The organism is Streptomyces sp. NPDC059861 (assembly GCF_042731435.1).
Lineage (GTDB): Bacteria > Actinomycetota > Actinomycetes > Streptomycetales > Streptomycetaceae > Streptomyces.
In genome coordinates this window covers 54,032-111,076 of the sequence record NZ_JBHWJQ010000020.1, presented here as the reverse complement: position 1 = coordinate 111,076, position 57,045 = coordinate 54,032, and the positions used below count along the sequence as shown (strand labels likewise).

The 57,045-nt window shown below is 71.9% G+C and carries 51 protein-coding genes and 1 pseudogene (1 of these 52 running past the window's edge); 31 read left to right on the top strand and 21 right to left on the bottom strand.

Going from position 1 to position 57,045, the window contains the following annotated elements:
* The first annotated feature begins 52 nt into the window (after positions 1–52).
* From ald to der, 13 genes are all read left to right on the top strand, one after another.
* Entirely contained in the window at positions 53–1,177 is a 1,125-nt protein-coding gene (gene ald, locus ACFV6X_RS19445) for an alanine dehydrogenase (protein WP_385385066.1), read from the top strand.
* Positions 1,178–1,536: 359 nt separating this feature from the next.
* Complete coding sequence (locus ACFV6X_RS19440) at positions 1,537–2,715, top strand: ParA family protein (protein WP_385385063.1); 1,179 nt, start codon at positions 1,537–1,539, stop codon at positions 2,713–2,715.
* Positions 2,700–3,269 (top strand): hypothetical protein, encoded by a 570-nt coding sequence (locus tag ACFV6X_RS19435; protein ID WP_385385060.1) that lies wholly within the window; start codon positions 2,700–2,702, stop codon positions 3,267–3,269. Before ACFV6X_RS19440 ends, ACFV6X_RS19435 begins: the two co-directional genes overlap by 16 nt.
* A gap of 18 nt (positions 3,270–3,287) precedes the next feature.
* The gene (locus ACFV6X_RS19430) at positions 3,288–4,418 is read left to right on the top strand and encodes a segregation and condensation protein A (protein ID WP_385385057.1); all 1,131 of its coding nucleotides are present in this window, start codon (positions 3,288–3,290) and stop codon (positions 4,416–4,418) included.
* Positions 4,415–5,071: an SMC-Scp complex subunit ScpB gene (scpB, locus tag ACFV6X_RS19425; RefSeq protein WP_365457862.1), complete on the top strand. Its 657-nt coding sequence runs from the start codon at positions 4,415–4,417 to the stop codon at positions 5,069–5,071. The genes ACFV6X_RS19430 and scpB overlap by 4 nt, the downstream gene beginning before the upstream one ends.
* Positions 5,071–6,141, top strand: coding sequence for a pseudouridine synthase (locus ACFV6X_RS19420; protein ID WP_385385054.1), 1,071 nt, complete (start codon positions 5,071–5,073; stop codon positions 6,139–6,141). The genes scpB and ACFV6X_RS19420 overlap by 1 nt, the downstream gene beginning before the upstream one ends.
* A gap of 67 nt (positions 6,142–6,208) precedes the next feature.
* The gene (locus tag ACFV6X_RS19415; protein ID WP_385385053.1) at positions 6,209–6,928 is read left to right on the top strand and encodes an NUDIX domain-containing protein; all 720 of its coding nucleotides are present in this window, start codon (positions 6,209–6,211) and stop codon (positions 6,926–6,928) included.
* Positions 6,925–7,947, top strand: a complete 1,023-nt coding sequence (locus ACFV6X_RS19410) for an ADP-ribosylglycohydrolase family protein (RefSeq protein WP_385385051.1) — start codon at positions 6,925–6,927, stop codon at positions 7,945–7,947. The genes ACFV6X_RS19415 and ACFV6X_RS19410 overlap by 4 nt, the downstream gene beginning before the upstream one ends.
* Positions 7,948–8,066: 119 nt before the next feature.
* Complete coding sequence (gene aroH, locus ACFV6X_RS19405; RefSeq protein WP_365457874.1) at positions 8,067–8,429, top strand: chorismate mutase; 363 nt, start codon at positions 8,067–8,069, stop codon at positions 8,427–8,429.
* Positions 8,426–9,511 carry a prephenate dehydrogenase gene (locus tag ACFV6X_RS19400; RefSeq protein ID WP_385385049.1) on the top strand — a complete coding sequence of 362 codons (1,086 nt, stop codon included), beginning with the start codon at positions 8,426–8,428 and terminating at the stop codon, positions 9,509–9,511. Before aroH ends, ACFV6X_RS19400 begins: the two co-directional genes overlap by 4 nt.
* A gap of 114 nt (positions 9,512–9,625) precedes the next feature.
* The gene (cmk, locus tag ACFV6X_RS19395; RefSeq protein ID WP_385385046.1) at positions 9,626–10,306 is read left to right on the top strand and encodes a (d)CMP kinase; all 681 of its coding nucleotides are present in this window, start codon (positions 9,626–9,628) and stop codon (positions 10,304–10,306) included.
* Positions 10,303–10,974, top strand: a complete 672-nt coding sequence (locus ACFV6X_RS19390; protein ID WP_385385043.1) for a lysophospholipid acyltransferase family protein — start codon at positions 10,303–10,305, stop codon at positions 10,972–10,974. The genes cmk and ACFV6X_RS19390 overlap by 4 nt, the downstream gene beginning before the upstream one ends.
* Positions 10,975–11,096: 122 nt before the next feature.
* Positions 11,097–12,581 (top strand): ribosome biogenesis GTPase Der, encoded by a 1,485-nt coding sequence (gene der, locus ACFV6X_RS19385; protein WP_385385041.1) that lies wholly within the window; start codon positions 11,097–11,099, stop codon positions 12,579–12,581.
* A gap of 210 nt (positions 12,582–12,791) precedes the next feature.
* On the opposite strand, the gene ACFV6X_RS19380 is transcribed toward der, so the two are convergent.
* Positions 12,792–13,169 (bottom strand): hypothetical protein, encoded by a 378-nt coding sequence (locus ACFV6X_RS19380; protein ID WP_385385038.1) that lies wholly within the window; start codon positions 13,167–13,169, stop codon positions 12,792–12,794.
* Between the two features lie 132 nt (positions 13,170–13,301).
* Positions 13,302–14,078, bottom strand: coding sequence for a hypothetical protein (locus ACFV6X_RS19375; protein WP_385385035.1), 777 nt, complete (start codon positions 14,076–14,078; stop codon positions 13,302–13,304).
* 546 nt (positions 14,079–14,624) lie between these two features.
* Between ACFV6X_RS19375 and ACFV6X_RS19370 the strand changes: the two genes are divergently transcribed.
* From ACFV6X_RS19370 to ACFV6X_RS19355, 4 genes are all read left to right on the top strand, one after another.
* Positions 14,625–15,275, top strand: a complete 651-nt coding sequence (locus ACFV6X_RS19370; RefSeq protein ID WP_385385032.1) for a transglycosylase family protein — start codon at positions 14,625–14,627, stop codon at positions 15,273–15,275.
* Positions 15,276–15,417: 142 nt separating this feature from the next.
* Positions 15,418–16,020 (top strand): transglycosylase family protein, encoded by a 603-nt coding sequence (locus ACFV6X_RS19365; protein ID WP_385385030.1) that lies wholly within the window; start codon positions 15,418–15,420, stop codon positions 16,018–16,020.
* 246 nt (positions 16,021–16,266) lie between these two features.
* A complete protein-coding gene (locus ACFV6X_RS19360; protein ID WP_385385027.1) occupies positions 16,267–18,435 on the top strand; it encodes an acyltransferase family protein in 2,169 nt (722 codons plus the stop codon).
* A gap of 10 nt (positions 18,436–18,445) precedes the next feature.
* Positions 18,446–19,495 (top strand): helix-turn-helix transcriptional regulator, encoded by a 1,050-nt coding sequence (locus ACFV6X_RS19355; protein ID WP_385385024.1) that lies wholly within the window; start codon positions 18,446–18,448, stop codon positions 19,493–19,495.
* On the opposite strand, the pseudogene ctaD reads toward ACFV6X_RS19355, so the two are convergent.
* Positions 19,383–21,065: pseudogene (gene ctaD / locus ACFV6X_RS19350) on the bottom strand (cytochrome c oxidase subunit I); the annotation flags it as partial. The gene ACFV6X_RS19355 and the pseudogene ctaD overlap by 113 nt on opposite strands.
* Before the next feature lie 441 nt (positions 21,066–21,506).
* On the opposite strand from ctaD, the gene ACFV6X_RS19345 reads away from it, so the two are divergent.
* Positions 21,507–21,716 carry an I78 family peptidase inhibitor gene (locus ACFV6X_RS19345; RefSeq protein ID WP_365448235.1) on the top strand — a complete coding sequence of 70 codons (210 nt, stop codon included), beginning with the start codon at positions 21,507–21,509 and terminating at the stop codon, positions 21,714–21,716.
* 98 nt (positions 21,717–21,814) lie between these two features.
* Here ACFV6X_RS19345 and ACFV6X_RS19340 read toward each other — a convergent pair whose 3' ends face one another.
* Positions 21,815–22,855 (bottom strand): phosphatase PAP2 family protein, encoded by a 1,041-nt coding sequence (locus tag ACFV6X_RS19340; protein WP_385385021.1) that lies wholly within the window; start codon positions 22,853–22,855, stop codon positions 21,815–21,817.
* A gap of 240 nt (positions 22,856–23,095) precedes the next feature.
* Positions 23,096–24,337 carry a mannosyltransferase family protein gene (locus tag ACFV6X_RS19335; protein ID WP_385385018.1) on the bottom strand — a complete coding sequence of 414 codons (1,242 nt, stop codon included), beginning with the start codon at positions 24,335–24,337 and terminating at the stop codon, positions 23,096–23,098.
* Between the two features lie 262 nt (positions 24,338–24,599).
* Here ACFV6X_RS19335 and ACFV6X_RS19330 point away from each other — a divergent pair, with 262 nt between their 5' ends.
* Positions 24,600–26,246: an MFS transporter gene (locus ACFV6X_RS19330; RefSeq protein ID WP_385385015.1), complete on the top strand. Its 1,647-nt coding sequence runs from the start codon at positions 24,600–24,602 to the stop codon at positions 26,244–26,246.
* Positions 26,247–26,345: 99 nt separating this feature from the next.
* Positions 26,346–27,536, top strand: coding sequence for an acyl-CoA dehydrogenase family protein (locus ACFV6X_RS19325; RefSeq protein WP_385385013.1), 1,191 nt, complete (start codon positions 26,346–26,348; stop codon positions 27,534–27,536).
* A gap of 35 nt (positions 27,537–27,571) precedes the next feature.
* Here the strand turns inward: ACFV6X_RS19325 and ACFV6X_RS19320 are convergent, their stop codons facing one another.
* Entirely contained in the window at positions 27,572–28,009 is a 438-nt protein-coding gene (locus ACFV6X_RS19320) for a cell division protein SepF (RefSeq protein WP_365448244.1), read from the bottom strand.
* 335 nt (positions 28,010–28,344) lie between these two features.
* Here ACFV6X_RS19320 and ACFV6X_RS19315 point away from each other — a divergent pair, with 335 nt between their 5' ends.
* The 3 genes from ACFV6X_RS19315 to ACFV6X_RS19305 all read left to right on the top strand — a co-directional run bounded on the left by ACFV6X_RS19315 (position 28,345) and on the right by ACFV6X_RS19305 (position 32,544).
* Positions 28,345–29,499 (top strand): DUF5685 family protein, encoded by a 1,155-nt coding sequence (locus tag ACFV6X_RS19315; protein ID WP_385385010.1) that lies wholly within the window; start codon positions 28,345–28,347, stop codon positions 29,497–29,499.
* Between the two features lie 617 nt (positions 29,500–30,116).
* Complete coding sequence (locus tag ACFV6X_RS19310) at positions 30,117–31,022, top strand: S1 family peptidase (RefSeq protein ID WP_385385007.1); 906 nt, start codon at positions 30,117–30,119, stop codon at positions 31,020–31,022.
* A gap of 439 nt (positions 31,023–31,461) precedes the next feature.
* A complete protein-coding gene (locus ACFV6X_RS19305) occupies positions 31,462–32,544 on the top strand; it encodes a S1 family peptidase (RefSeq protein WP_385385004.1) in 1,083 nt (360 codons plus the stop codon).
* A 73-nt stretch (positions 32,545–32,617) separates the two neighbouring features.
* Here ACFV6X_RS19305 and ACFV6X_RS19300 read toward each other — a convergent pair whose 3' ends face one another.
* Positions 32,618–32,758: a hypothetical protein gene (locus tag ACFV6X_RS19300; protein WP_385385002.1), complete on the bottom strand. Its 141-nt coding sequence runs from the start codon at positions 32,756–32,758 to the stop codon at positions 32,618–32,620.
* A gap of 198 nt (positions 32,759–32,956) precedes the next feature.
* On the opposite strand from ACFV6X_RS19300, the gene ACFV6X_RS19295 reads away from it, so the two are divergent.
* Both ACFV6X_RS19295 and ACFV6X_RS19290 read left to right on the top strand, forming a co-directional pair.
* Complete coding sequence (locus ACFV6X_RS19295; RefSeq protein ID WP_385384999.1) at positions 32,957–36,556, top strand: DNA polymerase III subunit alpha; 3,600 nt, start codon at positions 32,957–32,959, stop codon at positions 36,554–36,556.
* The gene (locus tag ACFV6X_RS19290; protein WP_385384997.1) at positions 36,553–37,527 is read left to right on the top strand and encodes a hypothetical protein; all 975 of its coding nucleotides are present in this window, start codon (positions 36,553–36,555) and stop codon (positions 37,525–37,527) included. Before ACFV6X_RS19295 ends, ACFV6X_RS19290 begins: the two co-directional genes overlap by 4 nt.
* A 16-nt stretch (positions 37,528–37,543) precedes the next feature.
* Here ACFV6X_RS19290 and ACFV6X_RS19285 read toward each other — a convergent pair whose 3' ends face one another.
* The gene (locus ACFV6X_RS19285) at positions 37,544–37,918 is read right to left on the bottom strand and encodes a cupin domain-containing protein (protein ID WP_385384995.1); all 375 of its coding nucleotides are present in this window, start codon (positions 37,916–37,918) and stop codon (positions 37,544–37,546) included.
* A 102-nt stretch (positions 37,919–38,020) separates the two neighbouring features.
* On the opposite strand from ACFV6X_RS19285, the gene ACFV6X_RS19280 reads away from it, so the two are divergent.
* On the top strand, positions 38,021–38,464 hold the full coding sequence (locus ACFV6X_RS19280; protein WP_385384992.1) for a MarR family winged helix-turn-helix transcriptional regulator: 444 nt from the start codon (positions 38,021–38,023) through the stop codon (positions 38,462–38,464).
* Positions 38,465–38,610: 146 nt separating this feature from the next.
* Positions 38,611–39,474: an esterase/lipase family protein gene (locus ACFV6X_RS19275; RefSeq protein WP_385384990.1), complete on the top strand. Its 864-nt coding sequence runs from the start codon at positions 38,611–38,613 to the stop codon at positions 39,472–39,474.
* 64 nt (positions 39,475–39,538) lie between these two features.
* Here the strand turns inward: ACFV6X_RS19275 and ACFV6X_RS19270 are convergent, their stop codons facing one another.
* Both ACFV6X_RS19270 and ACFV6X_RS19265 read right to left on the bottom strand, forming a co-directional pair.
* Complete coding sequence (locus ACFV6X_RS19270) at positions 39,539–40,597, bottom strand: lytic polysaccharide monooxygenase (RefSeq protein ID WP_385384987.1); 1,059 nt, start codon at positions 40,595–40,597, stop codon at positions 39,539–39,541.
* A 184-nt stretch (positions 40,598–40,781) separates the two neighbouring features.
* Positions 40,782–40,925 carry a hypothetical protein gene (locus ACFV6X_RS19265; RefSeq protein WP_385384984.1) on the bottom strand — a complete coding sequence of 48 codons (144 nt, stop codon included), beginning with the start codon at positions 40,923–40,925 and terminating at the stop codon, positions 40,782–40,784.
* 139 nt (positions 40,926–41,064) lie between these two features.
* Between ACFV6X_RS19265 and ACFV6X_RS19260 the strand changes: the two genes are divergently transcribed.
* Positions 41,065–41,694 (top strand): class I SAM-dependent methyltransferase, encoded by a 630-nt coding sequence (locus ACFV6X_RS19260; protein ID WP_385384981.1) that lies wholly within the window; start codon positions 41,065–41,067, stop codon positions 41,692–41,694.
* 3 nt (positions 41,695–41,697) lie between these two features.
* On the opposite strand, the gene ACFV6X_RS19255 is transcribed toward ACFV6X_RS19260, so the two are convergent.
* Positions 41,698–42,213 (bottom strand): DUF402 domain-containing protein, encoded by a 516-nt coding sequence (locus tag ACFV6X_RS19255; RefSeq protein WP_385384979.1) that lies wholly within the window; start codon positions 42,211–42,213, stop codon positions 41,698–41,700.
* Positions 42,194–43,120 (bottom strand): GNAT family N-acetyltransferase, encoded by a 927-nt coding sequence (locus ACFV6X_RS19250; RefSeq protein ID WP_385384976.1) that lies wholly within the window; start codon positions 43,118–43,120, stop codon positions 42,194–42,196. The genes ACFV6X_RS19255 and ACFV6X_RS19250 overlap by 20 nt, the downstream gene beginning before the upstream one ends.
* Before the next feature lie 86 nt (positions 43,121–43,206).
* Here ACFV6X_RS19250 and ACFV6X_RS19245 point away from each other — a divergent pair, with 86 nt between their 5' ends.
* Positions 43,207–43,596 carry a GntR family transcriptional regulator gene (locus tag ACFV6X_RS19245; RefSeq protein WP_385384974.1) on the top strand — a complete coding sequence of 130 codons (390 nt, stop codon included), beginning with the start codon at positions 43,207–43,209 and terminating at the stop codon, positions 43,594–43,596.
* 34 nt (positions 43,597–43,630) lie between these two features.
* On the opposite strand, the gene ACFV6X_RS19240 is transcribed toward ACFV6X_RS19245, so the two are convergent.
* Together ACFV6X_RS19240 and ACFV6X_RS19235 are read right to left on the bottom strand one after the other, a co-directional pair.
* Positions 43,631–44,404 carry a DUF72 domain-containing protein gene (locus ACFV6X_RS19240; protein WP_385384971.1) on the bottom strand — a complete coding sequence of 258 codons (774 nt, stop codon included), beginning with the start codon at positions 44,402–44,404 and terminating at the stop codon, positions 43,631–43,633.
* A gap of 37 nt (positions 44,405–44,441) precedes the next feature.
* Positions 44,442–45,536: a DUF5925 domain-containing protein gene (locus ACFV6X_RS19235; RefSeq protein ID WP_385384968.1), complete on the bottom strand. Its 1,095-nt coding sequence runs from the start codon at positions 45,534–45,536 to the stop codon at positions 44,442–44,444.
* A gap of 168 nt (positions 45,537–45,704) precedes the next feature.
* Here ACFV6X_RS19235 and ACFV6X_RS19230 point away from each other — a divergent pair, with 168 nt between their 5' ends.
* Entirely contained in the window at positions 45,705–47,117 is a 1,413-nt protein-coding gene (locus tag ACFV6X_RS19230) for a xylan 1,4-beta-xylosidase (RefSeq protein ID WP_385384965.1), read from the top strand.
* Positions 47,118–47,121: 4 nt separating this feature from the next.
* Here ACFV6X_RS19230 and ACFV6X_RS19225 read toward each other — a convergent pair whose 3' ends face one another.
* From ACFV6X_RS19225 to ACFV6X_RS19200, 6 genes are all read right to left on the bottom strand, one after another.
* Positions 47,122–50,790 carry a lipopolysaccharide biosynthesis protein gene (locus ACFV6X_RS19225; RefSeq protein ID WP_385384962.1) on the bottom strand — a complete coding sequence of 1,223 codons (3,669 nt, stop codon included), beginning with the start codon at positions 50,788–50,790 and terminating at the stop codon, positions 47,122–47,124.
* Positions 50,783–51,583 carry a polysaccharide deacetylase family protein gene (locus ACFV6X_RS19220; RefSeq protein ID WP_385384959.1) on the bottom strand — a complete coding sequence of 267 codons (801 nt, stop codon included), beginning with the start codon at positions 51,581–51,583 and terminating at the stop codon, positions 50,783–50,785. Before ACFV6X_RS19220 ends, ACFV6X_RS19225 begins: the two co-directional genes overlap by 8 nt.
* The gene (locus ACFV6X_RS19215) at positions 51,576–52,574 is read right to left on the bottom strand and encodes a glycosyltransferase (RefSeq protein ID WP_385384956.1); all 999 of its coding nucleotides are present in this window, start codon (positions 52,572–52,574) and stop codon (positions 51,576–51,578) included. Before ACFV6X_RS19215 ends, ACFV6X_RS19220 begins: the two co-directional genes overlap by 8 nt.
* The gene (locus ACFV6X_RS19210; RefSeq protein WP_385384953.1) at positions 52,571–53,392 is read right to left on the bottom strand and encodes a glycosyltransferase family 2 protein; all 822 of its coding nucleotides are present in this window, start codon (positions 53,390–53,392) and stop codon (positions 52,571–52,573) included. Before ACFV6X_RS19210 ends, ACFV6X_RS19215 begins: the two co-directional genes overlap by 4 nt.
* A gap of 326 nt (positions 53,393–53,718) precedes the next feature.
* Positions 53,719–54,816: a GNAT family N-acetyltransferase gene (locus ACFV6X_RS19205; protein ID WP_385384951.1), complete on the bottom strand. Its 1,098-nt coding sequence runs from the start codon at positions 54,814–54,816 to the stop codon at positions 53,719–53,721.
* A gap of 1 nt (position 54,817) precedes the next feature.
* On the bottom strand, positions 54,818–55,252 hold the full coding sequence (locus tag ACFV6X_RS19200; protein ID WP_365448287.1) for a hypothetical protein: 435 nt from the start codon (positions 55,250–55,252) through the stop codon (positions 54,818–54,820).
* Between the two features lie 255 nt (positions 55,253–55,507).
* Between ACFV6X_RS19200 and ACFV6X_RS19195 the strand changes: the two genes are divergently transcribed.
* Entirely contained in the window at positions 55,508–56,311 is an 804-nt protein-coding gene (locus tag ACFV6X_RS19195; RefSeq protein ID WP_365448289.1) for an SGNH/GDSL hydrolase family protein, read from the top strand.
* A gap of 3 nt (positions 56,312–56,314) precedes the next feature.
* Here the strand turns inward: ACFV6X_RS19195 and ACFV6X_RS19190 are convergent, their stop codons facing one another.
* Positions 56,315–57,045 carry the end of a serine/threonine-protein kinase gene (locus tag ACFV6X_RS19190; protein WP_385384948.1) on the bottom strand. 889 nt of this gene lie beyond the right edge of the window, so only the last 731 of its 1,620 coding nucleotides appear in the window; its start codon lies beyond the right edge, outside the window — the gene reads right to left on this strand; its stop codon occupies positions 56,315–56,317.

Below are 57,045 nucleotides of genomic sequence, written 5' to 3'. Positions count from 1 at the left end.
GCCCTGAACATCCGGGTATGTCGAGCAAAACACCCCCTCTGAGCCAAGGACCGTGATCGACGTGAAGGTCGGCATCCCCCGCGAGGTCAAGAACAACGAGTTCCGGGTGGCCATCACCCCCGCCGGCGTGCACGAGCTGGTGCGCCACGGCCACCAGGTCATCATCGAGCGCAGCGCCGGTCTCGGCTCCTCGATCACGGACGCCGAGTACGTGACCGCCGGGGCGCAGATCCTGGAGACGGCCGACGAGGTGTGGGCCTCCGCCGACCTGCTGCTGAAGGTCAAGGAGCCCATCGCCGAGGAGTACCACCGGCTCCGCAAGGACCAGACGCTCTTCACCTACCTGCACCTGGCCGCGTCCAAGGAGTGCACGGACGCGCTGCTGGAGTCCGGCACCACCGCCATCGCCTACGAGACGGTCGAGCTGCCGAGCCGCGCGCTGCCGCTGCTCGCCCCGATGTCCGAGGTCGCGGGCCGTCTCGCCCCGCAGGTCGGCGCCTACCACCTGATGCGCGCGGCCGGCGGCCGCGGTGTGCTGCCCGGCGGCGTCCCCGGTGTGACCCCCGCCAAGGCCGTCGTCATCGGCGGCGGTGTCTCCGGCTGGAACGCCACCCAGATCGCCGTCGGCATGGGCTTCGAGGTGACCCTGCTGGACCGCGACATCAACAAGCTGCGCGAGGCCGACCGGATCTTCGGCACCAAGGTCAAGGCCATCATGTCCAACTCCTTCGAGCTGGAGAAGGCCGTCCTCGACGCCGACCTCGTCATCGGCGCGGTGCTCATCCCCGGCGCCAAGGCCCCGAAGCTCGTCACCAACGAGCTCGTCTCCAGGATGAAGCCGGGAAGTGTCCTTGTCGACATCGCGATCGACCAGGGCGGCTGCTTCGAGGACTCGCGTCCGACCACGCACGCCGAGCCGACCTTCCCGGTCCACCAGTCGGTCTTCTACTGCGTCGCCAACATGCCGGGCGCGGTGCCGAACACCTCCACCAACGCCCTCACCAACGCCACGCTCCCGTACATCGTGGAGCTGGCCAACCGTGGCTGGGTCGAGGCGCTGCGCCGTGACGCCGCGCTGGCCAAGGGCCTCAACACGCATGACGGCAAGGTTGTTTACCGCGAGGTCGCCGAGGCGCACGGGCTGGACCACGTGGAGCTGGAGGCGCTGCTCGGCTGATCGCCGGGCCCAAGTCAGCACAAGCGAAAAGGCGATACGTCAACACGGTTCGTCAACCGTCAGCACCCGGCCGGACCTTGCCCGACAAGGTCCGGCCGGGTGTGTGTATGGTCACTTTGCGACTCTCGGTCAACTCGCCTCGAACGTAACCCTTGAGCCGATTCGTACACCGGTGAAACCTGCCGTGCGACGGCCGTACGCCCTTGACAGAGGGATGTTTCATTGCCGACACATCCTGCCGGGTCCGGCGGATTGTGTTGCTGCGGACCGCCGACACGCCATAGAGTCGCCAACCGTCGGCATGGTGCCACGCTGACCTGTCTAGAAGTTTCCTGGTCACCAAGGAGGTAAGACGACTTGTGAATGAGTCGACATTTTCTCCCGGGGGTGGTCAACCAGGAAGCCCTGCGCGGGGCCAGGCTCCCGCGGGGTTCGAGGCTGTCGGCTCCGTCGCGGTGCGCACCTTCGCAGCCCACCAGAGTCACCAGACGTCAGGCGTGACTCGTTCAGCACACCAGAGCATGGATGGCCATCACGTGAACGCCATGGCCGGCGACGGAAGTGGCGCGCCCCACAACCACTTCGCCGACTACGACGAACTGCCCGAGGGGCACTTCTACGACCCCGACGCCGAGTACGAGCCCGACCCCGAGTACGCGGCCACGCTCGCGCCCGACGCTGCCCGCCAGCGCCGCGAGCGCGTCGGCCCGACCGGTCGCCCGCTGCCGTACTTCCCGATCCCGGGACCGTTGACCGATCACGGCCCCGCGAAGATCATCGCGATGTGCAACCAGAAGGGCGGCGTGGGCAAGACGACGTCGACCATCAACCTGGGTGCCGCGCTCGCGGAGTACGGGCGCCGGGTGCTGCTCGTCGACTTCGACCCGCAGGGCGCGCTGTCGGTCGGCCTCGGCGTCAACCCGATGGAACTCGACCTCACCGTCTACAACCTGCTCATGGAGCGGGGCATGGCGGCCGACGAGGTGCTGCTGAAGACGGCGGTCCCCAACATGGACCTGCTGCCCAGCAACATCGACCTGTCGGCGGCCGAGGTGCAGCTCGTCTCCGAGGTGGCCCGCGAGTCGACGCTCCAGCGCGCCCTGAAGCCGCTGCTGCCCGACTACGACTACATCGTGATCGACTGTCAGCCCTCGCTCGGCCTGCTCACGGTGAACGCCCTGACGGCCGCTCACAAGGTGATCGTGCCGCTGGAGTGCGAGTTCTTCGCCCTGCGCGGTGTGGCGCTGCTGACCGAGACCATCGAGAAGGTCCAGGAGCGGCTCAACCCGGAGCTGGAGCTCGACGGGATCCTCGCCACGATGTACGACTCGCGCACGGTGCACAGCCGCGAGGTGCTCGCGCGGGTCGTCGAGGCATTCGACGACCACGTCTACCACACGGTCATCGGGCGGACGGTCCGCTTCCCGGAGACCACGGTCGCGGGCGAGCCGATCACCACCTACGCGTCCAACTCCGTCGGTGCCGCCGCCTATCGCCAGCTCGCCAGGGAGGTGCTCGCCCGGTGTCACGCCGAGTGAGTCTGCCGGGGGCCGACGAACTGTTCCGAACGACAGGGGGAATGGCGCTCCAGGCATCCACTCCCCGGCGCAACGCCAACGGTGAGGCCCGGGTGCCGCCCCCCGCGGGGGAGGGCGACGCGACGGCCGGCACGGAGGACGCGCCGCAGGCGGTGCCCGCACAGGGCGGCGACGGGGACGGCGCGGAGCATGTCGCGGCCGACGCGGAGCCGGCCGACGCCGAGTCACGCAGCCGGGGCGCGGAGCGCTCCTCGCGGCGCCAGGGGCAGGCGGCGGCGCAGGAAGGTTCTGCCGCGTCCGCGCCCCGCAACAAGCGCGGCCGGGCGGCCGCACGGCGGCCCAGCGGGCGTGAGCGGCACGACGAGAAGATCACGGTGTACGTGTCCGCCGAGGAGCTGATGGATTTGGAGCACGCGCGCCTCGTGCTCCGGGGCGAGCACGGGCTCGCCGTCGACCGGGGGCGAATCGTGCGCGAGGCGGTCGCCGTGGTGCTGGCCGACCTGGAGACCCGCGGGGACGCCAGCATCCTCGTACGACGGCTTCGTGGGCGGTAGCGGTAGCCTGCGGGGGCTATGACCTCGAACGGCTCCCCCGTCCCGCCCTCCGGCCCGGCCGGCCGCCGGCGTGCGCTCGGGAGGGGGCCAGGGGCTCCGGCGGCACCTGCCGAGGCGCCGGTCCCGGTAGTGGCACCGCCGCCCGAGGCGGAGCCCGAGGTCGTCGACGTCCCCGAGTTGGTCGACGTCCCCGAAGCTGTCGACGTCGCGGAAGCCTTCGCGCCGGAACCCGAGCCGGAACTCCCAGGTCCCGCGGAAACCTCAAGAACCGCGGAGCCCACGCGCCCCGTGGAGCCCGTCGAGGGCGAGACCGGCGGCTTCAAGGTGCGGCTGGCGAACTTCGAGGGTCCCTTCGACCTGCTGCTCCAGCTGATCTCCAAGCACAAGCTCGACGTCACCGAGGTCGCCCTGTCCAAGGTGACCGACGAGTTCATGGCGCACATCCGGGCCATGGGGCCGGAGTGGGACCTGGACGAGACGACCGAGTTCCTGGTCGTCGCCGCCACCCTGCTCGATCTGAAGGCCGCGCGGCTGCTGCCCGCCGCCGAGGTGGAGGACGAGGCCGACCTGGCGTTGCTGGAGGCCCGCGACCTGCTGTTCGCACGGCTGCTGCAGTACCGCGCGTACAAGCACGTCGCCGACATCTTCAACAACCGCCTCGACGAGGAGGCCCGCCGCTACCCCCGTACCGTCGGCCTCGAACCGCAGCACGCCGAGCTGCTCCCCGAGGTCGTCATCAGCATCGGCCCGGAGGGGTTCGCGAAGCTCGCGGTCAAGGCCATGCAGCCGAAGCCCAGGCCGCAGGTGTACGTCGACCACATCCACGCGCCGCTGGTGAGCGTGCAGGAGCAGGCCGGGATCGTCGTCGCGCGGCTGAAGGAACTCGGCGAGGCCAGCTTCCGCTCGCTGGTCGAGGACACCGACGACACCCTCACCGTCGTGGCGAGGTTCCTGGCGCTGCTGGAGCTGTACCGCGAGAAGGCGGTGGCGCTGGAGCAGGAGACCGCCCTCGGTGAGCTGCTGGTGCGCTGGACCGGCGGTGAGCAGGACGCCGCTCCGATGGTGACCGACGAGTTCGACCGGCCGCCCGCGCCGCCCGAGCGGGCCGAGCGGGCCGAGCAGCCCGAGGAGCAGGAGGAGAACGCGTGAGCGAGGAGACCACCGAGCTGCCGGCCGGGCTGCGCGCCGTCGCCGATCTGGAGCTGCGGCCCGCGCTGGAGGCCGTGCTCATGGTCGTGGACGAGCCCGCGACCGTGGAGCATCTCGCGAAGATACTGGACCGGCCCAAGCGGCACGTCGCCCGTGCGCTGCGCGAGCTGGCCGACGAGTACACGGCGCAGGGGCGCGGCTTCGAGCTGCGGCTCGTCGCAGGCGGCTGGCGCTTCTACACCCGGCCCGAGTACGCGCCGGCGGTCGAGCGGCTCGCCCTGGAGGGCCAGACCGCCCGGCTCACGCAGGCGGCGCTGGAGACGCTCGCGGTGGTGGCGTACCGCCAGCCGGTCAGCCGTAGCCGAGTCTCCGTGGTGCGCGGAGTGAACTGCGACGGCGTCATGCGCACCCTGCTCCAGCGCGGTCTCGTCCAGGAGGAGGGCACGGAACCCGAAACAGGTGCGATCCTGTACACGACGACGAACTACTTCCTGGAGCGGATGGGCCTGCGCGGCCTGGACGAGCTCCCGGAGCTCGCGCCCTTCCTCCCCGAGGCGGAGGCGATCGAGGCCGAGACGCAGGAAGGCGTGCCGTCGTTCGATCCGGACGCTCCGGATTCCGAGGACGCAGACGACAAGACGACGGAACTTTGATGCGAAGCAGCGGCAGTGGCAAGAGTGGCGGGACCGGCGGACGCGGCAACTACCGCGGTGCCGGTGACAACCGGGACCAGCAGGGGCAGGGCCGCCCCCGCAAGCCCCGTCCCGAGGAGCGCCGCTACGACGTGGGGCCCGGGGCGACCAAGGACGGCCCCAAGGCGGGACGCGGCGGCGCGGCCCGCGGTGGCGCCAAGGGCGGCCCGAAGCGGCCCCAGCAGGACGGCGGCCGTACGGCCCCCGCGCGCTCGCGTGAGTACGAGACGCGCACCGAGGAGCGCAACCGGGAGCGGTACGCGGGCAAGGAGGGCGTCAAGCTGCCCAAGACCTTCCCCGGCGCCGAGCAGGAGGGCGAGCGGCTCCAGAAGGTGCTCGCGCGTGCCGGCTACGGCTCCCGACGCGCCTGCGAGGAGCTGATCGAGCAGGCCCGGGTCGAGGTCAACGGCGAGATCGTGCTGGAGCAGGGCAAGCGCGTCGACCCGGAGAAGGACGAGGTCAAGGTCGACGGCCTGACCGTCGCGACCCAGTCGTACCAGTTCTTCTCGCTGAACAAGCCCGCCGGGGTCGTCTCGACGATGGAGGACCCCGAGGGGCGCCAGTGCCTCGGCGACTACGTCACCAACCGGGAGACGCGGCTCTTCCACGTCGGGCGGCTCGACACCGAGACCGAAGGCGTCATCCTGCTCACCAACCACGGCGAGCTGGCCCACCGGCTGACCCACCCCAAGTACGGCGTGAAGAAGACCTACCTCGCGCACATCGTCGGCCCGATCCCGCGCGACCTGGGCAAGAGGCTCAAGGACGGCATCCAGCTGGAGGACGGCTACGCGCGCGCGGACCACTTCCGGGTCGTCGAGCAGACCGGCAAGAACTACCTCGTCGAGGTCACCCTGCACGAGGGCCGCAAGCACATCGTGCGCCGCATGCTCGCCGAGGCCGGCTTCCCGGTCGACAAGCTGGTGCGCGTCGCCTTCGGCCCGATCACGCTGGGCGACCAGAAGTCGGGCTGGCTGCGGCGGCTGAGCAACACCGAGGTCGGCATGCTGATGCAGGAAGTGGATCTGTAGGCGGCCACCTTGTGAGGGGCGGCCACCCCCTTTATAGTCAGTAGGACTATTAAGGGGGTGGTGCTGCATGCGGGGCTACGACAAGTACGCGTACGAACCCTTCGCGGTCACCGTCGACCTGGCCGTCCTCACCATCCGCGCCGGCGCGCTGCACGTGCTGCTCGTCGAGCGCGGGCAGGAGCCGTACGCCGGCCGCTGGGCCCTGCCCGGCGGCTTCGTGCTGCCGGACGAGTCCGCCGAGACGGCCGCCCGGCGCGAACTCGCCGAGGAGACCGGCCTGTCCGACGTCTCCGGCCTGCGTCTGGAGCAGTTGCGGACCTACAGCGAGCCGGACCGCGACCCCCGTATGCGAGTCGTGTCGATCGCCTTCACCGCGCTGCTGCCCGACCTTCCCGAGCCGCTCGGCGGCGGCGACGCGGCGCAGGCCCGCTGGGTGCCGTACGGCACGGCCCGGCCGCTGGCCTTCGACCACGACCGGATCCTGGCCGACGCGCACGACCGGGTCGGCGCCAGGTTCGAGTACACCGGCCTCGCCACCGCCTTCTGCCCGCCCGAGTTCACCCTCGGCGAGTTGCAGCAGGTCTACGAGGCCGTCTGGGGCACCCCGCTCGACCGGCCCAACTTCCGGCGCAAGGTGCTCGCCACCCCCGGCTTCGTCGAGCCGGTCCCCGGCGCCGCGCGCCTGACCGGTGGCCGCGGCAAACCCGCCGCCCTCTACCGCGCGGGCGGCGCCGCCGCACTGCACCCGCCCCTCCTCCGCCCGTCCCGGGAAGGACGCCCCGCATGACCTCCACCACCGTCCGCAAGCGCGCCGCCACCGGCTCCCTGCTGGGTCTCGCCCTCGGGGACGCGCTCGGCTTCCCGACCGAGTTCGACAACGTGCCGTCGATCCTCGCCAAGTTCGGCCCCTGGCGGCAGATGGAACTGCCCACGCCGGCGATGGTCACCGACGACACCCAGATGACGCTGGCGCTGGGGCGCGGGCTGCGGACGGCCATGGACCGCGGGGTGCTCGGACCCGCCGGACTGGCCGGGCCCGTACGGCAGGAGTTCATCGCCTGGAACCGCTCCCCGGAGAACAATCGGGCCCCCGGCAACACCTGCATCCGGGCCTGCGTCCTGCTGGAGCAGCCGGACCGGCCCTGGCAGGACGCCAGCCAGATCCACTCCAAGGGCTGCGGCGCCAACATGCGCGTCGCACCGATCGGCCTGATCGCCGGACTGAGCGACGAACAGCGCGCGGGCGCCGCCCAGTTGCAGGCAGCCCTCACCCACGGGCACCCGACGGCGCTGGCCGCCTCCGACCTCACCGCGCACGCCGTACGCCTCCTCGCGCAGGGCACCGAGCCGACCGGACTGGTCGGGCTGCTGCGGTCGTACGCCTACGAGAACCGCGACCGCTACCACGAGCGGTGGCTGGGCGATCTGTGGACGAGGGCGGAGGACGCCACACCGGAGCGGTTCATCGCACGCGGGTGGGACGAGTGCCTGGAGGTGCTCGACCGGCTGCGGGACGCCGTGCGGTCGTTCCCCCCGGAGAGCGACCCCTGCCTCGCCACGGGGGAGGGCTGGATCGCCGAGGAGGCGCTGGCCACCGGACTGCTGTGCTTCCTGCAGTTCGTGGACGAGCCCCTGACCGCCCTGCGCCGTGCCGCGTGCACCTCCGGTGACTCCGACTCGATCGCGTGCCTCGCCGGGGCCTTCGCGGGCGCCCACCTGGGCGCCGAGGCCTGGCCGGCGGAGTGGGCGGACCGGATCGAGTACCAGAGCGAACTGGTGACGCTCGGCGCGCTCTGGGACCACTGAGGTCGCCGGCCCCTCTCCTGTTCGCCGTCTCAGCGGGCGAGCGCCCCGTACCCGCCCGTGGCGGGCTGACTAGGCTTGACGGACGGAGAGCCGATGTCACACACCAGCAAGGAGCAGCCGTGGCGGTACGAGCGGTCCGGGGCGCCGTCCAACTCGAACGGGACGAGGCCGGCCACATGGACGAGCAGGTCGGTGCCCTGCTCACCGCCGTCCTGGAGCGGAACGGGCTGACCGCCGACGACCTGATCAGCATCTGGTTCACGGCCACGCCCGATCTGCACAGCGACTTCCCGGCCGCCGCGGCCCGCAAGCTCGGCATCCTCGACGTGCCGCTGATCTGCGCCCAGGAACTCGACATCGAGGGCGCGATGCCCCGCGTCGTCCGGGTGCTGGCGCACATCGAGTCCGACAGGCCGCGCAACGCCGTGCAGCACGTCTACCTCGGCGCCGCCGCCGCCCTGCGCAAGGACATCGCCCAGTGAGAACCGCACTCGTCATCGGCACCGGGCTGATCGGCACCTCCGCCGCCCTGGCCCTCGCCCAGCGCGGCGTGGTCGTCCACCTCGCCGACCACGACCCCGAGCAGGCCCGCACGGCGGCCGCGCTCGGCGCCGGCACGGAGGAGGCGCCCCAGGGGCCCGTCGACCTCGCGATCGTCGCCGCCCCGCCCGCGCACGTCGCCACGGTGCTGGCCGACGCCATGCGGCGCGGCCTCGCGCACGGCTACCTCGACGTGGCCAGCGTCAAGGGCGGCCCGCGCCGTGAGCTGGAGGCACTCGGGCTGGACCTGACCCGGTACCTCGGCACGCACCCCATGTCCGGCCGGGAGAAGTCCGGCCCGCTGGCCGCGACCGGTGACCTCTTCGAGGGCCGCCCCTGGGTGCTCACCCCCACGAGGGACACCGACACCGAGGTGCTGAACCTCGCCCTGGAGCTGGTCTCGCACTGCCGCGCCGTGCCGGTCGTCATGGACGCCGACGCCCACGACCGGGCCGTCGCGCTGGTCTCGCACATGCCCCACCTGGTCTCCAGCATGGTCGCCGCCCGTCTGGAGAACGCCGAGGAGGCGGCCGTGCGGCTGTGCGGCCAGGGCATCCGGGACGTGACCAGGATCGCCGCCTCCGACCCGCGCATGTGGATCGACATCCTCTCCGCGAACCCCGGCCCGGTCGCCGACCTGCTCGGCGACGTCGCCGCCGACATCGACGAGACCGTCCGGGCGCTGCGCGCCCTGCAGTCCTCCGACGAGGCCAAGCGGCGCGAAGGGACCGACGGCATCCAGGACGTGCTGCGGCGGGGCAACGCCGGGCAGGTCCGCGTTCCCGGCAAGCACGGGTCCGCGCCGCGCGTGTACGAGGTCGTCGCGGTGCTCATCGACGACCAGCCGGGCCAGCTGGCCCGTATCTTCGCGGACGCGGGGCAGGCCGGGGTCAACATCGAGGACGTCCGGATCGAGCACGCCACGGGACAGCAGGCCGGTCTCGTGCAGCTGATGGTGGAGCCGAGGGCGGTGCCCGTGCTGACGGCCGCGCTGCGGGAGCGGGGCTGGGCGATCCGCCAGTAGGGCGCCCGCCCGTCGCCGGGCAGGTGGGCCGGACGAGTGACCCGCACCCAGTAACCTTGTGCGGGGCACCGTCTCGCCCCCAGATCGCCACCCCGGCCCAGGAAGGTCCCCACAGTGGAAAGCGTCCCGGCAGTGATTGTCGCCATCGACGGCCCCTCCGGCACGGGCAAGTCCAGCACGTCGAAGGCGGTGGCCGCGCGGCTCGGCCTGAGCTACCTGGACACCGGTGCCCAGTACCGGGCGATCACCTGGTGGATGGTGACCAACGGCATCGACGTCGCCGACCCGTCGGAGATCGCCGCCGTGGCCGGCAAGCCGGACATCGTCTCGGGCACCGACCCGGCCAACCCGACGATCACGGTCGACGGAGTGGACGTCGCCGGCCCGATCCGCACCCAGGAGGTCACCTCCGAGGTCAGCGCGGTCAGCGCGGTGCCCGAGGTGCGCGCCCGGATCACCGAGCTGCAACGCACGATCGCGACCGACGCGGAGCAGGGCATCGTCGTCGAGGGCCGCGACATCGGTACGACGGTGCTGCCGGACGCCGACCTGAAGATCTTCCTCACCGCCTCCGCGGAGGCCCGCGCCGCCCGGCGCAGCGGCGAGCTGAAGAACGCGGACGTGCACGCCACCCGCGAGGCGCTGATCAAGCGGGACGCCGCCGACTCCAGCCGGAAGACCTCGCCGCTCGCCAAGGCCGGCGACGCGGTCGAGGTGGACACCACCGACCTCACGCTGCAGCAGGTCATCGAGCGCGTCGTGGGCCTCGTCGAGGAGAAGCGGGCGGCGAAGTGACCGAGGCACCGTCCCTGCGGGGCGCGGAGGTCGGCCGGCGCATCGGCCTCCCGCTGATGCACGCGCTGTGGCGGCCCCGGGTGCTCGGTGCCTGGAAGGTGCCGGCCAGCGGCCCGGTGATCCTCGCCGTCAACCACTCCCACAACGTCGACGGCCCGATGGTGATGGGCGTCGCGCCCCGGCCGGTGCACTTCCTGATCAAGAAAGAGGCGTTCGTCGGCCCGCTCGACCCGTTCCTGACCAGGATCGGCCAGGTCAAGGTGGACCGGCAGAGCGCCGACCGCACGGCGATCAGCCGGGCGCTGGACGTGCTGTCGGCCGGCGGGGTGCTGGGGATATTCCCGGAGGGCACCCGGGGCGAGGGCGACTTCGCCTCGCTGCGTGCCGGGCTCGCCTACTTCGCCGTGCGCAGCGGCGCCCCCGTCGTCCCGGTCGCCGTACTGGGCAGCTCGCAGCGGCGGGGACGGCTGGTCAAGGCACTGCCTCCGCTGCGGCAGCGGATCGACGTCGTCTTCGGCGAACCGTTCGAGGCGGGCGACGGGAGCGGACGGCGTACGCGCACGGCGCTGGACGAGGCGACCGAGCGCATCCAGAAGCAGCTCACCGAGCACCTGGAGCTGGCCAGACGGCTCACCGGCCGGCTGTCCGTCCCCGGGAGCCGGTCCTGAGGCCCGGGGACGGGCCGGAAAACGTCAGGCGCCCGGCCGGGCGCTGGGCGACACTGAGTAGTGGATCACCCTGAACCGGGTGCTCCACCGATCACCACGATGAACGACGAGGTACGGACTTCATGAACGACCAGATCCAGCCCGACGGCTCGGACGCGTTCGAGCACGATCACGGGGCGCTCGGCGACGCCGAGTACGCGGAGTTCATGGAGCTCGCCGCCGAAGAGGGCTTCGACCTGGAGGAGGTCGAGGGCGCCATCGAGGCGGCCGGGCACGGACCGCTGCCCGTCCTCGCCGTCGTGGGCCGCCCGAACGTCGGCAAGTCGACCCTGGTGAACCGCATCATCGGCCGCCGCGAGGCAGTCGTCGAGGACAAGCCGGGCGTCACCCGTGACCGTGTCACCTACGAGGCCGAGTGGGCGGGCCGCCGCTTCAAGGTCGTCGACACCGGCGGCTGGGAGCAGGACGTCTTCGGTATCGACGCCTCCGTGGCCGCGCAGGCCGAGTTCGCCATCGAGGCGGCCGACGCGGTCGTCTTCGTGGTCGACGCCAAGGTGGGCGCCACCGACACCGACGAGGCGGTCGTACGACTGCTGCGCAAGGCCGGCAAGCCCGTCGTCCTGTGCGCCAACAAGGTGGACGGCCCGAGCGGCGAGGCCGACGCGTCGTACCTGTGGTCCCTCGGCCTCGGCGAGCCGCACCCCGTGTCGGCGCTGCACGGCCGCGGCACCGGCGACATGCTGGACGCGGTCCTGGAGGCGCTGCCGGAGGCACCGCGCCAGAGCTTCGGCGGGGCCGGAGTCGGCGGCCCGCGCCGCGTCGCCCTGATCGGCCGTCCGAACGTCGGCAAGTCCTCGCTGCTGAACAAGGTGGCGGGCGAGGAGCGCGTCGTCGTCGACGAACTCGCCGGCACCACCCGTGACCCGGTCGACGAGCTGATCGAACTCGGCGGCAAGACCTGGAAGTTCGTCGACACGGCGGGCATCCGCAAGCGTGTCCACCTTCAGCAGGGCGCCGACTACTACGCCTCGCTGCGCACCGCCGCCGCCGTGGAGAAGGCCGAGGTGGCCGTTGTGCTCATCGACGGCGCCGACTCCATCTCGGTGCAGGACCAGCGGATCGTCACGATGGCCGTGGAGGCGGGGCGCGCGATCGTCATCGCGTACAACAAGTGGGACACCCTGGACGAGGAGCGCCGCTACTACCTGGAGCGGGAGATCGAGACCGAGATGGGCCAGGTCGCCTGGGCGCCTCGTGTCAATGTCTCGGCGCACACCGGCCGGCACATGGAGAAGCTGGTCCCGGCGATCGAGACGGCCCTGGCGGGCTGGGAGACGCGCGTCCCGACGGGTCGGCTGAACGCCTTCCTCGGCGAGCTGGTCTCCGCCCATCCGCACCCGGTCCGGGGCGGCAAGCAGCCGCGCATCCTGTTCGGTACCCAGGCCGGCACGAAGCCCCCGCGGTTCGTCCTCTTCGCCTCCGGTTTCATCGAGGCGGGCTACCGGCGCTTCATCGAGCGCCGGCTGCGTGAGGAGTTCAGCTTCGAGGGCACGCCGATCCACATCTCGGTGCGGGTGCGCGAGAAGCGCGGCGCGAAGAAGAAGTAGGAACAGCAGGAGGGGGGGCCCCCGCGGGGGGCGCCCCCCCACAATACCCCGCGGGGGGCGGGGGGCCGCGCGGGGGGGTGGTTGAAACCCGGGGGGTGGTGCGGCCCCAGCGGCCCCCCCGATCCCCTCCTGGGTGGGGGGCGCAGCTTCGCGCGGCGATAATATCAACTACCACCCGCCGGGGGGGCCCCCCCGGGGGGCCCCCCCCTCTCAGATTCCCCGGCGGGGGCCGGGTGGCAGCGCGGGGATGTGATGCATCCCGGTGGAGTGCTGCTGCCCGAGCGTGCCGACCCGCTGCCAGGTCGGCTGCTGCCCACCGCTGTGCCGGGTGGTCTGCGCGCCCGCGCTGTAGGCGCCGTACGAGCCGCTGTGCGCGTCCGGGCCCTGCGGGAGGATCCCGAACGCGGTGAACCCCAGGTTCTCCTCGCCGCGCCGGTCTCCCGGCAGCGCACGGAAGGACTTGACGTACTCGGCGTAGAGCGCGTCGTAGATCGGCGTGGCCGATGGCCCGCAGGAATGATCCTGGCCGGACCGAGCGGACGGGATCGGCTGCAAGGACTGGCGGCGGGGAACGTCGTATGCGTGCACGTATGTCCAAACGACCCCGAGCGGGAAGGGATGCGGTCGCGGCACCGCCTCACGGGGCGCGGCGAACGGCGCGCCCGGCCACGGACGACCCGCACCCGCCGACGCTCCTCACCACCCGGACGACGCCGGGTGTCAGGTCCCCGCGAGCGGCAGCACGCTCGCGACCAGCTTGCCGCCCGCCGCGGCCTTGTCCAGCGCGTCCCGCAGGAGGTCCTCGCGGGGCTGCCGTCCGATGGAGCCGACCGGCGCGGCGAACATCAGCACCTGCTGGTGCTTGTTCGCGGCCGCTCGCCAGCCCTCGGTGACCTGCAGCGGCTGGTGCGCCTGCCACCACGCCACCGGCTGCCCGCCGTTCATCCCGGGCTGGAGCACCGCGTGCAGCTGCCCCATGGCGAGCAGCACGGACCAGCCGTGCAGCACCGGCGGTACGGAGTTCAGCTCGGTCACCGGCATGAAGCCCTGCTCGATCAGCAGCGGCAGGAAGTCGTCCCCGGCGGCGATGGAGCCGGGGCGCACGATGGGGCCGGTGGGCTCGACGACCAGGGCCGGGTGCAACTCACCGGCGATCAGGACGAGGCCGCTGGTCACGCCGAGCACCGCCTGCTCGACCTTCGCGGGCTCCAGGTCGGCGGAGTCGCCGCTGATGGACCTCACGGCGCCCTGCAGCTGCTCCTCGGTGACCTGGACGACCTGCGAGGGCAGGCAGCCGGCGTGGGCGAAGGCGAGCACGGCGGTCTCGTCGCCGATGAACAAGACGGTGCTGGTGCGCTCGTGCTCGGAGTCGCCCGGGGTGCGGCAGGACGTGCAGTCGTAACTGCCCGGGGCGTTGTCTCCGGCGAGCAGCCGGTCGGCTTCTTCGTCGCCGATCTCGGCGCGTACCTCGTCGCTGACGTCGAGCATGCGCGGCACGGGTGGCTCCCTCGGGATGCGGTGCGTGGCGAGGCCGGGTGGCTCCCGGCCTGTGGGCCGGGGTGCGTCCCCGGCTCATGAAGAAGACAACGGCCGAGCTGTGGCGGTAGTCACGCTGCTGGGCGAACGGAATCGAACCATCCACCGCACACGGTCACGACCGGCATGAAATCGAACACACTGCGTCAAGTGGTCGTCACCGTAAGGGACTTGAGTCGGTGAGGTGGGTCACAGCATGAAGGCAGGCGTGGTCGACAAATCCTGAAATCGGCGAATGAAATGGGTGGCCGAAAGTATCCGCTACCTCGGGTAACCGTGAACTGGCCTGGAGCGACAGGCAGTTGGTTGAACCCGGCTCGGCATGCTCCGTACATTCCTGCGCCGTGTGCATCGAGCACCGCTCGGGTACGTCCACCGGCCCGGGCCGGCCGCAGCAGGCCGGTCCACAGCACCACCTCCGGCGGACGGGGCCGGCGCGACCACCACGTCCTCGCGTGGGAGGCGCGCCCGGCCTGGGGGACCCCGGGTACGTGGAGAGGGAATTACATGTCCGAATGTGCCGATACCACCCGCGAGAACGTTCGTAAGGCGCGTACGACGGCGGTTCTCGCCGGGGCGGCCCTGCTGGCCCCGCTCGGGCTGCTGGCCGCGAGCGGCACCGCCACGGCGGCGGACGGCGGAGTGTGGGACCGCATCGCCCAGTGCGAGAGCGGCGGCAACTGGCACATCAACACCGGCAACGGCTACTACGGCGGCCTCCAGTTCTCCGCCGACACCTGGCGCGCCTACGGCGGCACCGCGTACGCCGCGACCGCCGACCAGGCGTCCAGGGAACAGCAGATCGCCGTGGCCACCAAGGTCCAGGGCGCCCAGGGCTGGGGCGCCTGGCCGACCTGCTCGACGCGCGCCGGGGCGTACGGCGGAGCGCCGGCCGCACCTGAGGCGTCCGCCGGGAACTCGGCCCCGCCGCAGTCCCCTCCGTCCCGGTCGGCGCAGCCCGCGCAGGAGCCGGCGCGCGAGTCGGGGCACGCCGACCGGGACGCGTCCCGCGGTGACCACACCGTCCGCCAGGGCGACACGCTGAGCGCCATCGCGGCCCGCAACGGCACCACCTGGCAGCGGCTCTTCGCCGCCAACAAGCACGTCATCGGCGGTGATCCCGACGTGATCGTGCCCGGGCAGCGCCTCGTCCTCTGAGCCGCGTCCGCCTGACCGCGGCACGGGGCGACGCCCGTGAACGCAGCACGGGGCTCCGCCCGGTCCGCCGACCGGGTGGGGCCCTGGCGCGTACCGGGCGCGGCTCGGCCGGCCCGCGCGGCACGCTGCCTAGCGTGATCCGATGAACAGAAAATCACTCACGCTCGGCCTCGCCGCTGCCCTGCTCACCGTCCTCGCCCCCGTCGCCGCCCAGGCGGCACCCCCGGCGTCGCCGGCGACCGGGCCGACCACCCTGCGCTCGTCCCTCGCGTGCGCCGACGACCAGTGGCCCTGGGGCTGCGTCGCCAAGTGCGAGAGCGGCGGACGCTGGAACCTCAACACCGGGAACGGCTACTACGGGGGCCTGCAGTTCTCCCAGCCCACCTGGAAGGCTTTCGGTGGCCTGAAGTACGCCCCGCGCGCGGACCTCGCCACCCGGGCGGAGCAGATCGCCGTCGCGCGGGAAGTGGTCGCCGAGCAGGGATGGCAGGCCTGGCCGGTCTGCGCGCAGCGCTACGGCCTCAAGGGCCGCTGGTACACCGTCAAGCGCGGGGACACGCTGTCCTCGATCGCCGCCGAGTACCGCATCGGGGGCGGCTGGAAAGCCCTCTACGACGCCAACAAGCAGACCATCGGGCCAAGTCCCGGGCGGATCGAGGCCGGCATCACATTGATCATCCCGGGCAGCGCGGCCCGTACGCAGGACGCCCTCGCGGTGTTCGGCCCGCCGCTCGCCGTTCGCTGAGCGGGACCGGTTCTCGGAACCCTGGTCGCCGTGCGGCGAACCGCGGACGTGCCTCGACTGGTCCGCAAGGCCTAAGGTGTCCAATGCCGTTGGTTTCGATTCAAACCCGGTTCACCTGCTCGTTATGCTGATGTGATGGCAACGTCATGACTCGCGGACCCGGTCGAGGGTAAGTTCGATCGTCCGGCTCCGGGGCGACAACCAGCGCCGGCCGGGTGACGCCCCACGAGCAAGGAGATTTCCACGGTGCCCGTCCGCCGCCTCGTGCATCCCCCGCGGCCCAGTTCCGATGACGTTCCGTCCCTTCCGAGACCACGGGACGGTGCTCCCGGGGACCACGGGAAGCCGCCGGCTCCTGCGGCGGGCGGTGCGGGACTCAGGCTCGACATCCAGGGCCTGCGCGCCGTGGCCGTCACGCTCGTGGTGCTCGGTCACTCAGGGGTGTCCTCGGTGGCCGGCGGATTCGTCGGCGTGGACGTCTTCTTCGTGATCTCCGGATTCCTGATCACCTCGCTGATGCTCCGCGAGTGGGGCCGCGACGGCCGGATATCCCTGGGCCGTTTCTACGCCCGCCGCGCGCTGCGCCTGCTGCCCGCCTCCACCCTTGTGGTGCTGGCGACGCTCGCCGGTTCCTGGCTCTTCCTGGGGCCGCTGCGCTTCGCGGACTACGCCAAGGACGCCATCGCCTCCGCCTGGTACGTCGTCAACTTCCGGCTGGCCGAGGTGGGGACGGACTACTTCAACACGGACGTGCCGCCCTCTCCGTTCCAGCACTTCTGGTCGCTGGCGGTGGAGGAGCAGTTCTATCTGATCTGGCCCATCGTGCTGATCGTCGGGCTCAAGCTGTTCCGGCGCCGGGTGCTGCTCGCGATCCCGTTGCTCACGCTGGCCGTCGCCTCCTTCGCCCTGAGCCTCCACCTCACCGAAACCTCCCCGTCCTGGGCCTACTTCGGTTCGCAGGCGCGGATCTGGGAGCTCGCGGTGGGCGCCCTGCTGGCTCTCGCGGCGCACCGCCTGGACGACATCCCGCGCCCCGTCGCGGCCGTCGTCAGCTGGGCCGGTCTGGCCGCCATCGCCTACGCGGCCGTCTCCTTCGACGAGAGCACCCCCTTCCCCGGCTACAACGCCGTGATCCCGGTCTTCGGCGCCGCCGCCGTCCTCGCCGGAGGAGCCGCGGCCGGCCGCTGGGGCGCCGGCGCGGTCCTCTCCCTGCGCCCCGCCGTCTGGATCGGCGGGATCTCCTACGCCTGGTACCTCTGGCACTGGCCGCTCATCATCATCGTCCCGGTCGGGTTCGGCGAGAACGACGGACCGCTGCGGCTGATCGCGGCGCTCGGCGGCATCGTCCTGGCCTGGGCCACCCTCCACCTGGTGGAGAACCCGATGCGCTTCCACCGCGCGTTCAAGGCCCGGGCCCGCCGTGGTCTGTCGCTGGGTCTCGGCCTGTCGGCCACGGCGGCCGCGGCCGCGGTGCTCGCCGTGCAGTTCCCGCCGACCCTGAGCGAGGGCGTGGCCCGGCCGGACACCAAGGAGACCATCGCCGGCGCGTCCGACCCCCGCGCCGCGTTGACCGAACTGCTGCGGCAGCCGGTGGAGAAGCTCCCGTCCAACCTCACGCCGCGCATGCGGGACACGGCCTACAAGCGGTCCGCGGTCTACACCGACGACTGCGCGCTGACCATGACCGGGACGGTGCAGACGCAGCCCTGCCTGTACGGCGACACCGACGCCGAACGCACCGTGGTCCTCTTCGGCGACTCGCACGTCGCGCAGTGGTTCCCGGCGCTGGACGCGATCGCCCGCAAGCACCACTGGAAGCTGTACTCGCTCACCAAGAACGCCTGCAAGATCTCCCAGATCACCATCGAGTGGAACGGCGGCCCGTACTCGACCTGTGACGACTGGCGTGCGGTCACCATCGAGAAGATCCGCGAGATGAAGCCCGAACTCGTCATCACGTCGAGCTCCAACTCGGCGAAGCTGTACGGCGAGGGCGACATGGCCGAGGTCTGGGGCAAGGGCCAGGCCGAGACGTACCGGATGCTCCAGGAGGGCGGCACCCGGGTGCTGACCGTGCTGGACACTCCCTGGCCGAAGAACAACGCGGTGGACTGCGCGGTGGCGCACCCGGACACCCTGAGCGACTGCGCCCGGCACCGGTCGCAGGCCGACCGCAAGCCCGAGGTCACCCAGGCCATCCGGGAGGCGGCCGCCGCCGAGGACGTGACGATCCTCGACCCCTACGACTGGATCTGCGCCCCGTCCGGCACCTGCCCGACCGTGGTCGGTAACACCATGGTCTACCGCGACTTCGGTCACCTGGCGGACGGCTATGTGGAGGCGCTCACCCCGGTGGTGGAGGACTACCTGCTGGAGCTCTACGGCGAGGACCTGAGCCGGCGCCCGGGTGCGTGACTCTCGCCCCATGCTGGAAACCTCCGCCCGTCTGCTGCGCCTACTGTCCCTCCTGCAGGCCCACCGTGACTGGTCCGGCGCCGAGCTCGCCGCACGCCTCGGCGTCACCCCGCGCACCGTGCGCCGGGACGTCGACCGGTTGCGCGAGCTCGGCTACCCGGTCGACGCCAGCCCGGGCACGGGCGGGGGCTACCAGCTGGGCGCGGGTGCCGAACTGCCGCCGCTGCTGCTGGACGACGACGAGGCCGTCGCGGTCGCCGTCGGCCTGCGCACGGCCGCCGGGCAGGGCGTCGAGGGCATCGACGAGACCTCCGTGCGGGCGCTCGCCAAGCTTGAGCAGGTGCTGCCGAACCGGCTGCGCCGCAGGGTGGGCGCGCTCAACGCCTTCACCGTGCCCCTGCTCAGGGGCCCGCGGGCCGTCGTCGACCCGGCCGTGCTCACCGAACTGGCGGGACTGTGCCGGGACGCCGAACGGCTGCGCTTCGCGTACCGCTCGCACGACGGCACCGTCACCCGCCGCACCGTCGAACCCCATCGCCTGGTCTGCACCGAGCGCCGCTGGTACCTGGTCGCCTGGGACCTCGACCGCGAGGGCTGGCGGACGTTCCGCGTCGACCGCGTCACGCCGAAGCCGCCGCACGGCCCGCGCTTCATACCCCGTACACCGCCCGCCGAGGACCTGGCCGCCTACGTCTCCCAGGGCGTCTCCACGCGCGCGTACGCCACCCAGGCCGTCGTACGGCTGCTGGTGCCCCTCGCGGAGGCGGCCGAGCGCATCTCGCCGTCCGACGGGACGCTGGAGCCCGACGGCGACGACGCGTGCATCCTGCGCACCGGGGCGGCGAGCCTGGACGTGATGGTCATTCACGTGATGCTCATGGGCTTCGAGTTCGAGGTACTGCGACCGGCGGAGCTGACCGAGGCGGCCCTCACGGCCGCCCGGGACCGCCTGAGCCGGGCTCTGGAACGCCCGGCTCCTGTAGGACATGACGCTCGGCGTACTCCGGATGGTGCAGGTCGAACGCCGGGGAGTCGGAGCGGATCCTCGGCAGCGCCGTGAAGTTGTGCCGCGGGGGCGGGCACGAGGTCGCCCACTCCAGGGAACGGCCGTAGCCCCAGGGGTCGTCGACCCCGACCTTCGTGCCGTACTTGGCGGTCTTCCAGACGTTGTAGAGGAACGGCAGCGTCGACAGGCCGAGCAGGAACGAGCCGATCGTCGAGACGGTGTTCAGGGCGGTGAAGCCGTCGGCGGCCAGATAGTCCGCGTAGCGGCGGGGCATGCCCTCGGCGCCCAGCCAGTGCTGCACCAGGAACGTGGTGTGGAAGCCGACGAACAGCGTCCAGAACTGGATCTTGCCGAGCCGTTCGTCGAGCATCTTCCCGGTGAACTTTGGCCACCAGAAGAAGAAGCCCGCGAAGATCGCGAAGACGACGGTGCCGAACACCACGTAGTGGAAGTGCGCCACCACGAAGTACGAGTCCGTGACGTGGAAGTCCATCGGCGGCGACGCCAGGATCACCCCGGTCAGCCCGCCGAACAGGAACGTCACCAGGAAGCCGACCGACCACAGCATCGGTGTCTCGAAGGACAGCGAGCCCTTGAGCATGGTCCCGGTCCAGTTGAAGAACTTCACACCGGTCGGCACGGCGATCAGGAAGCTCGCGAAGGAGAAGAACGGCAGCAACACAGCGCCGGTCGCGAACATATGGTGCGCCCACACCACCACCGAGAGACCGGTGATCGCCATCGTCGCGCCGACCAGCGCCCCGTAACCGAAGATCGGCTTCCTGCTGAAGACCGGGATGATCTCCGTGACGATGCCGAAGAACGGCAGCGCGATGATGTAGACCTCGGGATGCCCGAAGAACCAGAAGAGGTGCTGCCACAGCAGCGCCCCGCCGCTCGCCGCGTCGAAGACCTGGCTGCCGAACCGTCGGTCCGCCTCCAGCACCAGCAGCGACGCCGCGAGCACCGGGAACGCCAGCAGGATCAGGATCGACGTGAACAGCGTGTTCCAGGTGAAGATCGGCATCCGGAACATGGTCATGCCGGGGGCGCGCATCCCGATGATCGTCGTGATGAAGTTGACCGCGCCGAGGATCGTGCCGAACCCGGACAGCGCCAGCCCCATGATCCACAGGTCGGGCCCGACGCCCGGCGAGCGTTCCAGGCTGTTCAGCGGCGCGTAGGCGAACCAGCCGAAGGCGGCCGGTCCGTCCGGCACGAGCAGCGAGCCCAGCACGATCAGCCCGCCGAACAGGAACAGCCAGTAGGAGAGCATGTTCAGCCGCGGGAACGCCACGTCGGGCGCGCCGATCTGCAGCGGCATCAACTCGTTGGCGAAGCCCGCGAAGCTCGGCGTCGCGAACAGCAGCAGCATGATCGTGCCGTGCAGCGTGAACAGCTGGTTGAACTCGTTGTTGCTCACGATCTGCAGTCCCGGCCGGGCCAGCTCCGCGCGCATCACCAGCGCCATCGCCCCGGCGATCAGGAAGAAGGCGAACGACGTGATCAGGTAGAGATGCCCGATCTTCTTGTGGTCGGTGGTGGTCAGCCAGTCGACGATCACCCGGCCGGGCCGCCGGGCCGCTACGGGTCGTCCTGTCGCCGGTACGGTCTCCGTCCGCATCCTGTGCTCGCCCCTTCACTCCACAACGTCCCGGGCCCGCCGAGCCCGCGCCACGGGTGCCCGCGAGCCTGGGCCATGATGCTCGCGCCGCCGCGGCAGCGACAGGGGACGTATGGGGATCGTGTGCGGAATACATGTGTTTCCTGTGCCGTTCCGCCGTCTCGCGGACCGGGCCCGAATCGGAAAGGAAAGGCGCTCGCCGGACCGCCCAGGGCCAGTCCTCCGCGAGCTTTCCGCCGACAATTCGGAGTGCCGTGCCGACACGCGGGAATTGCGTTCGAATACGTGCGTAAGGCGTACGGAACCGCCCGTCCGTGTGATCAAGTCACACGGAAACGCATGTCGTGGTCCTGTGACAGAAGTGTGACCGGAGGGGGACCAGTGACGGACGGTGCACGGCTCGCACTTCCCCGCCCGCCGCACAGCGCCTAGCGTGGCGGTATGGCACCGTTCTCGACATCCGAACCCGATGACGACCCCGAGACCTACGTCGGCCTCGCCCAGGCCGACGCCGAGGCACGCGCGCGTGGGCACGGCTGGACGACGGTGCGCTCGCTGCCGCCGGGGGCGATCATCACCATGGAGTACCGGGTGGGCCGGCTGAACTTCGAGGTGAAGGACGGCACCGTGGCGCGGGCCTGGAAGGGCTGACCGTAGACGGACACGGACACGGACACGGACACGGACACGGCGAAGGCCCCGGTTCTGAGAGGGAACCGGGGCCTTCGCCGTGCGTCCGTCCGTGCCGGTCAGCCGCCCGTGACCGGGCGGGCCGCCGGTGTCGAGCCGCGTGTGACGCGCTCGGGGTGCGCGGGGCGGCGGCTGCCCGCCGGGGCACCCGGCGTGCGCTCCGAACGCGTGGTGTGCGGGTTCGGCGTCCGGAAGATCGACGCGCGGGGGGCGCGAGCCGTCGGCTGGGAGACGGTCTCGCGCGATGGTGCCTCCTCCTCGGCCGCCGCGAGCGGGGTGACCGCGACCGGCGCCGTGGCGGGCACCGGCGTGGGCCGCGGCGCCGTCCGGCGCGCACCCGCGAGCAGGCGGTCGCGCACCTCCAGCAGCCAGGCCTCGGCGTGAGCGATCGGCGGCTCGAACCACGGCAGCCCCAGCAGGATCAGCAGCCCCGCCGCCCAGCCCAGCAGTACATCGCTCAGCCAGTGCGTACCGAGGTAGACGGTGGTCAGGCCGACGCTGAGCGAGAGCACGGCCGACAGGGCCGACAGCCAGCGCCGGGCCCGCGGCGAGGTGGCCAGGTAGGCGAGGATGCCCCAGGTCACGACGGCGTTCGCGGTGTGACCCGAGGGAAATATGTCACTGCCGGCTTGGAACCAGTGCCACATCTCGTTGGAGCCGACCTCGGTCGCGTAGTGCGGGCCCGAGCGGCCCAGGCCGTACTTCACGGCGCCGACCGTCACGTTCAGCAGCAGCAGCGCCGCACCGAAGGCCAGCAGCGGCCGCACGGTGTGCTGCCGCCAGGAGCGCCAGCCGAGCCAGGCGGCGACCATCACGGCGGTCGGGCCGCGCTGGCCGAGGACCACCCAGTAGTCGAGGAACGCGTGGATCTCGGGCCACTGCTGGTACGGCCGGAAGAGCATCGCCTGCCAGTCGAACCGGACCAGCCACGAGGAGGTCACCACGGCCAGGACGATCGTGAGGTAGAAGGCGAGAGTCGCGCCGAAGAGCACCACCCGGTGCCGCGTCATACGCGGCACGTCAAGGGCCGGCCGCTCGGGTTCACGGTCCAGCCGGGCGAAGATCCGGTCGAGCCGGGTCAGCTTTGGTTCGGTACGCACCCAATCGACGTTACAGCGAGTGAGCTCAGTTCCCCGTCGAATCACCGGGGTTGTAATGACGATGTGATGTGGGATTGCTCTCAGGAACGGGTTTATCTCCAAGGAATCCGGCAATAGGCAGGTCCGCTTCCCTTCATTTCCTTTGATCATTCCAGTGGGGGTGTTTTAGGCCGCTTGTGTAATCGTTCACCCGAACATCCGAAGGAATTCTCCCTGGGCTCACCGACCGTCCGAAGCGGCTCACGGCGGACCGGAACCGTTCAGCCAGAACGCTCCGTACACCGCGGAGGCCACCGCGACGCCGCCGACGACCAGTGCCGACGCGGTGGTCCGCAGCCGGGCCAGGGCGAGGGCGAGCGGCAGCAGCAGGGGGAACGCCGGGAGCAGCAGGCGCGGCTTCGAGCCGAAGTAGCTCGACGCACACAGGGCGAGGGCGGTGACGACCCCCGCGTAGACCAGGAGCGGGAGCGGCTGGCGCTGCCGGACGCAGACGACATAGAGGCAGATCACCAGGGCCACCCCGATGATCAGCCCCAGGGCGGCCAGGGCCGAGGGGAACGACGTGAACTTTTCGGCGATGAAGCGGGCGAACGCGTATCCGCCGTCGAAGCCGTTGCGCCAGCCCGCCTGGACGTCGAGATAGCCGAGCGGGCCGGCGCCGGTGCGGTGGCCGACCCACAGGACGTACGCGGCGGCGCCGAGGGGCGCGAGCAGCATGCCGAGGGCGCGTCGCCAGGCCCGTGCGCCCACCTGGGGCAGGTGGTGGGTCGGGGAAGGGGCGTGTCCGTCCGGGAGCGCGCCGGGTTCGGGCGCCGTGCTCCGGTGGTGCGCGGATGGAGCAGTGCCGGCCCGCTCCCGGAGGAAGGCGGCGATGGCTGCCGCCCAGACCGCCGCGACCACCGCGAGGCCCACCGGCCGGGTCAGACCCGCCAGCAGAGCCAGGGTTCCCGCGGTGAGCCAGCGGCCGGTCAGGACCGCGTACAGCGACCAGGCGGCGAGCGCGGTGAACAGGGACTCGCTGTACGCCATCGACTGCACGATCCCCACCGGGAGCACCGCCCACAGCAGCACCGCGCAGACACCCACCCGCCGCCCGTACAGACGGGCGGCGACCGCGAAGATCCCCCAGGCCGCGGCGAGCGAGGCGAGCAGGCTGACGACGAAGCCGGCGCCGGCGTACGACAGCGGTGTCACCGCGTGCAGCAGCCGCTCCAGCCAGGGCAGCAGCGGGAAGAAGGCGAGGTTGGAGTGGATGTCGCCGTCCGGCAGCCGCACCTCGTAGCCGTACCCCAGCTCCGCGACCCGGGTGTACCAGAGGGAGTCCCAGCGGGCGGTCAGCAGGGTGAACCCGCTCTTGTCGCGCGCGGCACTCCAGACGGCCAGCACCACCAGGCCCAGGGCGCGGACGGCCGCGTACCCGAGCAGGGCCGGGGCCGCTCCTGCGAGTCTCCGGGGGGCCACGCGTGTCTCAAGATCGGTCACGGGCTCGATTATCGACGGCGGCCGGAACCGGACCGACGGCCCCGGCGTGGTGGACGGGGAGAGTAGTGGCGCACGCCACACTGTTACGCCAAATGTATGAGAGGTCCGCCACGCGACCCCGGCGGGAACTCGCGTACGCTGACGTGTCACTCGCCGTTCGTTGCGCGGGCCGGAGACCACCGCTCCTCTCCGGCCGAGTCCCGGGAGGTCCCCCGCCCCCGTGAGCCCGCCGAACGCGAGGGAACATCTGGGAGGTACGTACATGTCCGGGACGACCACGGCTGCCGTCGGGCTGCGCCGTCGGGCGGCCGGGGCCGGTGCCAACCGCTGGGTCGTTCTCGTGGTCCTCTGCACCAGCCTGCTGCTGGTCGCGGTCGACGCGACCGTGCTGCACGTAGCGGTGCCCGCCGTCACCGAGGACCTCCGGCCCAGCGCGATAGAGCTGCTCTGGATCGTCGACACCTACCCGCTCGTCTGTGCCTCGCTGCTGATCCTCTTCGGCACCCTCGGCGACCGGGTGGGCCGCAGACGGATCCTGCTGCTCGGATACGCCCTCTTCGGTGTCGCCTCCGCGGTGGCGGCCGTCGCCCAGGACCCGCAGCTGCTGATCCTGGCCCGGGCGCTGCTCGGCGTCGGCGGCGCGATGATCATGCCCGCGACGCTGTCGATCCTGCGGCAGGTCTTCCCCGGCCGGCGCGAGCGGGCGCTCGCCATCGGCATCTGGAGCGCGGTGGCCGCGGTCGGCGCGGCGGTCGGCCCGCTGCTCGGAGGCTTCCTCCTGGAGCACTTCTGGTGGGGGTCGGTCTTCCTCGTCAACATCCCGCTGATGCTGGTCAGCCTGCCGGTGGGGCGGCTTCTGCTGCCCGAGTCGACGGGCAGCGGGGACGGGCCCTGGGACGTGGTCGGCGCGCTGATGGCGGCGGCCGGCCTGTTCGGCGTGGTGCTCGGGGTCAAGCGGCTGGGCGGCGGGGAGCCGGCCGGCAGCCTGCTCACCGTGGTGCCGCTGCTCGTGGGCGCGTCCCTGCTCGTGCTGTTCGTACGGCGACAGCGGCGCCGCAAGCATCCGCTGGTGGACCTGAGGATGTTCGCCCGGCCGGCGTTCAGCACGTCGGTCGGCTGCATCGTGTTGGCGATGCTCGCCCTGGTGGGGCTGGAGCTGATCGCGGCGCAGTATCTGCAGCTCGTGCTCGGGCTGTCGCCGCTGGAGACGGGACTGAGACTGCTGCCGCTGACCGTGGCGGCGATGGCGGCGGGACTGTTCGGGGCGCGGATGCTGCGGCGGTTCGGGCCGCGGCGGATGGTCTGTACCGGGTTCTGCCTGACCGCGCTGGCGGTCGTGCTGCTCACGGCGATGGGACGGGAGGACGACGCCCCGTTGATGCTCGCCGGGTTCGTGCTGCTCGGGTTCGGGCTGGAGACGACGCTGTTCGGGGCGTACGAGTCCATGCTGAGCGAGGCCCCGGCGGAGCAGGCGGGCGGCGCGGCGGCGATAGGGGAGACGTCGTACCAGCTCGGGGCGGGGATCGGGATCGCGCTGCTCGGCACGGTGATGAACGTGGCGTACGCCCCCGGGCTGTCCGCCGTGCCGGGCGTCCCGGCGGCGGCGTCGGCCGCGGCGGGGCATTCACTGGGCGAGGCGTACGACGTGGCCGGGGACCTCGGCGGCTCCGCCGGGGTGGCCCTGCGGCGTGCGGCCCGGGACAGCTTCGTGCACGGACTGCATGTGACGTTGCTGGTCAGCGCGGGGTTGCTGCTGATGGGGGCGGTGATGGCGCTGCGGTTGCCGCGTCTCATGCACTGCGACACGGGCGCCGCGGAGGTGCCCTCGCCCCGTACCGCCCCCGCGCCCGCCGCCCCCGCACGCCCCGTGCCCCTGCGCTCCGAGGTGGACGTCGCCCGCCGGGGTTGATCGGCACCGTCGGCCGAGGGATGGTTGCTCCGCGACACAGGGCGTCGTAACGTCGGCCCGAGTCCGTGACTAGCGCTGCTAGTTTGAGCTGCCCGGAGGATGCCCGTGTCCCCGAAACCGCCCCCCTTCGACCCGTCGGATCCGCTCGGGATCGACGACCTGCTGGAGCCCGAGGACCTGGCCGTCCGGGACACCGTGCGCAGCTGGGCCGAGGAGCGCGTGCTGCCCTTCGTCGCCGAGTGGTACGAGGCGGGGGAGCTGCCCGGGATCCGGGAACTGGCCAAGGAGCTCGGGACCATCGGCGCCCTCGGTATGTCGCTCAGCGGGTACGGGTGCGCGGGGGCCAGCGCCGTGCAGTACGGCCTCGCCTGCCTGGAGCTGGAGGCCGCCGACTCCGGGATCCGGTCGCTCGTGTCGGTGCAGGGCTCGCTGGCGATGTACGCCGTCCACCGGTTCGGCTCCGAGGAGCAGAAGCAGCGCTGGCTGCCGGACATGGCGTCCGGGGACGTCATCGGGTGCTTCGGGCTGACCGAGCCCGACCACGGGTCCGACCCGGCCTCGATGCGGACGTACGCCAAGCGTGACGGTGGCGACTGGGTGCTCAACGGGCGCAAGATGTGGATCACCAACGGGTCCGTCGCCGGGGTGGCCGTGGTGTGGGCGCAGACCGAGGACGGGATCCGCGGGTTCGCCGTGCCCACGGACGTCCCCGGGTTCTCGGCGCCCGAGATCAAGCACAAGTGGTCGCTGCGGGCGAGCGTCACGAGCGAGCTGGTCCTCGACGACGTGCGGTTGCCCGCCGATGCGGTACTGCCGGAGGTGTCCGGGCTGCGGGGACCGCTCAGCTGTCTGTCGCACGCGCGGTACGGCATCGTGTGGGGGGCCATGGGGGCGGCGCGGGCCAGTTTCGAGGCCGCCGTGGACTACGCGAAGACCCGGGAGCAGTTCGGGCGGCCCATCGGGGGGTTCCAGCTCACCCAGGCCAAGCTCGCCGACATGGCGGTCGAACTGCACAAGGGGATCCTGCTCGCCCATCACCTGGGGCGGCGGATGGACGCGGGGCGGCTGCGGCCGGAGCAGGTCAGCTTCGGCAAGCTCAACAACGTGCGGGAGGCCATCGACATCTGCCGGACGGCCCGGACGATCCTCGGTGCCAACGGGATCTCCCTGGAGTACCCGGTGATGCGGCACGCGACCAATCTGGAGTCGGTGCTCACCTATGAGGGCACCGTCGAGATGCACCAGCTCGTGCTGGGCAAGGCGCTCACCGGACTCGATGCCTTCCGCTAGCCCCCGCGGGGGCGGCTCCGGTGAGCGGCCCTGCCTCAGCTCTGGTTGAAGAACCCGTCCGTCCGGTGGGCGGCGGGGTCCCCGTTGACGATCTCCGTGTCGGAGGGGGTCAGCAGGAACACCCGGTTGGACACGCGGTCGATCGATCCACGCAGCCCGAAGATCAGGCCGGCCGCGAAGTCCACCACGCGCTTGGCGTCGGCGGCTTCCATCGCCGTCAGGTTCATGATGACCGGGACGCCGTCCCGGAACAGCTCGCCGATGGCACGGGCGTCCCGGAAGCTGTCCGGAGTCACCGTGGCGATCCGGCGCTCCTTCTGCTCGGCCGTGTCCGCGGCCACCTTGACCCGCGGGTCCGTGACCCAGGCGTCGCCGGACTCGGTCCCCTCGGAGTACTCGTCGTCGTAGTAACGCTCGTCATCGTTGTCGTCGACGAGGCCGAGCCACGCACTCGCCTTGCGCACCGATCCCATGGACGCCTCCTCTCACAGCAATCCTTCTTGCTTTCCGCATCCCTATGGTCATCCATGATGCGGACGGCGCGCCAAGTGGATAGACGCCGCGCGGGGGGTTTGTGACGGTACTGGTGCACGGCGGATACGTCGAGAGCCCGGATACCCCAAGGGTGTTGCCATACACAGCTGCTGACTGTGAGTGAAATATGATTCTTACTGGCGTATGGGTGAGCGGCGGGGCGTACGGGTGAACCGGAGCGGTCGAACCGATGTGAAAATCGGCCGATACGAAGAAGTGCCCGACGTCGATACGATGCCGCCGCTCAACATCGCGCGTATCACGGGGGGTCGACATGTTCGGAATCGTCAGGCCGTGCCGGCACCGGCTGGGAGAGCGGCTCAAGACCGAGTGGATGGCGCATTTGTGCGGGCTGTGTCTCGCGCTGCGCAGCGACCACGGGCAGTTCGCGCGCGTGGTCACCAATTACGACGGGCTGCTGGTCTCCGTTCTGACGGAGGCTCAGGCGCTCGCGCGGGACGGCGGAGAACTGCGGCGTACGGCCGGGCCGTGTCCGTTGCGCGGAATGCGGAGCGCGTCCGTGGCCCAGGGCGAGGGGGCACGGCTGGCGGCCGCCGTCTCGCTGGTGCTCGCCTCGGCCAAGGTGCGTGACCACGTGGCCGACGGGGACGGGCTGCTGGCCCGGGCGCCCGTGGCGCTCGCCGCCCGCCGGGTGGCGGACCGGTGGGGGCGTGCCGGGGCCCGGGGCGGGGCCGGCGTCGGCTTCGACACGGCGGTGCTGGTCGACGCCGTGGACCGGCAGGCAGGCGTCGAGGCGCTCGCCGGGCCCGGGACGCCGATCCTGACGGTCACCGAACCGACGGAGACCGCGACGGCCGCCGCCTTCGCCCACACCGCCGTTCTGGCCGGACGGCCGGGCAACGCCGAGCCGCTCGCCGAGGCCGGGCGGCTCTTCGGACGGCTGGCGCATCTGCTGGACGCCGTGGAGGACCGGGAAACTGACGCCGCGTCGGGTGCCTGGAACCCACTCACCGCGACGGGCACCTCGCTCACCGAGGCCCGCCGGCTCGCCGGAGACGCCGTGCACGGGATCCGGCTCGCGCTGCGCGAGGTGGAGTTCTCCGACGGGCGGCTGGCGCACCGGCTGCTCGTGCACGAGCTGCCCGCCTCGGTCGACCGCGCCTTCGGCACCGCCTCGTGCGGGCACCGGCCCGAGCTGGCCGGTCCCTACGCCCCACCCGGCGGTCCCGGCGGGCCGCTGCCGCCCCGGCCACCGCGCCGCGACCGGCGCGGGCTGCTCGCGGGGTGCCTCGTCTGGGCAGGCCTCGCGTGTACGTGCCAGATGTGCTGCGGCGAGTACGAGGACCCCTGGACGCGGGAGCCCAAGGAGGGCCTCTGCCACCGTTGTGACGACTGTTCCGACTGCTGCGACGGCTGTGACTGCTGCGGGAACTGCTGCGACGGCTGCTGCTGCGACTGCAACTGCTGACCCGCGGAAAACGGATCCGGCCTACCGGCCCCGCTCGCGCTCATCGCCACCACCGGCTCGGCGACCATCCGGAGGGGCGACTTCCGGACATCCCGGGTCCTGCGCGGCCGACGGCGGCGGCCCAGCGTGGTGTGCGGCGGGCGCGGGCTCGCGGTCCGTCCGTGAACAAGCCTGGAGTGTACGCGACTTCTCCCCGGGCGCGAGGCGCGTCGGCGGGGGCCAGGGCTCGGCGGTGAGTCGGTCTTCGTGCTGGACGGGGAGCTGTCGCTTCAGGTGTCCGTGCGGGAGGACGACTCGTCGTGAGCGGTGTTCGCGGACGTCGGCAGCGGGAGAAAGGGCAGGCGCGTCGCTGCCCCCGTGCGCCTTCGTCGACCACTTCAGCTGCGTGATCCGACGGCTTCCGGCGGGGGGGACGGCGGGCCCATTCTGATCCATCGTTCAAATGTTGACGGCCGAAAGGCGCCCTTGCGCCCGTCGGCCGTGCGGCCGAATACTCCCCCTCAGCGCTTGTCAGGGGCACGACGGGTTCGGAATCCGGACACCGATGCCGCTGGCTGCGCCTCACCGGGCCCCGACCCCACGCGGGCCCCCTACTTCCCATGTGGAGGAAACGAAAAGTGAGGATCAAGCGCACCACCCCCCGCAGCGGAGTCGCGAGACGGACCCGGCTGATCGCCGTTTCCGCCGGCCTCGTGGCCGCAGCCGCGTTCACGGTCCCCAGCGCGAACGCGTCCGACACTCCCACCACCTTCAGCGCCGCCGAGCTCAAGGGCGTCAGCGGCTCCGTGCTGGAGGCCGACGTCCCGGGTACCGCCTGGGCCGTCGACAGCAAGACCAACCGGGTCGTCGTCACCGTCGACAGCACGGTGTCGCAGGCCGAGATAGCCGAGATCAAGCGGCAGGCCGGTGGCGACGCCGACGCGCTGACGATCAAGCGCACCCCGGGCACGTTCAACAAGCTCATCCAGGGCGGCGACGCCATCTATGCGAGTAGCTGGCGCTGCTCCCTCGGCTTCAACGTCCGTGCCGGCAACGGCACCGAGTACTTCCTGACCGCCGGGCACTGCACCGACGGCGCGGGTACCTGGTACTCCAACTCCGGCCGCACCACGGTCATCGGCTCGACCGCCGGCTCCAGCTTCCCGGGCAACGACTACGGCATCGTGCAGTACTCCGGTTCCGTGAGCCGGCCGGGCACCGCCAACGGCGTCGACATCACCCGTGCCGCCACCCCGAGCGTGGGCACCACCGTCATCCGTGACGGTTCCACCACGGGTACGCACAGCGGCCGGGTCACCGCCCTCAACGCGACCGTGAACTACGGCGGCGGCGACATCGTCTCGGGCCTCATCCAGACCACGGTCTGCGCCGAGCCCGGAGACTCCGGCGGCCCGCTCTACGGCAGCAACGGCGTCGCCTACGGTCTGACCTCCGGCGGCAGCGGCAACTGCTCCTCCGGCGGCACGACGTTCTTCCAGCCCGTCACGGAGGCACTGAGCGCGTACGGAGTGAGCGTGTACTGAGCTCCTCGCCGATGACGGTCGTGGGCGGCCGCGCGTCGTCCGTGGCTCGTCGCGCAATTCCCCGCAGCCCTTAGGGGCATTGGTTCGGTCGACCATCAAGTGAGCCCCCGCACGCGATTCGCGTGCGGGGGCTCACCCCTGTCCGGGGTCCGACCGGATCCGGCCCGAGGGGCGATTCCAAGACAGGACTAGACCTCACGGACCGACACAGGTTACTCGCCCGTAGTGTTTGCAGTGCGAAGAACCCCGGTGCTGACCGTGAACAGTCAAGGCTGTGCAAGCGGTAAGGGGCGCACGTCAGTTGTCGTACGCGCGTCCTGAAGTCGACCTTGTGTGCTCCCTGTGGCTCTAGGAATAGTGGTCGCCCAGTCCACAGACCTTCTGATCCGGTAAGGCCCCCACAGCCTCACCGGATCAACCCCCCACAGGAGGACGTGAGTTGAAGCACCGACGCATACCCAAGCGGCGGGCCGCCGTGGTAGGTGCGGGCATCACCGCACTGGTTGCCGCGGGAGTGACCTTCCAGAGTGCGAACGCCAGCGAGACGCCGGCCACCCCGGAGGTCAAGACGCTGTCGGCCCTCGCGGCCGGAAAGCTCGCCTCGACGCTCGGCCAGGACCTCGGCACCGACGCCGCGGGCACGTACTACGACGCCAAGGCGAAGAGCCTCGTCGTGAACGTGCTCGACGAGGCCGCCGCCCAGCTGGTGCAGGAGGCCGGCGCCAAGGCGAGAATCGTCGAGAACTCCCTCGCCGAGCTGAAGAGCGCGCGGACCACGCTCAAGCAGGACGCGACCATCCCCGGCACCGCCTGGGTGACCGACCCGACCACCAACAAGGTCGTGGTCACCGCCGACCGCACCGTCTCCGCGGCGGAGTGGAAGAAGCTGAGCCAGGTCGTCGAGGAGCTCGGCGGCACGGCCGAACTCCAGCGGTCGAAGGGGGAGTACAAGCCCTTCATCGCCGGTGGTGACGCGATCACCGGTGGCGGCGGTCGCTGCTCGCTCGGCTTCAACGTGGTCAAGGGCGGCGAGCCGCACTTCCTGACCGCCGGGCACTGCACCGAGGGCATCTCCACCTGGTCCGACTCGGCCGGCACCGTCATCGGCGAGAACGCGGACTCCAGCTTCCCGGACAACGACTACGGTCTGGTGAAGTACACGGCCGAGGTCGACCATCCGAGCGAGGTCAACCTCTACAACGGCTCGACCCAGCAGATCTCGGGCGCGGCCGAGGCGACCGTCGGGATGCAGGTCACCCGGAGCGGATCGACCACGCAGGTGCACTCCGGCACGGTCACCGGCCTGGACGCCACCGTGAACTACGGCAACGGCGACATCGTCAACGGCCTCATCCAGACCGACGTCTGCGCCGAGCCCGGCGACAGCGGCGGCTCGCTCTTCTCGGGCGACAAGGCGGTCGGCCTCACCTCCGGCGGCAGCGGTGACTGCACCTCCGGCGGCGAGACGTTCTTCCAGCCGGTGACCGAGGCGCTGTCGGCGACCGGTACGCAGATCGGCTGATCCCGCCGCGTAGCTCGTGCTTGTGCGAAGTCCCGTCCCGCGCGCGAGGGGCGGGACTTCCGCATGTGCCCGTTCACCGCTTCGGCCAGTGCCACAGCGGCTCGTCCAGGGGGCCTTCCCGGCCCGCCACCTCCGTCTGCCCGCAGGCCGCCCTCCTGGGCACGATCAGGCGGCGCAGGGAGCGGTAGTTCTCGACGGCCAGAGTGCGGATCATGCGTCCAGGCTGGCAGACGGGTCTGACAGCGCCCGGCCCCTGCCATGTCCCCACCGTCCTGCGGAGCGCGTTTCCGCAGGTGAGGCATGCTCGAACGGATGTCGCACAGATGTTCGGAAATTGGTCTATGGTGGGGGTGGGAGAGTTGGGAACTGATGTTCGAGAGCTGGTTCGGGCTCGCGAGTGCGGGAGGTGCGTGTGCCGGGTTTCACGCATCTGCACACCGTCTCCGGGTTCTCCCTGCGGCACGGCGCCTCGCACCCGGAGCGGCTGGCGGAGCGCGCCTCCGAGCGGGGCATGGACGCCCTCGCGCTCACCGATCGCGACACGCTCGCCGGCTCCGTCCGCTTCGCCAAGGCCTGCGCGAAGGCGGGCGTCCGTCCGCTGTTCGGGGTGGAGCTGGCGGTGGCGGAGTTCGAGCCCGAGCGCGAGCGCGTGCGGCAGGACCGGCGACGCCGCGCCCCCGTGCGCGGGGGTGCCTTCATCGACGAGTCGACACCGCGCGTCACCTTCCTCGCCCGGGACGGCGCCCGCGGCTGGTCAGGCCTGTGCAGAATCGTCACTGCGGCGCAGCAGGGCGAGGGCACGCCCCTGCTGCCCTGGGCCGCCCACCACGCCGACGGCCTCACCGTCCTGCTCGGCCCCGACTCCGATGTCGGCCGCGCCCTCGCCGCGGGCCGCCCGGACCGCGCCGCGAGGCTCCTCGTGCCCTGGCGGGAGATCTACGGCGACGCCCTGCGCCTGGAGGCCGTCTGGCACGGCCGCAAGGGCACCGGCCCCGGCTCCCTGCGCCTGGCCGCCCGTACCGTCGGCTTCGCCGCCGAGCAACGTGTGCGGCCGGTGCTCAGCAACGCCGTCCGCTACGCCGACCCCGGCATGGGCCCGGTCGCCGACGTCCTGGACGCCGCCCGCCGCCTGGTGCCGATCGACCCGGCCAAGGAACTGGACTCCGGCGAGGCCTGGCTGAAGGACGCGGATGCCATGCTCGGGGTGGCGGAGCGGGTCGTCGAGGCCGCGGGTTTCCGGCGGGACACCGCGCACCGGCTGCTGGAGCAGACGCAGGCGACCGCCGCCGAGTGCCTGGTCGACCCCGAGGACGACCTCGGCATCGGCACCGTCCACTTCCCCGAGCCGCACCTGGTCGGCGCGGGCCGGCGCAGCGCCCAGCGGGTGCTCGCCTCCCGGGCGGTGGCGGGGATGGTGCGGCACGGCTACGCCGGCCGGCGCGCTTATTGGGAGCGGATGCACGACGAGCTGGACATCATCGCCCACCACGGCTTCGCCTCCTACTTCCTGACCGTCGCCCAGGTCGTCGACGACGTGAAGGACATGGGTATCCGGGTCGCCGCGCGCGGCTCCGGCGCGGGCTCCCTCGTCAACCATCTCCTCGGCATCGCCCACGCCGACCCGGTCGAGCACGGGCTGCTGATGGAGCGCTTCCTGTCCAAGCGTCGCCTGGTGCTGCCCGACATCGACATCGACGTGGAGTCCGCGCGCCGGCTCGAGGTCTACCGGGCGATCATCGACCGCTTCGGTGCCGAGCGGGTCGCGACGGTCGCGATGCCGGAGACGTACCGCGTCCGCCACGCCATCCGTGACGTGGGCGCGGCCCTGTCCATGGACCCCGCCGACATCGACCGCATCGCCAAGTCCTTCCCGCACATCCGCGCGCGGGACGCCCGTGCCGCCCTCGACGAGCTGCCCGAGCTCAAGCGGCTGGCGGGTGAGAAGGAGCGCCACGGGAAGCTGTGGGAGCTGGTCGAGGCCCTGGACGCCCTCCCGCGCGGGGTCGCGATGCACCCGTGCGGTGTGCTCCTGTCCGACGCCTCCCTGCTCTCCCGTACGCCGGTCATGCCGACCAGCGGCGAGGGGCTGCCCATGTCGCAGTTCGACAAGGACGACGTCGAGGACCTCGGGCTGCTCAAGCTGGACGTGCTCGGGGTGCGGATGCAGTCGGCGATGGCCCACGCGGTCACCGAGGTGCAGCGGGCGACGGGGGAGCGGATCGACCTCGACGCGGTCCGCGACGGCGATCCGGAGACGTACGGCCTGATCCGCACCGCCGAGACGCTGGGCTGCTTCCAGATCGAGTCGCCGGGGCAGCGGGACCTGGTCGGGCGGCTGCAGCCGGCCACCTTCCACGATCTGGTCGTCGACATCTCGCTCTTCCGGCCCGGGCCGGTCGCCGCCGACATGGTGCGGCCGTTCATCGAGGCGCGGCACGGGCGGGCGCCGATCCGCTATCCGCACCCCGATCTGGAGGGTCCGCTGAAGGAGACGTACGGGGTCGTCGTCTTCCACGAGCAGATCATCCACATCGTCGACATCATGACCGGCTGCGGGCGCGACGAGGCGGACCGGGTGCGGCGCGGGCTGTCGGACCCGGAGTCGCAGGGGCGGATCAAGGTGTGGTTCGCCCAGCACGCGACGGCGCGCGGATACGACCCGGAGACGATTCGGCGGACCTGGGAGATCGTCGAGGCGTTCGGCTCGTACGGCTTCTGCAAGGCGCACGCCGTCGCCTTCGCCGTACCGACGTACCAGTCGGCGTGGCTGAAGGCGCATCACCCCGCCGCCTTCTACGCGGGGCTGCTCACGCACGACCCCGGGATGTACCCGAAGCGGCTGCTGCTGGCGGACGCGCGGCGGCGGGGGGTGCCGATCCTGCCGTTGGACGTGAACAAGTCCGGGGTCGCACACAGGATCGAACTGGTGTCTGAATCGAAGGTGTGGGGACTCCGGTTGGCCCTCTCGGACGTGCACGGCATCAGCGAGGCCGAGGCGGCGCGGGTCGCGCACGGGCAGCCGTACGCCTCACTGGTGGACTTCTGGGAGCGGGCGCGGCCCAGCCGGCCGCTGGCGCAGCGGCTGGCCCAGGTCGGTGCCCTGGACTCGTTCGGCGCCAACCGCCGTGACCTGCAACTGCATCTGACCGAGCTGCACCGGGCCGCCCGGAGCGGGGGCGGGGCCCAGCTCCCGCTGTCCGGCGGGCGGCAGACCGCGCCGGCCGGGCTGCCCGACCTGTCCGCGGCGGAGCGGCTCAGCGCCGAGCTGGGGGTGCTGTCCATGGATGCCTCGCGCAATCTGATGGACGACCACCGCGCGTTCCTCGACGAGCTGGGCGTGGTGTCGGCGCGGCGGCTGCGCGATGCCCGGCACGGCGAGACGGTGCTGGTCGCGGGTGCCAAGGCGGCCACGCAGACGCCGCCGATCCGGTCCGGCAAGCGGGTCATCTTCTCCACGCTGGACGACGGGACGGGCCTGGTCGACCTCGCCTTCTTCGACGACTCGCACGACGCCTGCGCGCACACCGTCTTCCACTCCTGGCTGCTGCTGGTGCGCGGAGTGGTGCAGCGGCGCGGGCCGCGCAGCATCAGCGTGGTGGGGGCCGCCGCCTGGAACCTCGCCGAACTGCAGGAGGTGCGCCGGGAGGAGGGGCTGGAGGGCGTCGCGGTCCGGCTCGCGGACGCGCGCGGCACCGGTCCCGGGTCCGACGGGGACGGCGACGGAGAGGGCCCGGCGCGCCGCCGGGTGGCCGGCTCCGACGGGCTGCCCGCGCCGGCCGGCTCCGCGGCCCGCGACCCCATGGAGGGCCGGAAGGGAGCCGGGGAGAGCCGGCGGGAGACGGAAGGGGCGGGAGGGACGGAGGACGCCGGGGACCGGGAGGGTTCGAGGGACCGGAAGATCCGTATGCCCACGGGGTACGAGATGCACCCCTGGGCCGATCTGCGCCCCGCGGGCGAAGGGCCCGCGGTGGGAAGGAAGTTGTGGCACCAGAGCCCGGGGAGTGCGGGATGACCATCCTCTGCGTACGTTTCCAGCTGCCGCCGATGTCCGAGGCGGCCCTGCCCCGGTTGCTGGGGCTGCTGGAGGAGTTCACGCCGGTCGTCGAGGCGTTGCCGCCGGACGGGGCGCTGGCCGACCTGCGGGGCGCCGAGCGGTACTTCGGGCGCGGCGCGGTGGAGCTCGCGTCGGTGATCCGGGTGCGGGCGCTCGCCCGTCACGGGGTCGACTGCGCGATCGGCGCCGGGCCCGGACCGCTGCTCGCCCGCGTGGCGCTGCGGTACGCCCGACCCGGCGTGACCTGTGTGGTGCCCGAGGAGCCGGACGCCATCGCCGAGTTCCTCGCCGACAAGCCCGTCGCCGTACTGCCCGGTGCCGGGACCGCGACCGCCCGCACGCTGTGCGAGTACGGCCTCGACACCCTCGGTCGGGTGGCCGGCGCGCCGCTGTCCACGCTCCAACGGCTGATCGGCGCGAAGGCGGGCCGGGAACTGCACGAGAAGGCGAACGGCATCGACCGCGGGCGGGTGGTCCCGAACGCCGTGTCGCGGTCGCTGGCCGCCGAGCGCCCCTTCCCGCGCGACGAACTGGACCCCGAGCGGCACCGCCGCGCGCTGCTGTCGGCCACCGAGGAACTGGGCACCCGGCTGCGCGCCGTGGAGAAGGTCTGCCGCACCCTGACCCTCACCGTCCGCTACGCCGACCGCTCCTCGACCACCCGCAGCCGCACCCTCCAGGAACCGACCGCGCACTCGCCGGCGCTGGCACGGGCGGCGTACGGGATGTACGAGGCGCTCGGCCTCCAGCGGGCCCGGGTCCGTGCGATCGCCCTGCGCGCGGAGGGGCTCACGTCCGTCGAGCTCTCCTCCCACCAGCTGACCTTCGACCCCGTGGACGAGAAGGTCCGCCGGATCGAGGAGGTCGCGGACCGCGTGCGGGCGAAGTTCGGCCCACGGGCGGTGATTCCGGGGTCGCTGGCGGCGTAGATCCTTCGCACGTCGTTCAGTTGGCCCAGGGCGGGGCGATGCGGGTGCCGTCGGCGAGCTCCGCCTCCAGGCCGAGGGACGTGGTGACCCAGGTGACGGCGGGCCGGTCGGCCGGGTTCTCGACGGCGAAGGTGGCACCCCGGTTGATGATCACCGTGTCGCCCGCGGTGATCCGGGTGGACTCGCCGTCGAGGGTGACCAGCAGGTCGCCGGTGAGCAGATGGAGGACCTCCTCGCGAGTCACGGTGTGGGCCGGGGCCCGGGTGCCCGCGGGGATCTCGCCGCGCCAGGCGCAGAGCTCCTTGCTGCCGGTGCGGGGGGTGGCGTACGAGACGAAGCGGACACCGTGCAGGTCGTGGGCGACGGTTTCGGACGAGCGGACGACGGGCATGGGTGACCTCCGGTCGGATGATGGTCAAGCTGCTTGACCATCTGGGCAGTCCTTATGGTCAAGCTGCTTGACCGAATCGTCAAGGGTGTTTTGAATGCCCTCGTGCAGAACTCCGAGGCCCTGTCCCTGTCCTTCGCCCTGCTCGCCGCCGCCGGTGAGCTGACGCGGCGCATCAACGACGGTGTCGTCGCCCGCGGTTTCGAGGGGCGGCCGGTCTACGGCTTCGTGTTCGCCCGGCTTGCCCCGGACGGGGCGACCGCCACCGATCTCGCCACGCATCTCGGGGTCACGAAGCAGGCCGCCAGTCAGCTCGTCGACGAGCTGGTGCGCAAGGGGTACGTCGTACGCCGGCCGCATCCGGATGACGCGCGGGCGCGACTCGTCGTGCTGACCGGGCGGGGGTGGGAGTGCGCGCGGGCCGCGGAGGAGGCGGCCGCGGAGGCCGTGCGGGCGTGGGGGGAGCTGCTCGGGGAGGCCGAGGTGCGGGCGCTGGGACGGCAGTTGCTGCGCGTCGCGCCCCACGGGCCCGTCCGTCCCTCCTGGTGACTGGTTATCACTGGAAGTTTTTACTGACGCGTAACTTCCCCCTTGAACTACTCACCCGTAACTTGACGGGTGAACAGCATCCTCGTGATCCGGGTCACAGGGCGTAAGGCCATCGCAACTCCCTTGAGCCGCAAGGAGATCACCCGATGCTGCCCTGGAAACGACTGCTCAGACCCGTGGTCGCGCTGCTGCTGACCGCCACCGTGGCCACGCTTCCCGCCGCCACCGCCCAGGCCGCCACCAGCGCCGTCAGCAGTGGCTGGAACGACTACTCCTGCAAGCCCTCCGCCGCCCACCCCCGCCCCGTCGTCCTGGTCCACGGTACGTTCGGCAACTCCGTCGACAACTGGCTGGGACTCGCCCCGTATCTGACGAGCCGCGGCTACTGCGTCTTCTCCCTCGACTACGGCCAGTTGCCCGGCGTCCCCTTCTTCCACGGCCTCGGCCCCATCGAGAAGTCGGCCGGACAGCTCGACGCGTTCGTCGACAAGGTGCTCGCCGCGACCGGCGCCGCCGAGGCCGACCTCGTCGGCCACTCCCAGGGCGGCATGATGCCCCGCCACTACCTCAAGTTCCTCGGCGGAGCGGCCGAGGTGAACGCCCTGGTCGGCATCGCCCCCGACAACCACGGCACGACCCTGTCCGGCCTCACCCGACTGCTGCCCTACTTCCCGGGCGCCGAGGACCTGCTCTCCACCACCACCCCGGCACTCGCCGACCAGATCGCCGGCTCCGCCTTCCTCACCCAGCTCAACGCGGGCGGCGACACCGTGCCCGGCGTCCGCTACACGGTCATCGCCACCAAGTACGACCAGGTGGTCACGCCGTACCGCAGTCAGTTCCTGAACGGGCCGGACGTGCGCAACGTGCTGCTCCAGGACCTGTGTCCGGTCGACCTGTCCGAGCATCTGGCGATCGGGCTGTTCGACCGGATCGCCTTCCACGAGGTTGCCAACGCCCTTGATCCGGCGCGGGCCAGGCCGACCACCTGCGCGTCGGTGTTCAGCTGACGCCCGCGCCACGACGCCGGGGCCCGACCGGCCTGAGCCGCCGGTCAGGCCCCGGAGTACCGGATCAGCGGCCGTGCCGGCCGCCGCTCGCCGCCCGCCGGCGGACCGACGCGAACAGGGCCGCCGAACCGAGCGCGAGCGCGGCCGCGCCGCCGACGGCGATGTACGTGGTGCCGCTGTCGCCACCGGTCTCGGCGAGGTTCTCGGTGGCCCCGGCGGCCGCGACCCGCGGCTCGTTGGCCGTGCGGGCGTCGTCCGGGCCGCCGTCCTGTGCGGCCCGCTCCGCGGACGTGCCGGCGTCGTCGTCGCCGTGGCCGTGGTTCTCGACGGTCGAGTGCTCGGCGCCGGCCTCGATCTGCTCGTCGCTGGGGGCGGAGGCGCTGGGGGCGGGCGCGGCCGAGCCGTCGTCGCCGCTCTGGCCGCCGCCCTCGCCGTCACCGGCGTCGGTGCCGGTGCCGGTGTCCGTAGCGGTGCCGCCTCCGCTGCCGCCGCCGAAGCTGACGTCCGAGCAGGAGTAGAAGGCCTCCGGGCTGTCCGAACGCTGCCAGACCGCGTACAGGACGTGCTTGCCGGAGCGCTCCGGGAGCGTGCCGGAGAACGTGTAGAAACCTCCGGACGCGGCGGGGTCGGTGACCGTCGCCACCGGGTTCGCCAGGTCCAGGTCGTCCCAGCCGAGCGCCTTGGCGGAGTCGAAGCCGGGCTTGGTGACATAGACCTTGAAGGTGCCCTTGTGCGGGGCGGTCACGCGGTACTTGAAGGTGTAGGACCCGCTGCTCACGGATGTCGCGGGCCAGTCGGCGCGGGGCAGGTCGAGGCCCTTGAACGCCTCGTTGTTCGCGCTGCACAGCTTGCCGTCCGGGATGAGCGCCTCGTGCTGCCCGGCCGCGTTGCCGATGCGGATGCCGTTCCAGTCGTACAGCGCCTGGGTGCCGCCCGCCGCCACCGCCGCCTTGCACGCCTGCGAACCGGGGCTCTCCGGCCCCTCCGCGTAGCACTGCGAGACACGGCTGACCGGGTCGCCCATCGAGCCGTGCGCGGACGCGGGCGCGGTGGACAGCACGGTCAGGGCGAGCGGGGCGATGCCGACGGTGGCGACGGTGGCGGCCTTGCGGCGTGCGGGCATGGGGGAACTCCTCGTAGCGGTCACCTGAACGGATCCCGGGACTCGATCCCGAAAGGGATCCCGTGGGGGGCGTTCAGAAGCTAGCCCGAAGAGACCGCGAAATCGCCTGCTGAAGGCGGTGGAAGGAGATCCTTATGGTCCCTTTAAGGGACCGCTCAGACTGCGCTGAGGTAGGTGCGGCGGGTCAGGAGCAGTTGGCCGGCCACCAGGTGCGGGCGATGTCCTTGCGCACCTCGGGCCGGCGTTCGTAGGTGGGCTCGTCGGCCTCCTCGCGGAGTCTTCGTGAGTCCGTCTTCCGCGGGGGCTTGTGCACTGTGACTCGGCGCATGGCTGCCTCCTTCAGTGCCTACCGTGTTCCGCGTTCTCGCGGAGGTAGACCATTTCGGGGAGAGTTCCTCATCGCTGCCGATATGTCTGTGGCGGCCGTCACCATTCGGCTGTCAGTGGTGGCTGTCACCCTGTGGGGCGTGACGGATCACAGGGTGGATCACAGCCATGGGCTGACCTCGGCGGACGGCGTGGACTGGGACGCGCGGGCCGCCGCCTTCGACGACGAGCCGGACCACGGGCTGCGCGATCCCGGGGTGCGGGACGCCTGGGCGCGGCGGCTGCGCTCCTGGCTGCCGGGCGCGCCCTGCGACGTCCTCGACCTCGGCTGCGGCACCGGCAGCCTGTCGCTCCTCGCGGCCGAGCAGGGACATCGCGTCACCGGCGTCGACCTCTCCCCGGCCATGGTGGATCTGGCCCGGGCGAAGCTCGCCGGACGGAACGCAGTGTTCCTGGTCGGTGACGCGGCGGCACCGCCGGTGGCCCGGCGGCGGTTCGACGTCGTGCTCGTACGGCACGTGCTGTGGACGCTGCCGGATCAGGGCGGGGTGCTGCGGCACTGGCGGGGGTTGCTGCGGCCGGGCGGACGGCTGGTGCTGGTCGAGGGCGTCTGGGGGACAGTCACGCCGGTGGGCCTGGCCGCCGGCCGGCTGCGGGAGCTTCTCGCGCCGCTCGCCGGGTCGGTGCGGGTGGAGCGGTTGTCGCAGGACGCGGCGCTGTGGGGGAAGGCCGTGGACGACGAGCGGTACGCGGTCGTCGCCCTGACGTGACGTTCAGATGCCGAGCAGGGCCTCGAAGCCGTCGCCGCGGGCCAGGGCCTCCAGTTCGTCCAGAGCTGCCACGGCCGCGGCGGCCGCCTCCGGGTCCGACGCGGTGAGGCCGCTCTCGGCGAACTCGTCCTCGTCCAGCCGGCGTACGTCCGTGCCGTCGGCCGAGCGCCACAGGTCCAGGTCGAGGTCCTCGACGACCAGCTCGGTGCCGGAGAACGCCGCCGGGCGGGCGATGTCGCAGTACCAGCCCTTGAGCACGCCGGCCGGGTCGCGGACCTCCATCACGGCGTACCAGCGGTCACGCCAGTAGTACTCGGTGAAGACGTCACCGGGCTCGAAGCGCACGAAGCCGAAGTCGCGCACGCCGGCGCCCGCGAAGGGGGCGCGGACCACGATCCGGATGCCGTCGTCCTGGAGCAGTTCGGCCGGGTACCGGATCTTCGTCCGGCCGGCCTTGAGCAGGACGACGTCCACCAGGGTGCCGGGCTCAGCCTCAGGTTCAGCCGACTTGCCGGGCATGGCGCACCTCCGTCGCGCAGATGTCGTACCCGAGCCACTTGTTGATCGCGAGCATCGGGCCGTTCCCGGTGTCGTTGCCCGTGAACGCCTCCGTGTACCCGGCGGCGCGGGCGCGGTGCAGGGAGGCGTTCTTCGCGAGCTTGGCCAGGCCCCGGCCGCGGAAGGCACGGGCGGTGCCGGTCATGGCGGTGCTGTAGCGGGTGCCGTCCGTGTAGGCGACGCTGAAGGCGGCCGGACGGCCGTCGACGACCACGACCGAGGTCAGTGAGAGGTCGAGGAGCGGGTGCTTCCAGGTCTCCTCGATCCATGCCTCGTAGTCGGTGAACTCCGTGTCGATGTCGCTGGGTTCGTCGGACGTCGTCTCCGCGTCCAGTGCGAACATCGGCCGCGGGTCGTCGGCGTAGTCGGCGGCCGTGCGCAGTTCGACGCCGGGCTGCGGGTCCTGGAGCGGTGGCAGGGTGCCGTGCGCCAGGTCCAGGCGGAGGAAGTGCGCGGAGCGGCTCGCGCGGTAGCCGTGCCGCTCGGCGAAGGCGCGGTTGGCGGGCCCGTCCAGTACCCAGGAGAAGAGCTTGGTCGCCCCGTGGGCCGCCAGGTGCTCCTCGGCCGTGCGCACGAGCAGCGAGCCCGCGCCGTGCCGGGTCCGCTCCGGGTGCACGTAGACGTTCAGCGAGCCCTGGCCCGGCTCCGGGCTCTGGTGCGCGAGGCTTACCTGCGCGGTCCCGATCACCTCGCCGTCCAGCTCCGCGACGAGGGAGCGGAAGTGGGCGTCCGGATGGCTCCGGGCGACGTGATGGACGACGGACTCCGGGCTGACCAGGAGGAACGGCAGGGCGAGCCGGCGGACACGGGCGAAGCCCTCGATGTCGGCCCGGACGTCGGTGCGGAGGTCGCGCACGATCACTGTCATGGGGGCGCACGCTACGCGGGCGGAGGCGACGGACGCCTCTCATTTTCCTGCCGCTCGATGTCCCGCAGGTGCGGGAGAATCGGGCCGTGACCTTGAAGATCCACATTGATGAGGGCGCCGCGGAGGCGCCGTACGAGCAGGTTCGGGCCCAGATCTCGACGCAGGCACGGTCGGGGGCGCTGCCGGTGGGGTACCGGCTGCCGACGGTTCGGGGGCTGGCCGAGACGCTGGGGCTGGCCGCGAACACCGTGGCGAAGGCGTACCGGGCACTGGAGACGGACGGCGTGATCGAGACCCGGGGGCGCAACGGGACGTTCGTCGCCGCGGCGGGGCCGGCGGCGGAGCGGGAGGCGGCGGGGGCCGCCCAGGCCTACGCCGAACGGGTGCGCAGGCTGGGGCTCGGTGCGGAGGCCGCGCTGGACGCCGTGCGGGACGCGTTGCGTGCGGCGTACGAGGAGCGGGAGCCGAGGGGCTGACCTGCTTCCGCGCTCACCCGGGCATCCGCCCGCCTCACCGCCGTGTCACTGGCACCCCGGGCGTCCGCGTCACCCTGCGCCCCGCCCGCCCCGCCAGCTCCGCGAAGGCCACCGCGTCCTCCACCGCCGCCCCGCCCGGGTCGTTGTTGAAGTACGCGAACACGTCGTGGTCGTCGGGGAAGGCGGCCGTGATGCGGTGCAGCCAGGTCTGGAGGGACTGCCGGCCGTAGTGGGGCCAGGGCCGGGCGCGGCCCTGGTGGAAGCGGACATAGCCCCAGCCGGTGGTGCGCCACAGCGGCGTCGCGGGGCGGGAGCGGACGTCGGCCCAGCACAGGGCCGCCCCGCGGGAGCGCAGCACCTCCTCCACCTCCGGCGTCCACCAGGAGTCGTGCCGCGGTTCGACCGCGATCCGCGTGCCCGGGGGGAAACAGGCCAGGCAGGCGTCCAGCAGCCCGGGATCCGCGCGCAGGTTGGGCGGGAGCTGGAGGAGGACCGGACCGAGACGCCCGGCGAGCCCGGACGCGTGGGTCATCAGGCGCCGCACCGGCTCCTCGGGGTCCTTCAGACGCTTGATGTGCGTCAGATAGCGGCTGGCCTTGACCGCGACCACGAAGTCCGGCGGCACCCGGTCGCGCCACGCCTCGAAGTTCTCCCGCGTCGGCAGCCGGTAGAACGCGTTGTTGATCTCGACCGTCGCGAAGCCGGCGGCGTACTCCTCCAGCCACAGCCGCATGGGGCAGCCGCCCGGGTACAACAGCCCCCGCCAGTCCTTGTACTGCCAGCCCGACGTGCCGACGAACAGGGTCATACGTCCATCAAAGCACCGGCCTGGACCGGGCGGCCCGCTACAGGTACAGCCCCGCCTCCGAGCCGCCGCGCGGCTCCGGCAGCGCCGTCGGGGAGGTGCCCCGGCGCAGCGCGTACAGCTCGGCCAGCGTCGCCCCCTCCCGGCCGACGCCCTCCTCGGTGCCCAGCCAGCTGATCGCCTCGCGCCGGGTCAGCGGCCCCACCTCGATGCGGGCCAGGCAGCGGCCGGGGCGGACGACGGCCGGATGCAGGCGCTCCAGGTCCTCGTTGGTCGTGACGCCGACCAGGACGTTGCGGCCCTGGCCCAGCAGTCCGTCCGTCAGGTTCAGCAGCCGCGACAGCGCCTGTCCCGCCGTGTGCTTGGCCTCGCCGCGGATCAGCTCGTCGCAGTCCTCCAGCAGGAGCAGCCGCCACCGGCCCTTGCCCGCGGCGTCCTCCTCGCCGATCGCGATGTCCATCAGATAGCCGACGTCGCTGAACAGCCGCTCCGGGTCCAGGACGCAGTCCACCTGGCACCAGTCCCGCCACGAGCGGGCCAGCGTCCGCAGCGCCGAGGTCTTGCCGGTGCCCGGCGGGCCGTGCAGCAGCAGCAGCCGGCCCGCGATGTCCTCCGGCGTCGTCTTCATCAGCCGGTCCATGGTCTGCGCGACCGGCTCGGTGTAGTTGGCGCGCACCTCGTCCCACGTGCCCGCCGAGATCTGCCGCGTCGTACGGTGCGGGCCGCGCCTGGGGGAGACGTACCAGAAGCCCATCGTCACGTTCTCCGGCTGCGGCTCGGGCTCGTCCGCCGCGCCGTCCGTCGCCTGGTCGAGGACCTTCGTGGCCAGGTCGGCGCTGGTCGCGGTCACCGTGACGTCCGCGCCCCGGTTCCAGCGGGAGACCAGCAGCGTCCAGCCGTCGCCCTCCGCGAGCGTGGCGCTGCGGTCGTCGTCGCGGGCCACGCGCAGCACGCGCGCGCCCGACGGCAGCAGCGTCGCCCCGGAGCGGACCCGGTCGATGTTCGCCGCGTGCGAGAACGGCTGCTCGCCCGTCGCGAAGCGGCCGAGGAACAGCGCGTCGACGACGTCGGACGGCGAGTCGCTGTCGTCGACGTGGAGCCGGATCGGCAGAGCGTCGTGTGGGTTAGCAGACATGCCGCCATGATCGGGCACACGGGCGCCCCGTGCACCCGCTTTCCGTGGTGCGCGCGGAGTGTCGGCCGTGCGCCCCTCGTTCCGCTGTGCCCCGGTACATCCGGTTGCCGGGTCGTACATGTGCGACATCTGCCCCAACCCCGGTCCCCGCGGTTACTGTTGCCCACGATGGGACGTCATGAGTGGCACACGGGGGCACGGCGGTGGCGGCTCACCGCGCTGCTCGGCGTGTCGGCGGCCGTCGTGGCGCTGGTGGTGACCCTGCTCGGCACGCTCCCCGGCGACGGCGCGAGCACCGCCGGCACCTCACCCGACGGCGACAAGGTGCACGGCACGCCCGTCATCCCGCCCGGGCAGCCGCGCCCCGACGTCGGCTGGGGCTTCACCCACACCCAGTTCAGCGCCGACGAGGGCGCCGCCGCGGCCGTGGGACGGGTCGGCGGCCGCCTCGAACGGTCCGGGTTGCCGCAGAACCAGCACATCATGGGCTGGGGCGCCGACAACCCCGAGCCGCTCAAAGGCCGTTACGACTTCGCCGCCCTCGACCGCCGTGTGGACTTCGTCCGCGCCTCCGGCGGCACCCCGGTCATCACACTGTGCTGCGCCCCGGACTGGATGAAGGGCGGCGAGGCCGGCGCCGGCGACACGGACTGGAGCCAGGACGCCCTGGAGACCGCCCCGCGGCCCGAGCACTACGCCGACTTCGCGGCCCTCGCCGCGACCGTCGCCAAGCGCTATCCCGACGTACGCCACTTCATCGTCTGGAACGAGTTCAAGGGCTTCTGGAACGACGCCGAGCAGCGTTGGGACCACGAGGGCTACACCGAGCTGTACAACCTGGTCCACAAGGCGCTGAAGGACGTCGACGAGGACATCATGGTGGGCGGGCCCTACCTGGTGATGGACAGTGTCGACCCACGGCGGACGGAGATCGCCTCCACCACCCTCCAGGGCCCCTGGGGCGCTCTGGACCAGCGTGTCCTCGACGCCTTCACCTACTGGAACGAGCACAAGGCGGGCGCCGACTTCGTCGTCGTGGACGGCTCCAGCTACACCAAGGACGACGAACTGCTGCCGGACGAGTTCGCCGCCACGGAGAAGTTCACGGCCGTCGGGCAGTGGGTGCGGCGGCAGACCGGCGGCGAGCTGCCGCTGTGGTGGGCCGAGTACTACGTCGAGCCCGCCGACGGCAACGACGACCGGCACGGCTGGTCCGAGCCCCACCGCCGGGCCGTCCAGGCCGCCGCCATGATCGCGATGGTCGGCGGCGGCGCCTCCTCCGGCTTCTACTGGAACCCGCAGGAGGAGACCGGCCCCGACTGCCCCGGCTGCCTGTGGTCGCCGACCGGCACCGAGGACGGGGGCGCCGCGTTGCCCATGTACGACCTGGTCGCCCGCTTCGACGCCGAGTTCCCGCCCGGGACGGACTACGAGGGCGTGGCCGCCCCGGCCGGCGTGCGTGTCCTCGCCACCGCCAGGACCCTCCTGGTCGTCAACACCCGCGACCGGGCGGTCCGCGCCGAGGTCGACGGCAAGCGCCTCGAGCTGCGGCCGTACGAGGTGAAGTGGCTCGAGCGGTAGCGCGTCACTTCATCGTCAGGAAGCGCTGCACCAGCGCCGCGCACAGCACCGCCAGCAGTGGCAGGGAGAACCAGAAGCTGCCCTGCAGCCGGCGCAGTTGCCGCACGCTCGGCCGCGTCGCCACCCGGATCACCTCCCGTGCCGACAGCAGCACCATCAGCGCGACGGCCGCGAGGGCGCCCACCACCGACCAGGGGGTCCAGGTCACCAGCGGTCCCGGTGGGCCGGGATCGGCCTCGGGGACGGGGCCGGCCGGCTGCCTGGCCAGGGCATAGATCGTCACGTCCGCGTTGGCGAAGACCCGCCGCAGCTCCGGCCGCCCGTCCAGGTTCCGGATCAGCCGGGGCTCCCAGGCGGCCGCGTAGCCGACATCCATGCGGAGATAGGTGACCTGACCGCTGTTGATCATCAGATACGCGTTGGGACCGGCGTCCTTCAACGCCTTGACCAGGCCCGACACCAGCGCCGGGTCGGCCGGCGCCTGCGTCGGCACGTACTCCACCTTCTCCATGTCCCGCGCGCCCCACGGCATCGCGGGCGTCACGGTCTCCAGCGGGTCGTCGCTGAGCCACAGCAGCCGCACGCTCGGGTCGTCGTGCGCGTACACGAACTCCATGGCGGCGACCTCGCCGGGCCGCACCCGCTCGAACGGCTCGTTGCCCCACCGCGCCACCAGGAACCCGCCCATCAGCACCAGCCCCGCCGTCAGCGCGGCCAGCGGGGCGAGGCTCGCCCGGTACCTGTTCCGTGTCCCGGCGGGCAGGCCGGCGCGCGGGAAGAGCGCGAGGCCCGCCAGCAGGGCAGCGCCGGGCAGCGCGAACAGGAAGACGCGCAACGCCATCTCGCCGCCGTAGGACTGCATGCCGAAGCCGAGGAAGGGCACGAAGGTCAGGACCAGTAGCGACCGCTCGTGGTACCTGTGCGCGCGCCGCCGCCACCAGCCCCAGCAGGCGAGGGCCAGCATCCCGCCGGCCAGCGCCACGCGCGTGTACAGCACGAGTTTGTGGGTGGAGCTCCCGCCCTCGATCCGCCCGGACACCGACGACGACACATTGCCGCCGACGCCCCCCACGCCGCCGAACAGCTCGTCGAAGTGCCCGGACCAGTACGGCTCGGCCATGAAGCCGATCCAGGACACGACCATCACGCCGAACAGGACAGGCAGCCCGCGCAGTTCGGACATGCCGAGGAGCACCAGGACAGTGACCACGCCCAGCATCACGAAGGGCGTGAGCTGGTGGGCCGGGACGGTCGCCGCGAACAGGCCGATCACGACGAGCAGCAGCACCGCCCGCTGCCGCCGGCCCGTCGGCTGCACCTCCGCCTCGCCGGGGCCGAGCCTCGTCCAGATCACGCGCGGGGCGCGGAACCAGACCAGCAGGACCGCCACCAGGACGAGATACAGCAGATAGGTGAAGCCCTGCGGGGAGAAGTAGTCCTGGCCGACCCAGCCGCTCAGCACGAAGATCCACACACCGGCCCACCGGGCGCGCCAGCTCGCCCGTAGTGCGCGGGTCAGCAGGAACAGCGGTGCCAGGTAGAGCAGCTGGACGGTCAGCGGCCACCAGCGGATCACCTCGGTGAAGTCGCCGACCCCACAGGCCTGGGCGACGAAGGCGGCCACCGCGAAGAACCCGGGCCAGCTCCAGCGCGCGTCCAGGTCGGGTACGGCCGTGCCGGTGCGGTCGATGTGGTCGAGGAAACCGAGATGCTGCCAGGCCGTGGCGAACCGGGGCTCGGTCTCGACGACGGCGGGCAGCGCGTGCAGCGACACGACCGTCGCCAGCAGCGTGACCAGCAGCAGCGTCCGGTGCTCACGGCCGGGCCACAGCAGCGCGGCGAACACCACGACCAGCAGCGCGGCGCCGATCAGCGTCGGGAGGGGCAGGACGGAGACCAGGCCCAGCCCGCCCATGCGGTCCAGGTCGGCCTCGCCCAGGCCGGACGCCGGAACCCAGTAGAGCAGCAGCGCGGCGGCCAGCAGACAGCCGAGGACCACACCGAGGGGGGAGGGCATCAGCCGCTGCCGCCGAGGGACCCGCGCACGCGCGTCCCGCGCCACCGTGCCCGCGACGGGCTCCGGCTTCCTTGCCGGCACCGGCGCTTCCACCACACTCACCCCCGTGGGCGGCGTCCCCGGCCCCGGCCGTACGTCCGGCCGCCGTTCCTGATGGTCGAAGTCGACCGGGAGGCCCAGCACGAGGGTGTCGCTGTCCAGCGCCCAGGCCGGTCCGCGCCTGCGCCCCGCCGGCCCGGGCGCCACCGCGACCTCGCGCGCCCCCAGGTCGGCCAGGTCCCCGTCGGGTGCCGCGCCGGGCGGGACGTCGGACGCGGCACCCCGGACGGTGCGGTACAGCCTGGGCGCGGCGATCGCCACGATCACCGAGAGACTGACGATCTCGGCGACGCCCGCCCCGGTCAGCCCCATCCGCGGCAGCAGCACCAGCGTCAGGCCGAGCACCAGCGCGCACAGCAGCCCCTGCAACCAGGCCAGCCCCGCGGTACGGCTCTGGGCGCGCAGCACCGCGAAGTACGTCTCCATCACCACCCGCAGCACCGCCCCGGCGGCGAACCAGCGCAACAGCGGCGTGGCCGCCTCCGCGTACCCGGCGCCGAAGACGCCGAGGATCCAGGGCGCGCCGAAGAACAGCACCGCGGCGACCGGCAGCATGATCCGGGCCATCCGCCGCAGGGCGGCCCGGGTGTTGGCGGCGAGCCGGCCCGGGTCGTGCGAGCCCTCGACGGTCAGCGAGGCACCCATGTTGATGGCGAGCAGGTTGACCGTGCCGCCGATGGTGGCGGTGATGTAGAAGTACGCGTTGTCCTCGGCGCCGACCTGCGCGGCCACGATCACCGGCACCAGATAGACCACGGCGAGCGAGAACAGCGATCCCGTCCAGTCGCCCGCCAGGAAGCGGCCGACCTCCCGCAGCGCCGGCGTGCGCGCCTGGTCCTCGGTCGCCCGCACGTGCCGGGGCACCAGCCGCCGGAACACCAGCCAGCCCAGCGGCAGCACCGAGGTGGCGATGGCCGCGACCCAGGAGACGAAGACCCCGGCCATCGGGATCGCCACCGCGAACGCGATCAGCAGCCCCAGCTTCACCGCCGAGAAGACGGTGTTCCCGACCGGCACCCACAGCGCGTTGCGCAGCCCGGTGAGCACCCCGTCCTGGAGGGTGAGCAGGTTCCAGGCGACGACGGCCACCACGAAACCGGCGGCCGGCAGCGGCGAATGCAGGAAGCGGTACGACGGTCCCCACACGTCCAGCGTCAGCAGGAACACGCCTGCCGCCAGCGCCACCACGAGCGAACTGCCCGCGTACGTACGGAAGATCAGCCGTCCGGTGCCACGGCCGGCGACCGGTATGAACCGGGCCAGGGCACCGGTGAGCGTCACCGCGGTGAGCCCCGCGAGGAGCTTCATCGCGGCGATCGCTGCGGACCCCTGCCCGACCGCCGCCTCGGAGTAGTGGCGGGCCGCGAGCAGCCAGTAGCCGAGGCCGAGTACGGCGGAGATGCCGGTGTTCAGCATCAGGGCGTAGGCGTTGCGCAGCAGCAGCTGGCCGCCGCCCGGCGACCGGCCGAGACCCGGCAGCCGCAAGCGGCGCCGGGGCTGCTCGGTGGGCTCCTTCCCGGTCGGTGCGGCCTGTGTGGTGGTGGTCGTGTCAGACACGGGTACGGGTGGCCTTCCGGCGAACCTGACGTGCTCTGCGGACCATCGCGTAGCCCTTGGTGAGGGCGCGGTCCCTGACGAAGGTGCGGGTGATCGAGCGGCCCTCGACGAGCCGCTCGAACTCCTCGATCCCGGTGCTGCGGCGCACGGTGACACGGCGCAGGGCGTACGGCCCCTGGGCGGGGCGGGCGAGGTCGTTGCCGACTGCGAGCGCCTGGCCGTACCCCGTCGCCCGCACCTCCTGGCGGACCCGGCGGCTGGAGTAGCCGTACGGGTAGGCGAACGACACGGGCGGGGCGCCCAGTTCGGCGGCGACGACGTCGCGGCAGCGGCTCAGCTCGAAGCGCAGGGCGTCGTCGCCGAGCTGGTCGAGCTGCGGGTGACTGTGGCTGTGACCGCCGATCTCGATTCCCGAGGCGGCCAGTTCGCGCACCTGGTCCCAGTCGAGCATCCGGTCCAGGCCGCCCCCGGTGTCGTGGGCGCCCGCGATCCAGCCGGTGGAGACGAACAGCGTGGCCGGGAAGCCGTGCTCGGCGAGCACGGGCAGGGCGTGGCCGTGGACCCCCTCGTAGCCGTCGTCGAAGGTGACCAGGACCGGGCGCGGCGGCAGCGGACGGCCGGAGCGCCAGCGCCCCGCGAGCTCGGCCGTGGTGAGCGGGGCGAGCCCCAGGTCGCCGATGACCTCCATCTGCCGCGCGAAGGCCTCGGGAGTGACCGACAGGGCCCGGGTCGCGTCGTTCGGCTCGGACGCGACCGCGTGGTACATCAGTATCGGCACACGCGTGTCAGTCACGTCCGCTGCCCCCGATCGGCGTCACCGCGAACGCCGTGCCGCTCCTGCGCGCCCGCACGCTGCCCACGACATAGCCGCCGGCCGCCGCGCACACGCCCGCGACGATCGCCCCCGCCCTGCCCGCGCCGCCCGGCCGGGCCAGCACCGCGTCCCGCAGACCGCGCGCCACCCCGGCCGGCAGCACCCGGGTCGTGTACCGGCGTTCGGACTCCAGCCCTTTCTGCGCGCCCACGCTCCGCGCCACAAGCGCCTTCGACAGGCCCTCGGCGTACGTGCGGGTGCGGAAGTAGCCGAACCGCTCGCGGCCCGACGGCACCCGGTGGTGGATCACCGCGCGGTCGTCGATCAGCAGCACCGCCTCGGGCACGGCGCGGGTCAGACGGATGCACAGCTCCGTCTCCTCGCAGCCCAGCGGGCGTTTGTCGCCGTCCCGGCCGATGCCGGTGGCGAAGCCGCCCGCCGCGTCGAACGCCGTGCGGCGGAAGGACGCGTTGCCGCCCAGCACGTTGCGGACCCGGACCCGGCCGGGTGGCAGGCCCCGGTAGGTGCAGCCGACCACCCAGTCGAACTCCTCCGGGAACCAGACCGGCCGGCGCCCCGACGCCCAGACGGGCACCGTACGGCCGCCGACCGCCATCACGCGCGGGTCGGCGTAGGACGCGGCGAAGTGCCGCAGCCAGTCGCGTTCGGCGACGGCGTCGTCGTCGAGGAAGGCGATCACGTCGCCGTGCGCGGCGGCGATGCCGGTGTTGCGGCCGGCGGACAGGCCGCGGGGGCCCGCGTTGGCGAGCACCCGCACGACGGCGTCCTCCTCGGACTCCTTGTACTCCCGGGCGAGTCGGTCCAGGAGCGCCGCGTTGTGGTCCACGACCAGGAGCGTCTCCAGGGCCGGCCGGGACTGCGCCCGCACCGAGTCGACGGCCGCGAGGATGTCCTCCCAGCGGTCCTCGGTGTAGACGCAGATCACGACGGAGATGCCGGGATCGCTCAAGAGATCTCTCCCCGGGACGAGTCGAGCATCGGCGAGGGGTGGTTGCGGCGGCGCAGCGCGCGCCGGTTCGAGCGCTCCCGCAGGATCACCTTCAGCACCCGCAGCCCGTCGCGCACCGCCCTGAGGTTGCTGGTGCCGTGGATGCGGAGGTACTCGTGGCTGGGGATCTCCTGCACCTTCAGTCCGGCCTTGACCACCCGGATGTTCATCAGCGTCTCGACCTCGAAGCCGGTGCAATCGAGGTCGATCTTGTCGAGGCAGTGCCGCCAGAAGGCGTTGTAGCCGTAGCACAGGTCGGTGTACCGGGCGCCGAACTTGCGGTTGACGACCGCGCACAGCGTGCGGTTGCCCATCTTGCGGATGAAGGTCATGTCGTCGGTGCCGCCGCCGTTGGCGAACCGGGACCCCTTGGCGAAGTCCGCGCCGGAGACCAGCGCGGAGACATAGCTGACGATCTCGTTGCCGTCGGCCGAGCCGTCCGCGTCGACCATCACGATGATGTCGCCGGTGCACGCCTCGAATCCGGTGATCAGCGCGTCGCCCTTGCCCTTTCCGCGCTGTTCGACGACCTTCACGTCCGGCCACAGCCCACGGGCGACCTCCACGGTGTCGTCGGTGGAATTGCCGTCCACCAGGACCACTTCGTGGATCCAGTCCGGAAGGGTCTTGAAGACGTACGGGAGATTCTCCGCCTCGTTCATGGCGGGAATCACCACACTCACCGGCGGTGTGATCGCCAGGTGTGTGGATATCGGCCGGTAGGCGCCGGCCGTCGTCGGATTCTGGTCGGCTGTCGCCGAGCCCAGAACAGAGCTCATGAGTTGGTCCCTCTCGTCCGGTGGACCGCCCACCCCCGGGCGGCCCGGCTCTTTGTCCGGTTCGAAAGGGGGGTTTGTACTGGCACAGCTCACCAGCCCCCGGATATGGCAGCCGGTTGCGCGGAACGGCTCGGGCACACCTCAGGCGTCTCCGAGCACGGCACCCCCCACCGCGCGCCGCTCCGGCACAGCACCACGGCCCCTGAGCCCTCCCCTGGGTCCCCTGTGATGATGGTCCGGTGCGGATGAGATGTATGACGGTATTGACGAATCACTCCTTATGGCAAGACCTGGGACCTCCCCTCACCTTTTAGTTGGTATGGCCGTTACCGGCGGCCTGACCGGATCTTGCCCATTTGCTTCAGCAGTTTGTCCGCCGGCTGGAACAACTCCGGTCTCGCCGCCACGACATTGCGCAGCGCGCGTACCGGCGCACGCCGGGCTCGATGCCCGAACGCCACGGGATGACGTCGCGTCACCCACCCTTCGGACACGAGAATTTCCCGTGTCTTCAGGGAATCCTTGTATTCCTTCGGTCCCCGCCCGAGATCGAGATAGGAGATCCCGTCGGCGGCGGCCCCCTCGGCCATCCGCAGATGCAGCACCAGCCCCGGGGAGTATTTCGAGTACGCCGGGTCGTACGCCGGGAACCAGCAGGCGAGCACCCGTTCGGTGCGCAGCCCGAAATGCGCGGCGATCGGTCTGCCGCCCGCGTACAGCACCGACAGGATCCCCGCGAACGGCTCCGAGCGGGTGTGGAACAACTGCTCCACCAGCCGGGTGATCCACTCGTGCGCGAAACGGTCGCTGCGCCCGGTCCTGCGGTACTGCGCGGACTTCCACTCCATCAGCGTGCGCAGCGCGGCCGGGTCCCGCTCGTCGTGGACGTACACGACCTCGCCGGCGTCCCGGCCGAGCTTGCGCTCCTTGGCGAGCGTGGACCTGGTGAACTTCGGCGACTGGCCGCGCAGCCGGGTCAGATACGCCTCGTAGCCCTGGTCGACGTCGATGACCGGGGACGGGAAGGTGCCGGAGGCGTGCGCCTCGAACGGCCGCTGGCCTTCCACCAGGTGGTCGAACTCCCATACGGCGAGCCCGCAGGCCCGCAGCAGCTCGCGGGCGTCCCAGGTGAACCCGGGGCGGTGCACCACGCCCTGTGCGTCGGAGACGCCGAGTCCGACGGCCCGGCCGACCCCGGCTGCGGTTCTCTGGAACGGGAGGAAGGCGGCGGGCTCGCCGTCCTCGCGGGCCACCGCGATCCGTACGCCCCGTCTGCACCGGCCCACGGCCAGCGCGAACTCCGGGGACAGGAACGGGTTCGCGAGCTCGGGCGCATCGTGCAGATGGGCCTTGGCCTGCATCGCCGTCCAGGCCGCCCGGTCGGCGGCGGTCAACTCGCCCGGGCGGTACACACTGATGTCCACGTCACAGGCCCTGTCTTCTCGCGGTGCGGCCACCTAGGCGCCGTACCAGAACCAGCAGGAGGGTGAGGGCGCTGAGGGCGGTCACGGCCACGATGCCGCCGCGTACCGACCACAGGTGCAGGGCCAGCAGGCCCTGGGCCACCAGCATGTCGACGGCGATCGCGCCCGCCAGCGCCACGATCGCGCGGCCGAGCGGATCGAGCCCGTCGAGTGCCGCGGCGATGGCTGTGGCCGGCGCCGCCAGCAGGAAGAACAACGTGAACGGACCGCGCAGTGGCGAGTCGGACTCGATGAGTGCGAGCAGCGCGCCGATCCCGCCGACGGCGGTCGCGGCGCCCGCGAGCGCGAGAGCCAGGTCCCTCCCCGAACCGGGCCGTGTCCGCTCGGCGCCGTCTGACGCGTCTGATGCATCTGTCTTCGCACGGATGGTCTGCATTGGCGACTTTGCCCCCTGAAGCGCCGGATGCCGGGCTTCAATGTCGCGCAGCCCTCAGGGAGCCGTCAAGACGCGGAATGCGCTCTCTGCGATCCGAAATTACGTTCCCCGGAGAGGGCGGTCCGCCTCCGGGTGACGGCCTGTCACATCAGGCCCACCGGTCTCACGGCCGAAAAGTTTTGGCATGGACACTTCCATTCAACACGCGTAGTTGGTACCACGGTTGAGGCAGAGATCCTGCTAAACGGAGGTTCCATGAGACGTTCCCGACTTGTCGTGTTCCTCGGCTCACTCCTCCTCGCCGCCACGGCCGCCCTCACCGGCGCCGCCTCGGCGCAGGCGTCGGAGGCCGCCGCCACCAGCTATGTGGCGCTCGGCGACTCCTACTCCTCCGGCGTCGGCGCGGGCAGCTACATCAGCTCCAGCGGCGACTGCAAGCGCAGCACGCGGGCGTACCCGTACCTCTGGGCCGCCGCCAACTCACCCTCCACGTTCCACTTCACCGCCTGCTCGGGCGCCCGAACGGATGAAGTTCTCGCCGGTCAGCTGGCGCCCGTCAACGCGAGCACCGGCCTGGTCTCGATCAGCGTCGGCGGCAACGACGCCGGCTTCGCGGACGTCATGACGACGTGCGTGCTCCAGTCCGACAGCGCCTGCGTCTCCCGTATCAACACCGCGCGTGCGTACGTCGACACCACGCTCCCCGGCAAGCTCGACAACGTCTACGCGACGATCCGCAGCAGGGCCCCCTCCGCCCACGTCGTCGTCATCGGCTACCCCCGCTTCTACAAGCTCGGCCAGGCCTGCCTCGGTCTGTCCGAGACCAAGCGCAGGGCCATCAACGACGCCTCCGACCTCCTGAACACCGCCATCGAGAAGCGCGCCCTGGACCACGGCTTCACCTTCGCCGACGTCCGCACCACCTTCACCGGCCACGAGATCTGCTCCGGCTCCTCCTGGTTGCACAGCGTCAACTGGCTCAACATCGGCGACTCGTACCACCCGACCGCGAGCGGGCAGTCCGGCGGCTATCTGCCGGTGCTCGACAGCGTCGCCTGACCCTCAGGGAGCAGGCGTAGCAGAAGGTGAGGAGGAGACCCCGCCCGTCGGGGTCTCCGTCACACAGGTCACGGAGAACGCCACGACCTCGGACGTGACCCGCACCGGCTCCCGGACCTCGACGCCGAGTGCGTTCTCGTACGTACCGCTCTCCTCGTACGTCGTCACGATCACCCGGTCCTGCCGGGTCCGCTCCCCGCCCTCCGGGAACGACAGCGTCCGCCAGCCCGGGTCGGTCACCCGGCCGTCCCGGGTCACCCACCGGTAGTCCACCTCGGCCGGGAGCCTGCCCACCGTGAAGGTCGCCGTGAACGCGGGCGCCCGGTCGTCCGGCGGCGGGCAGGGGCCGGAGTAGTCGGTGCGGGAGCCGGCGAGGCTGACGGTCACCGTCTGGGGCGGGGGAGTGGACGAAGGTGTCGCACTCGGAGTCGGGGTCGTGGCCTCGCCGCCGGTGGTGCTCTCCTCCCGCGGGGTCGATTCCGTCGGCCCCGTCGCCTCCGGCGCGGACGTGTCGGTGCCCCCCGCCGTCCCGCCGCCGCCGTCGCCGTTGTCGTTGAGGAGCGCGTAGGTCAGCCCGCCGGCGGCCAGCACCAGCGCAGCGATGCCCGCTATCAGTGCGGTGACGGCGCGACGGTCGCGGCGCGGCTCGGCGGTCGTCGTGGTGGCGGCGGCCGGGACCGGCCGCGGCGGGGTGGGGGACGGCGGCTGCCGGTGCTCGGCGATCGTGGGGGGAT

Excerpts from the sequence above, each read along its gene's own strand:
- ACFV6X_RS19235 (WP_385384968.1), bottom strand. The coding sequence starts at position 45,536 with ATGTCTGCTAACCCACACGACGCTCTGCCGATCCGGCTCCACGTCGAC.
- ACFV6X_RS19365 (WP_385385030.1), top strand. The coding sequence starts at position 15,418 with ATGAACAGAAAATCACTCACGCTCGGCCTCGCCGCTGCCCTGCTCACC.
- ACFV6X_RS19285 (WP_385384995.1), bottom strand. The coding sequence starts at position 37,918 with ATGCCCGTCGTCCGCTCGTCCGAAACCGTCGCCCACGACCTGCACGGT.
- ACFV6X_RS19415 (WP_385385053.1), top strand. The coding sequence starts at position 6,209 with ATGCGGGGCTACGACAAGTACGCGTACGAACCCTTCGCGGTCACCGTC.
- ACFV6X_RS19265 (WP_385384984.1), bottom strand. The coding sequence starts at position 40,925 with ATGCGCCGAGTCACAGTGCACAAGCCCCCGCGGAAGACGGACTCACGA.
- ACFV6X_RS19210 (WP_385384953.1), bottom strand. The coding sequence starts at position 53,392 with ATGAGCTCTGTTCTGGGCTCGGCGACAGCCGACCAGAATCCGACGACG.
- ACFV6X_RS19430 (WP_385385057.1), top strand. The coding sequence starts at position 3,288 with ATGACCTCGAACGGCTCCCCCGTCCCGCCCTCCGGCCCGGCCGGCCGC.
- ACFV6X_RS19270 (WP_385384987.1), bottom strand. The coding sequence starts at position 40,597 with ATGCCCGCACGCCGCAAGGCCGCCACCGTCGCCACCGTCGGCATCGCC.
- ACFV6X_RS19230 (WP_385384965.1), top strand. The coding sequence starts at position 45,705 with ATGGGACGTCATGAGTGGCACACGGGGGCACGGCGGTGGCGGCTCACC.
- ACFV6X_RS19370 (WP_385385032.1), top strand. The coding sequence starts at position 14,625 with ATGTCCGAATGTGCCGATACCACCCGCGAGAACGTTCGTAAGGCGCGT.
- ACFV6X_RS19290 (WP_385384997.1), top strand. The coding sequence starts at position 36,553 with ATGACCATCCTCTGCGTACGTTTCCAGCTGCCGCCGATGTCCGAGGCG.
- ACFV6X_RS19300 (WP_385385002.1), bottom strand. The coding sequence starts at position 32,758 with ATGATCCGCACTCTGGCCGTCGAGAACTACCGCTCCCTGCGCCGCCTG.
- ACFV6X_RS19315 (WP_385385010.1), top strand. The coding sequence starts at position 28,345 with ATGTTCGGAATCGTCAGGCCGTGCCGGCACCGGCTGGGAGAGCGGCTC.
- ACFV6X_RS19410 (WP_385385051.1), top strand. The coding sequence starts at position 6,925 with ATGACCTCCACCACCGTCCGCAAGCGCGCCGCCACCGGCTCCCTGCTG.
- ACFV6X_RS19330 (WP_385385015.1), top strand. The coding sequence starts at position 24,600 with ATGTCCGGGACGACCACGGCTGCCGTCGGGCTGCGCCGTCGGGCGGCC.
- ACFV6X_RS19320 (WP_365448244.1), bottom strand. The coding sequence starts at position 28,009 with ATGGGATCGGTGCGCAAGGCGAGTGCGTGGCTCGGCCTCGTCGACGAC.
- ACFV6X_RS19420 (WP_385385054.1), top strand. The coding sequence starts at position 5,071 with ATGCGAAGCAGCGGCAGTGGCAAGAGTGGCGGGACCGGCGGACGCGGC.
- ACFV6X_RS19240 (WP_385384971.1), bottom strand. The coding sequence starts at position 44,404 with ATGACCCTGTTCGTCGGCACGTCGGGCTGGCAGTACAAGGACTGGCGG.
- ACFV6X_RS19195 (WP_365448289.1), top strand. The coding sequence starts at position 55,508 with ATGAGACGTTCCCGACTTGTCGTGTTCCTCGGCTCACTCCTCCTCGCC.
- ACFV6X_RS19250 (WP_385384976.1), bottom strand. The coding sequence starts at position 43,120 with ATGACAGTGATCGTGCGCGACCTCCGCACCGACGTCCGGGCCGACATC.
- ACFV6X_RS19255 (WP_385384979.1), bottom strand. The coding sequence starts at position 42,213 with ATGCCCGGCAAGTCGGCTGAACCTGAGGCTGAGCCCGGCACCCTGGTG.
- ACFV6X_RS19355 (WP_385385024.1), top strand. The coding sequence starts at position 18,446 with ATGCTGGAAACCTCCGCCCGTCTGCTGCGCCTACTGTCCCTCCTGCAG.
- ACFV6X_RS19345 (WP_365448235.1), top strand. The coding sequence starts at position 21,507 with ATGGCACCGTTCTCGACATCCGAACCCGATGACGACCCCGAGACCTAC.
- der (WP_385385041.1), top strand. The coding sequence starts at position 11,097 with ATGAACGACCAGATCCAGCCCGACGGCTCGGACGCGTTCGAGCACGAT.
- ACFV6X_RS19275 (WP_385384990.1), top strand. The coding sequence starts at position 38,611 with ATGCTGCCCTGGAAACGACTGCTCAGACCCGTGGTCGCGCTGCTGCTG.
- ACFV6X_RS19325 (WP_385385013.1), top strand. The coding sequence starts at position 26,346 with ATGCCCGTGTCCCCGAAACCGCCCCCCTTCGACCCGTCGGATCCGCTC.
- ACFV6X_RS19200 (WP_365448287.1), bottom strand. The coding sequence starts at position 55,252 with ATGCAGACCATCCGTGCGAAGACAGATGCATCAGACGCGTCAGACGGC.